General features: G+C 59.0%; 57 protein-coding genes, 1 tRNA gene and 1 other RNA gene (1 of these 59 cut by a window edge). 37 read left to right on the top strand and 22 right to left on the bottom strand.

Annotated elements, in window-relative coordinates; all coding sequences use genetic code 11:
- Positions 1 to 165 precede the first annotated feature (165 nt).
- Complete coding sequence (locus B3527_RS02110) at positions 166 to 582, bottom strand: hypothetical protein (protein WP_290479526.1); 417 nt, start codon at positions 580 to 582, stop codon at positions 166 to 168.
- Complete coding sequence (locus B3527_RS02115; protein WP_290479527.1) at positions 579 to 989, bottom strand: GFA family protein; 411 nt, start codon at positions 987 to 989, stop codon at positions 579 to 581. Before B3527_RS02115 ends, B3527_RS02110 begins: the two co-directional genes overlap by 4 nt.
- Before the next feature lie 140 nt (positions 990 to 1129).
- Between B3527_RS02115 and B3527_RS02120 the strand changes: the two genes are divergently transcribed.
- Positions 1130 to 1426 (top strand): dodecin family protein, encoded by a 297-nt coding sequence (locus B3527_RS02120; protein ID WP_290479528.1) that lies wholly within the window; start codon positions 1130 to 1132, stop codon positions 1424 to 1426.
- Positions 1427 to 1439: 13 nt separating this feature from the next.
- Here B3527_RS02120 and B3527_RS02125 read toward each other — a convergent pair whose 3' ends face one another.
- Both B3527_RS02125 and B3527_RS02130 read right to left on the bottom strand, forming a co-directional pair.
- Positions 1440 to 2147 carry an RlmE family RNA methyltransferase gene (locus B3527_RS02125; protein WP_034815489.1) on the bottom strand — a complete coding sequence of 236 codons (708 nt, stop codon included), beginning with the start codon at positions 2145 to 2147 and terminating at the stop codon, positions 1440 to 1442.
- On the bottom strand, positions 2137 to 3300 hold the full coding sequence (locus B3527_RS02130; protein ID WP_349678432.1) for a Ppx/GppA phosphatase family protein: 1164 nt from the start codon (positions 3298 to 3300) through the stop codon (positions 2137 to 2139). The genes B3527_RS02125 and B3527_RS02130 overlap by 11 nt, the downstream gene beginning before the upstream one ends.
- Before the next feature lie 144 nt (positions 3301 to 3444).
- Here B3527_RS02130 and hspQ point away from each other — a divergent pair, with 144 nt between their 5' ends.
- Complete coding sequence (gene hspQ, locus B3527_RS02135; RefSeq protein WP_349677876.1) at positions 3445 to 3774, top strand: heat shock protein HspQ; 330 nt, start codon at positions 3445 to 3447, stop codon at positions 3772 to 3774.
- 4 nt (positions 3775 to 3778) lie between these two features.
- Here the strand turns inward: hspQ and B3527_RS02140 are convergent, their stop codons facing one another.
- Together B3527_RS02140 and rfaE2 are read right to left on the bottom strand one after the other, a co-directional pair.
- Entirely contained in the window at positions 3779 to 3958 is a 180-nt protein-coding gene (locus B3527_RS02140; RefSeq protein WP_290479530.1) for a hypothetical protein, read from the bottom strand.
- Entirely contained in the window at positions 3955 to 5421 is a 1467-nt protein-coding gene (gene rfaE2 / locus B3527_RS02145) for a D-glycero-beta-D-manno-heptose 1-phosphate adenylyltransferase (RefSeq protein ID WP_290479531.1), read from the bottom strand. Before rfaE2 ends, B3527_RS02140 begins: the two co-directional genes overlap by 4 nt.
- Positions 5422 to 5581: 160 nt before the next feature.
- Here rfaE2 and B3527_RS02150 point away from each other — a divergent pair, with 160 nt between their 5' ends.
- The 5 genes from B3527_RS02150 (at position 5582) to B3527_RS02170 (ending at position 11208) form a co-directional block, all read left to right on the top strand.
- Complete coding sequence (locus B3527_RS02150) at positions 5582 to 7036, top strand: cryptochrome/photolyase family protein (RefSeq protein WP_290479532.1); 1455 nt, start codon at positions 5582 to 5584, stop codon at positions 7034 to 7036.
- Positions 7033 to 8349: an NAD(P)/FAD-dependent oxidoreductase gene (locus B3527_RS02155; protein WP_290479533.1), complete on the top strand. Its 1317-nt coding sequence runs from the start codon at positions 7033 to 7035 to the stop codon at positions 8347 to 8349. Before B3527_RS02150 ends, B3527_RS02155 begins: the two co-directional genes overlap by 4 nt.
- Positions 8346 to 9167, top strand: a complete 822-nt coding sequence (locus B3527_RS02160) for a DUF1365 domain-containing protein (RefSeq protein ID WP_290479534.1) — start codon at positions 8346 to 8348, stop codon at positions 9165 to 9167. Before B3527_RS02155 ends, B3527_RS02160 begins: the two co-directional genes overlap by 4 nt.
- Positions 9164 to 10387, top strand: coding sequence for an SAM-dependent methyltransferase (locus tag B3527_RS02165; protein WP_290479535.1), 1224 nt, complete (start codon positions 9164 to 9166; stop codon positions 10385 to 10387). The genes B3527_RS02160 and B3527_RS02165 overlap by 4 nt, the downstream gene beginning before the upstream one ends.
- 134 nt (positions 10388 to 10521) lie before the next feature.
- Positions 10522 to 11208 carry a hypothetical protein gene (locus tag B3527_RS02170; RefSeq protein WP_290479536.1) on the top strand — a complete coding sequence of 229 codons (687 nt, stop codon included), beginning with the start codon at positions 10522 to 10524 and terminating at the stop codon, positions 11206 to 11208.
- A 205-nt stretch (positions 11209 to 11413) separates the two neighbouring features.
- Here the strand turns inward: B3527_RS02170 and B3527_RS02175 are convergent, their stop codons facing one another.
- The 3 genes from B3527_RS02175 to tpiA form a co-directional block, all read right to left on the bottom strand.
- Positions 11414 to 13051: a CTP synthase gene (locus B3527_RS02175; RefSeq protein ID WP_034815501.1), complete on the bottom strand. Its 1638-nt coding sequence runs from the start codon at positions 13049 to 13051 to the stop codon at positions 11414 to 11416.
- A gap of 63 nt (positions 13052 to 13114) precedes the next feature.
- Positions 13115 to 13588: a preprotein translocase subunit SecG gene (secG, locus tag B3527_RS02180; protein WP_051607879.1), complete on the bottom strand. Its 474-nt coding sequence runs from the start codon at positions 13586 to 13588 to the stop codon at positions 13115 to 13117.
- Between the two features lie 83 nt (positions 13589 to 13671).
- The gene (gene tpiA, locus B3527_RS02185) at positions 13672 to 14421 is read right to left on the bottom strand and encodes a triose-phosphate isomerase (protein ID WP_290479537.1); all 750 of its coding nucleotides are present in this window, start codon (positions 14419 to 14421) and stop codon (positions 13672 to 13674) included.
- A gap of 97 nt (positions 14422 to 14518) precedes the next feature.
- On the opposite strand from tpiA, the gene B3527_RS02190 reads away from it, so the two are divergent.
- From B3527_RS02190 to B3527_RS02200, 3 genes are read left to right on the top strand one after another with little or no spacing between them, the layout of a single operon-like run.
- Positions 14519 to 16420 (top strand): peptidylprolyl isomerase, encoded by a 1902-nt coding sequence (locus tag B3527_RS02190; protein WP_290479538.1) that lies wholly within the window; start codon positions 14519 to 14521, stop codon positions 16418 to 16420.
- Positions 16417 to 17844 (top strand): anthranilate synthase component I, encoded by a 1428-nt coding sequence (trpE, locus tag B3527_RS02195; RefSeq protein WP_290479539.1) that lies wholly within the window; start codon positions 16417 to 16419, stop codon positions 17842 to 17844. The genes B3527_RS02190 and trpE overlap by 4 nt, the downstream gene beginning before the upstream one ends.
- The gene (locus B3527_RS02200; protein ID WP_034815508.1) at positions 17841 to 18425 is read left to right on the top strand and encodes an anthranilate synthase component II; all 585 of its coding nucleotides are present in this window, start codon (positions 17841 to 17843) and stop codon (positions 18423 to 18425) included. The genes trpE and B3527_RS02200 overlap by 4 nt, the downstream gene beginning before the upstream one ends.
- On the opposite strand, the gene B3527_RS02205 is transcribed toward B3527_RS02200, so the two are convergent.
- Positions 18422 to 18898, bottom strand: a complete 477-nt coding sequence (locus tag B3527_RS02205) for a pyridoxamine 5'-phosphate oxidase family protein (RefSeq protein WP_034815510.1) — start codon at positions 18896 to 18898, stop codon at positions 18422 to 18424. The genes B3527_RS02200 and B3527_RS02205 overlap by 4 nt on opposite strands.
- A 129-nt stretch (positions 18899 to 19027) precedes the next feature.
- Entirely contained in the window at positions 19028 to 20035 is a 1008-nt protein-coding gene (locus B3527_RS02210; RefSeq protein ID WP_290479540.1) for a class I SAM-dependent methyltransferase, read from the bottom strand.
- A gap of 213 nt (positions 20036 to 20248) precedes the next feature.
- Between B3527_RS02210 and trpD the strand changes: the two genes are divergently transcribed.
- From trpD to lexA, 3 genes are all read left to right on the top strand, one after another.
- Positions 20249 to 21280 carry an anthranilate phosphoribosyltransferase gene (gene trpD, locus B3527_RS02215; protein ID WP_290479541.1) on the top strand — a complete coding sequence of 344 codons (1032 nt, stop codon included), beginning with the start codon at positions 20249 to 20251 and terminating at the stop codon, positions 21278 to 21280.
- Positions 21277 to 22080 carry an indole-3-glycerol phosphate synthase TrpC gene (gene trpC, locus B3527_RS02220; RefSeq protein ID WP_290480807.1) on the top strand — a complete coding sequence of 268 codons (804 nt, stop codon included), beginning with the start codon at positions 21277 to 21279 and terminating at the stop codon, positions 22078 to 22080. The genes trpD and trpC overlap by 4 nt, the downstream gene beginning before the upstream one ends.
- A gap of 61 nt (positions 22081 to 22141) precedes the next feature.
- Entirely contained in the window at positions 22142 to 22822 is a 681-nt protein-coding gene (lexA, locus tag B3527_RS02225) for a transcriptional repressor LexA (RefSeq protein WP_034815518.1), read from the top strand.
- Here the strand turns inward: lexA and B3527_RS02230 are convergent.
- On the bottom strand, positions 22819 to 24939 hold the full coding sequence (locus tag B3527_RS02230; protein ID WP_290479543.1) for a ComEC/Rec2 family competence protein: 2121 nt from the start codon (positions 24937 to 24939) through the stop codon (positions 22819 to 22821). The genes lexA and B3527_RS02230 overlap by 4 nt on opposite strands.
- Positions 24940 to 24960: 21 nt before the next feature.
- Between B3527_RS02230 and gltX the strand changes: the two genes are divergently transcribed.
- The 3 genes from gltX (at position 24961) to purQ (ending at position 28570) form a co-directional block, all read left to right on the top strand.
- Positions 24961 to 26430 carry a glutamate--tRNA ligase gene (gene gltX / locus B3527_RS02235; RefSeq protein WP_290479544.1) on the top strand — a complete coding sequence of 490 codons (1470 nt, stop codon included), beginning with the start codon at positions 24961 to 24963 and terminating at the stop codon, positions 26428 to 26430.
- A 49-nt stretch (positions 26431 to 26479) separates the two neighbouring features.
- Positions 26480 to 27784, top strand: coding sequence for a citrate synthase (gene gltA, locus B3527_RS02240; protein WP_206990612.1), 1305 nt, complete (start codon positions 26480 to 26482; stop codon positions 27782 to 27784).
- A gap of 117 nt (positions 27785 to 27901) precedes the next feature.
- Positions 27902 to 28570: a phosphoribosylformylglycinamidine synthase subunit PurQ gene (gene purQ, locus B3527_RS02245; RefSeq protein WP_290479545.1), complete on the top strand. Its 669-nt coding sequence runs from the start codon at positions 27902 to 27904 to the stop codon at positions 28568 to 28570.
- Here the strand turns inward: purQ and B3527_RS02250 are convergent.
- Complete coding sequence (locus B3527_RS02250) at positions 28567 to 29238, bottom strand: TonB family protein (protein ID WP_290479546.1); 672 nt, start codon at positions 29236 to 29238, stop codon at positions 28567 to 28569. The genes purQ and B3527_RS02250 overlap by 4 nt on opposite strands.
- Positions 29239 to 29434: 196 nt before the next feature.
- Between B3527_RS02250 and B3527_RS02255 the strand changes: the two genes are divergently transcribed.
- The 4 genes from B3527_RS02255 (at position 29435) to purL (ending at position 35256) form a co-directional block, all read left to right on the top strand.
- Positions 29435 to 30631, top strand: coding sequence for a DUF418 domain-containing protein (locus B3527_RS02255; protein WP_290479547.1), 1197 nt, complete (start codon positions 29435 to 29437; stop codon positions 30629 to 30631).
- A gap of 67 nt (positions 30632 to 30698) precedes the next feature.
- Positions 30699 to 31709 carry an adenosine deaminase gene (locus B3527_RS02260; protein ID WP_206990615.1) on the top strand — a complete coding sequence of 337 codons (1011 nt, stop codon included), beginning with the start codon at positions 30699 to 30701 and terminating at the stop codon, positions 31707 to 31709.
- A gap of 43 nt (positions 31710 to 31752) precedes the next feature.
- On the top strand, positions 31753 to 32931 hold the full coding sequence (locus B3527_RS02265; RefSeq protein WP_290479548.1) for a DUF3089 domain-containing protein: 1179 nt from the start codon (positions 31753 to 31755) through the stop codon (positions 32929 to 32931).
- A 48-nt stretch (positions 32932 to 32979) separates the two neighbouring features.
- Positions 32980 to 35256: a phosphoribosylformylglycinamidine synthase subunit PurL gene (gene purL / locus B3527_RS02270; RefSeq protein WP_290479549.1), complete on the top strand. Its 2277-nt coding sequence runs from the start codon at positions 32980 to 32982 to the stop codon at positions 35254 to 35256.
- Positions 35257 to 35318: 62 nt separating this feature from the next.
- Here the strand turns inward: purL and B3527_RS02275 are convergent, their stop codons facing one another.
- Together B3527_RS02275 and B3527_RS02280 are read right to left on the bottom strand one after the other, a co-directional pair.
- A complete protein-coding gene (locus B3527_RS02275) occupies positions 35319 to 35936 on the bottom strand; it encodes a porin family protein (RefSeq protein WP_034815756.1) in 618 nt (205 codons plus the stop codon).
- Between the two features lie 278 nt (positions 35937 to 36214).
- Complete coding sequence (locus B3527_RS02280; RefSeq protein ID WP_290479550.1) at positions 36215 to 37213, bottom strand: M20/M25/M40 family metallo-hydrolase; 999 nt, start codon at positions 37211 to 37213, stop codon at positions 36215 to 36217.
- 135 nt (positions 37214 to 37348) lie between these two features.
- On the opposite strand from B3527_RS02280, the gene B3527_RS02285 reads away from it, so the two are divergent.
- The 3 genes from B3527_RS02285 (at position 37349) to grxD (ending at position 40420) form a co-directional block, all read left to right on the top strand.
- The gene (locus tag B3527_RS02285; RefSeq protein WP_034815527.1) at positions 37349 to 37585 is read left to right on the top strand and encodes a BolA/IbaG family iron-sulfur metabolism protein; all 237 of its coding nucleotides are present in this window, start codon (positions 37349 to 37351) and stop codon (positions 37583 to 37585) included.
- Between the two features lie 70 nt (positions 37586 to 37655).
- The gene (locus B3527_RS02290) at positions 37656 to 39515 is read left to right on the top strand and encodes a M2 family metallopeptidase (protein ID WP_290479551.1); all 1860 of its coding nucleotides are present in this window, start codon (positions 37656 to 37658) and stop codon (positions 39513 to 39515) included.
- A gap of 566 nt (positions 39516 to 40081) precedes the next feature.
- Positions 40082 to 40420: a Grx4 family monothiol glutaredoxin gene (gene grxD / locus B3527_RS02295; protein WP_034815529.1), complete on the top strand. Its 339-nt coding sequence runs from the start codon at positions 40082 to 40084 to the stop codon at positions 40418 to 40420.
- Between the two features lie 3 nt (positions 40421 to 40423).
- Here grxD and B3527_RS02300 read toward each other — a convergent pair whose 3' ends face one another.
- Positions 40424 to 40666 carry a hypothetical protein gene (locus B3527_RS02300; protein WP_034815530.1) on the bottom strand — a complete coding sequence of 81 codons (243 nt, stop codon included), beginning with the start codon at positions 40664 to 40666 and terminating at the stop codon, positions 40424 to 40426.
- Positions 40667 to 40838: 172 nt separating this feature from the next.
- On the opposite strand from B3527_RS02300, the gene rimO reads away from it, so the two are divergent.
- From rimO to B3527_RS02315, 3 genes are all read left to right on the top strand, one after another.
- Positions 40839 to 42206 carry a 30S ribosomal protein S12 methylthiotransferase RimO gene (gene rimO / locus B3527_RS02305; protein ID WP_290479552.1) on the top strand — a complete coding sequence of 456 codons (1368 nt, stop codon included), beginning with the start codon at positions 40839 to 40841 and terminating at the stop codon, positions 42204 to 42206.
- Between the two features lie 149 nt (positions 42207 to 42355).
- The gene (locus B3527_RS02310; protein ID WP_290479553.1) at positions 42356 to 43285 is read left to right on the top strand and encodes a GIN domain-containing protein; all 930 of its coding nucleotides are present in this window, start codon (positions 42356 to 42358) and stop codon (positions 43283 to 43285) included.
- Positions 43286 to 43310: 25 nt separating this feature from the next.
- Positions 43311 to 43961: a GIN domain-containing protein gene (locus tag B3527_RS02315; RefSeq protein WP_290479554.1), complete on the top strand. Its 651-nt coding sequence runs from the start codon at positions 43311 to 43313 to the stop codon at positions 43959 to 43961.
- Positions 43962 to 43999: 38 nt separating this feature from the next.
- Here the strand turns inward: B3527_RS02315 and B3527_RS02320 are convergent, their stop codons facing one another.
- Both B3527_RS02320 and rpsD read right to left on the bottom strand, forming a co-directional pair.
- Positions 44000 to 44827 carry a PPK2 family polyphosphate kinase gene (locus tag B3527_RS02320; RefSeq protein ID WP_290479555.1) on the bottom strand — a complete coding sequence of 276 codons (828 nt, stop codon included), beginning with the start codon at positions 44825 to 44827 and terminating at the stop codon, positions 44000 to 44002.
- Positions 44828 to 44903: 76 nt separating this feature from the next.
- The gene (gene rpsD, locus B3527_RS02325; protein WP_034815539.1) at positions 44904 to 45521 is read right to left on the bottom strand and encodes a 30S ribosomal protein S4; all 618 of its coding nucleotides are present in this window, start codon (positions 45519 to 45521) and stop codon (positions 44904 to 44906) included.
- Between the two features lie 167 nt (positions 45522 to 45688).
- Between rpsD and B3527_RS02330 the strand changes: the two genes are divergently transcribed.
- Positions 45689 to 46507, top strand: coding sequence for an SDR family NAD(P)-dependent oxidoreductase (locus tag B3527_RS02330; protein WP_290479556.1), 819 nt, complete (start codon positions 45689 to 45691; stop codon positions 46505 to 46507).
- Positions 46508 to 46549: 42 nt separating this feature from the next.
- Here B3527_RS02330 and B3527_RS02335 read toward each other — a convergent pair whose 3' ends face one another.
- The 3 genes from B3527_RS02335 to B3527_RS02345 all read right to left on the bottom strand — a co-directional run bounded on the left by B3527_RS02335 (position 46550) and on the right by B3527_RS02345 (position 48041).
- A complete protein-coding gene (locus B3527_RS02335) occupies positions 46550 to 47080 on the bottom strand; it encodes a flavin reductase family protein (protein WP_051607883.1) in 531 nt (176 codons plus the stop codon).
- A gap of 292 nt (positions 47081 to 47372) precedes the next feature.
- Positions 47373 to 47447, bottom strand: a tRNA-Gly gene (locus tag B3527_RS02340).
- A gap of 129 nt (positions 47448 to 47576) precedes the next feature.
- Entirely contained in the window at positions 47577 to 48041 is a 465-nt protein-coding gene (locus B3527_RS02345; RefSeq protein ID WP_206990626.1) for a winged helix-turn-helix transcriptional regulator, read from the bottom strand.
- Positions 48042 to 48147: 106 nt separating this feature from the next.
- On the opposite strand from B3527_RS02345, the gene B3527_RS02350 reads away from it, so the two are divergent.
- From B3527_RS02350 to B3527_RS02360, 4 genes are all read left to right on the top strand, one after another.
- Positions 48148 to 49245, top strand: coding sequence for an esterase-like activity of phytase family protein (locus B3527_RS02350; protein ID WP_290479557.1), 1098 nt, complete (start codon positions 48148 to 48150; stop codon positions 49243 to 49245).
- A 72-nt stretch (positions 49246 to 49317) separates the two neighbouring features.
- Positions 49318 to 49476, top strand: a non-coding RNA gene (gene ssrS, locus B3527_RS16960) — 6S RNA.
- Between the two features lie 59 nt (positions 49477 to 49535).
- Entirely contained in the window at positions 49536 to 50138 is a 603-nt protein-coding gene (locus tag B3527_RS02355; protein ID WP_233347776.1) for a 5-formyltetrahydrofolate cyclo-ligase, read from the top strand.
- Positions 50139 to 50190: 52 nt separating this feature from the next.
- The gene (locus tag B3527_RS02360) at positions 50191 to 51207 is read left to right on the top strand and encodes a family 16 glycosylhydrolase (protein ID WP_290479558.1); all 1017 of its coding nucleotides are present in this window, start codon (positions 50191 to 50193) and stop codon (positions 51205 to 51207) included.
- On the opposite strand, the gene B3527_RS02365 is transcribed toward B3527_RS02360, so the two are convergent.
- Entirely contained in the window at positions 51191 to 51517 is a 327-nt protein-coding gene (locus B3527_RS02365) for a DUF1476 domain-containing protein (protein WP_034815548.1), read from the bottom strand. The two genes, B3527_RS02360 and B3527_RS02365, sit on opposite strands and share 17 nt — an antisense overlap.
- A 169-nt stretch (positions 51518 to 51686) precedes the next feature.
- On the opposite strand from B3527_RS02365, the gene purC reads away from it, so the two are divergent.
- The 6 genes from purC to B3527_RS02395 form a co-directional block, all read left to right on the top strand.
- Positions 51687 to 52460, top strand: a complete 774-nt coding sequence (gene purC / locus B3527_RS02370) for a phosphoribosylaminoimidazolesuccinocarboxamide synthase (protein WP_206990630.1) — start codon at positions 51687 to 51689, stop codon at positions 52458 to 52460.
- Between the two features lie 213 nt (positions 52461 to 52673).
- Positions 52674 to 52919, top strand: coding sequence for a phosphoribosylformylglycinamidine synthase subunit PurS (gene purS / locus B3527_RS02375; protein WP_034815552.1), 246 nt, complete (start codon positions 52674 to 52676; stop codon positions 52917 to 52919).
- Between the two features lie 139 nt (positions 52920 to 53058).
- Positions 53059 to 53661 (top strand): TetR/AcrR family transcriptional regulator, encoded by a 603-nt coding sequence (locus B3527_RS02380; RefSeq protein ID WP_242517315.1) that lies wholly within the window; start codon positions 53059 to 53061, stop codon positions 53659 to 53661.
- Between the two features lie 27 nt (positions 53662 to 53688).
- A complete protein-coding gene (locus B3527_RS02385) occupies positions 53689 to 54495 on the top strand; it encodes a lysophospholipid acyltransferase family protein (RefSeq protein ID WP_290479559.1) in 807 nt (268 codons plus the stop codon).
- Between the two features lie 94 nt (positions 54496 to 54589).
- Positions 54590 to 55105 carry a hypothetical protein gene (locus B3527_RS02390; RefSeq protein ID WP_034815557.1) on the top strand — a complete coding sequence of 172 codons (516 nt, stop codon included), beginning with the start codon at positions 54590 to 54592 and terminating at the stop codon, positions 55103 to 55105.
- A 96-nt stretch (positions 55106 to 55201) separates the two neighbouring features.
- A protein-coding gene (locus B3527_RS02395) for a hypothetical protein (RefSeq protein WP_290479560.1) crosses the window boundary here: on the top strand, positions 55202 to 55576 show its 5' portion. The gene runs 231 nt beyond the window's last position; the window shows 375 of its 606 coding nt (coding positions 1-375); its start codon is at positions 55202 to 55204; the stop codon falls past the right edge of the window.

The following is a 55576-nucleotide window of genomic DNA, read 5'->3' on the forward strand; positions in this document are numbered from 1 at the left end:
GAAAAGCCACCGGCCAGCCGCCCCTGTTGCCCCATTCCAGCTACACGCTGGAAAATTGGGGCCGGTTCGACCCTACGGGCCCGATTGATCTTTCCAATGTATATTCAATCCAGCATTTCGACGGCGGCCGCGACGAAGCGCAGGCGCACCTTCTTCCGGTGTAATCTAGTCTACGCAGAGCGCCGGTGTCGCGCGTCCATTTTCGACGGTGGCATAGCATCCGAAGGGGCTGTCAGTCGCTTGGCACTTGCCCGTAACAGGCTTGCCGGCTTCTGGCATGTCGTCGCCGAGGCTGAGACGGCACTGGCCAATGCAATCGGCATTATCCGCACACGCCTTTCCGGCGTCTTCGAAGGGCTGAATGCACTGTTCCCACCCCCGCATGCCGTCACGCGCGACGCGACCGCCTGCGGATTCACATGCGGCACGTTCGGCCCCTGTGGCCTTTTCTCCCGCGAACTGGATCTTTTCATAAGGGTCCGCCCCCGACCCATACACGCCGTCGCTGGAATAGACATCCTGCAGATAGGCACAGCCCGACACTACTGCACCTGCGAGTATGATGGAAATTATCCTGATCATTGGCCCGGAAACCTTTCAAATCTGGCGATATCGTCTGGAACATGATGGAAGCTTTGCGCATCCGCAATCTGCATGGCCATTTGGGCCGCACCGAACACGGATGGATCATCAAGTGTGCCGACTTTCAGGATCACCGCCTGCGGCAGTGAGGGGGATCGCGTTGCGATATGCGTTCCGCAATCGGAGCAAAATTCGCGTAGCGCTCCACGTTCCAGATCTGCCCGGCGATATCCTTTTGGCGTGCCGAGCGTGTAACGGAACTCCGCAGTTGGCATCGCCATGATCGTATTGGCCTGCCCACCCGTGAAGTATTGGCATTCCCGGCAATGGCAACTTGCCTTCATGATCGCATCGCCTCCCGCCTCATACCGGATCGCGCCGCAATAACATCCACCTTTGATGGCCATTAACTTTCTCCCTGACTCGCAGACGGATAGTGGAGCGGACACAAATCTAAAGCAATACAAGGTTTTTTCGGAACAATTACTCTGGTCTTGCATAGTACTTGCAAGAGAACCCACAAAACGCAGAAGCAACCTATTAACTTATGGCAAGCGCCCACCCTCCTCTTCGCCGCATCGTCGGCCTGTCACCGATTTCGGTTGACGACGCGATTGATCGGGCCCTGGTTCAAGCGCGCGATCTCTTTGGGGAACCAGACTGGTTCGAAGTCTCGACCGCCCGTGGCTTCATCAGCAAGGGACAAGTCACCCATTACGAAGTGTCGGTCGAATTGGGCTATGAATCCAAGCCCAAAAAATCCGAAAACGACGCCTATCTGAATTCCGTTCTCTCCAGACGCTCCAACCGCCGCGTACGGAATACAATCGATTGGCGGCTCTGATAGCGCCCTTGAATTAACCCTTGAATCCCTTTGCCACCACGAAAATTTCGGGACTTCCGGCCCGGCTTGATGGCGGTTTGATGTGGCGCACCGTCTTGAAATGCGCCTTCAACGTGTCCAGCACATCCTTCGTCGCGCCACCCTGAAACACTTTCGAACAGAATGTGCCGCCCGGCGCGAGATGTTCAATGGCGAACGCGACCGCCATCTCGACCAAAGCGACGGTGCGCAAATGGTCCGTCTGCTTGTGCCCGGTCGTGTTCGCCGCCATGTCGGACAGGACAAGGTCAACCGGTCCACTCAGCCCTTCCAGCAAGGCCGCAACATCTTCCGGCTCATTCACATCGCCTTCAATGATATGCGCGCCTTCAATCGGCTCCACCGGCAAGAGGTCAATGCCCGCCACTTCCAGCGCGCCCTTCTTCAGCGCGACCTGCATCCACCCGCCGGGCGCACAGCCCAGGTCAACAACGCGCTGACCCTTGCGCAGCAGGTCCAGCTTTTCATTTATCTCAAGCAGTTTGTAGGCCGCGCGGGCCCGATAGCCCTCTTCCTTGGCCTTGCGCACATAGGGATCCTGCAGCTGGCGTTCGATCCAGCGTTTGGAACTTTCATTTTTCGCACGATGCGCCGTGACCTTGCGCTCGGTCATCTGGCGACCGGACGTGTTCTTGCTTTCCTTGCCGGGGCCTTTCCAGCGGCGCTTTCCATCATCCGTCATTGCCGGCCTCCGTTGCCGAATGGGTTTGAGGCGTGTTGCCGCCTTCGCGCCGTTTACGCCCGCCTCTGCGACGACGCCGCGCGGGCTTCTGGCCATACATCATGCTGAGCAGCAGGCCTTCCCTCAGGCCACGGTCGCCAACCCGCAAACGCCCCGCCGGATAGGCCCGCCAAAGCGCATCCAGAATAGCACAGCCAGCCAGCATCAGTCCTGCGCGCTCTTCACCAATCGTCGGCAGGGCCGCCCGCCCGTCCGGTCCGGCTTCGCGCAGCATGTTCAGCACTTTTTCGCCCGAGGTCCGGCTCATCCACGTCCCGTCCACCTTGTCACGGCGATAGCGGTCGAGTTTCAGATGTACGCCCGCCAGGCAGGTCACTGTGCCGGACGTACCGATCAGGTGCGCCCCTCTCAAACCCATTGCAGAACGGATCGCCTGTGTGCCTTGCCAGGCTTCAATAACTTCTCCGGCATGATCCAGCATTGCCTGATAGGCTTCTGCGTCCGGCAGATGAGCAAAGGCTTCGGTGAGGGTCACGACGCCCAGCGGCAGGCTGGTCCAGTTCTGGATAGGGGCACGCTGGATCAGGCCGTTCAGGCCATTGGCCCGCGCCAGTTCGGCATTCAGCCACGACAATTCCGTCGACCCGCCGCCAATATCCACCACCAGTACCGACGGCGCATCATCGCCAATCAGGTCATGACACCCGATACTGGCAAGGCGCGCTTCTTCCTTCGCGCCAATGATCTTGAAGGTCAGGCCGGTCTCGTCGTGCACCCTCTGGATGAAATCCGGACCATTCTCTGCCTTTCGGCAAGCCTCGGTCGCGATGCAACGAACCTTGCCGACTCCATGCGTCTTGAGCTTCCCGCGGATCGCATTCAGCGCATCCATCGCGCGCTCTATCGAAGCTTCGGACAGCCGACCGGTTTCGTGCAATCCCTCACCCAAACGGGCAATTTGGGAGTGCGAATCAACCACACGGAAAGTTTTTCCGTGTGGAGTGGCCACCAGAAGGCGGCAATTATTGGTTCCAAGGTCCACGGCCGCATAGAGGTCCGAGGCCCTGGCTGGGCGCGGTCGGCCGCGTTTTCCGCGCCGTACCGCTGATTTTTTTTCAGCCATAGTGTGGCCCAAGTTTTTCAGTTGATGCATGGTGTATCACAGGAGTGGGAAATGACCAGACGCGCATCGCTCTTGGGAAAGCTGCTAGGCAGCGTGGGAATCGGTCGCCGTAAGGTTGCCGACGACGCGCTGCTGCTCGACAAACCCCTCGACCGTGACCAGCGCTATAACGACATCACCCCCCTGCTCGCAAAGTTCCAGATCGGCCAGGTTGTGCGCCACCGCCACTTCCCGTTTCGCGGCATCATTTTCGATGTCGACCCCGTCTTCGCCAACACCGATGAATGGTATGAATCCATTCCTGAAGAAGTGCGTCCCTCAAAAGACCAGCCCTTCTATCATTTGTTCGCCGAGAACGAGCGCACACATTACGTCGCCTATGTCTCGGAACAGAACCTGGTGATTGACGATTCCGACACACCGCTCAGCCATCCGGACATCCAGGAATGGTTCAACGAAACCGGACGCGGGCGCTATGAGCTCAAAAAGGGCGTCGCCAACTGACGCGCTAGTTCGGCAGCCCTTCAGGAGCTTCACCCGTCAGGCAGGCGATCACCGCGTCCCAGTGCGCCAATGCCTCGACGTCACCCTGCGCGGCCACTTCCGCTGCACGCAGCGTGTCAATCACTTCTGCGTCTTCGCCATATTGTTTGAGCAATTGGGCGGCTGTTTGCGCAGCCGGGCTCATTCTGTCTTGGACTGCGCCCGAGCAATCGCCGCCGTGGTCGACTGTCCATCCACCAACGGCACGATATGAACCGTTCCGCCTCGTGCCTGCACTGTGTCAGCGCCAACGATCGTATCGATGGAATAATCCCCGCCCTTGACCAGCAAGTCCGGCTGCAACGCCTCGATCAGCGCGCCGGGTGTGTCTTCCTCGAAAACAACCACCGCATCCACGGCCATCAGGCCCGACAGGACCCGCGCGCGGGAGTCAGCGTCATTGACCGGTCGCGTCGGTCCTTTCAGGCGCGATACGGACGCATCCGAGTTCAGGCCAACCACCAGACGGCCACAGCGCGACTTGGCCTCTTCCAAAACCCGCAAATGCCCCGGATGAAGGATGTCGAAACAGCCATTCGTGAAGCCGACGGTCAGCCCGGAATCCCGCCAGGAAGCGACCTGTGCCCTGGCTGCGTCGAGGGTCAGATAGCTGACGCCACCATTGCGCAGCCCCATCTGCAACGCCGTGATCATCTCATCCGCAGAGACCGTAGCCGTGCCCGCCTTGCCGACGGCAATCCCGGACGCCGTGATCGCCAGGCTGACCGCATCCGCCACCGAGCCGCCGCCTGCCAGGCCCAGCGCCAGCGCCGCAATGCTTGTATCGCCCGCGCCAGACACGTCATACACTTCGCGCGCCTGCCCGCTCAGATGCACGGCCGGCTCGCCCTCGATGGCATAGGACATGCCCTTTGCGGCCCGCGTCACGACAATGGATTTCGCCATCAGCAAGGTCTGCGCAGCCGTCAGGGCCTCACCGACATCCTGATCCGTTTCCACCCTCAGCCCCATGGCTGCGGCCAACTCGCTGGCATTCGGCTTGAGCAAGTCCACCGCGCCATAGCGCGTGAAATCGCGGCCTTTCGGATCGGCAATCACCGGAATGCCATATTGGTCTCCAGCCGCCAGCGCGGCTGCAATGACTCCATCCGTCACCGCGCCCTTGGCATAATCGGACAGGATGATCACGCTTGCTTCATTCGCCTCGTCGGCAATGGAGGCAATCAGCTCGGCTTCCGGGCTCGGCCCGATGGGGCTGGTATCTTCCGCGTCCACGCGCAGCAATTGCTGTCCCCCGGCGACAAAGCGCGTCTTCAGCGTGGTTGACCGGTCGCGCATGGCGATCAAATCGGCATCGACGCCCTCAATGTCTCCCAGCAGCGCGGCCAGTTCCCGGCCTTCGCCATCATCCCCGACAACCCCGATAAGCGAGACCGACAAGCCGAGCGAAGCAAGGTTTCGTGCCACATTGCCCGCACCGCCCGGCATCGCCGCTTCGCGGGTGCGCCGCATGATCGGCACAGGCGCTTCGGGGGATATGCGGGTGACACCGCCATAGATAAACCGGTCCAGCATGACATCGCCAACACAGACAACACGCTTGCCCGCAGCGGCGTGGATGAGACCCGGAAGATGTGTGCCTGACATTTCGGTTACACTCCGCTGGGGCGTATGATTCTTTTGAACATCGAAAGGGTATACCGCCCCAATTGCAGGCGCGGAAGACCAAGGCTCAGCCCCGCATGATCCATTCCGCGAACTCGCGCGTAGAGGCTTTGTAAACTGTTCAACCCTGCCCGGAGGTCTTGTGTCACAATCTGCGCCTGCCATCGTCTGGTTCCGCGAAGACCTGCGCCTTTCCGACAATCCGGCCCTGCATGCCGCCGTCTCGTCCGGCAGGCCCCTCGTCTTGCTCTACATACTGGACGAGCAGACCAAAGGCCTGCGGCCCCTCGGCGGCGCCTCGAAATGGTGGCTGGACAAATCCCTGCGCGCGCTTGCCGCTGATATCAAACAGGCGGGCGCCCAGCTGACCCTTCGCTCCGGGCAATCCGCCGATGTGCTCGACACCGTCATCGAAGAGACCGGCGCAGAGACCATTTTCTGGAATCGCCGCTATGACCAGCCCGAACGCGATCTGGATGCCGCAATCAAGGAAGACCTGGCCCAGCGGGGCCTGGATGTCTCCAGCTACAATGCGCGGCTGCTGAACGAGCCGTGGCAGGTCGAGACCAATGCGGGTGGTTACTACAAGGTGTTCACTCCTTACTGGCGCGCGGCCCGCAACAACTTCGTCGCGCGCGACACGTATGGCCGCCACAAGAAGCTGAGCGGCCCCAAGCCCGAAAGCGAATCCCTCGATGATTGGGGCCTCCACCCGTCAAGCCCCGACTGGTCCACAGGCTTTGACGACTGGACCCCCGGCGAGGACGGCGCAATTGCCCGCCTGACCGACTTCCTTGATGGGCCAATCAATGGCTACAAGGAAGATCGCAACCGCCCGGACCTCGACATGTCCACGTCCGGTCTCTCCCCACATCTCCGTTTCGGCGAGATCGGACCACTGCAGATATGGCGCGCTGTCCATGCTGGTATGGAAGCCGGCACGATCCCGGAAAAGGATGGTCACACCTTCCTGTCAGAAATTGGCTGGCGGGAATTTTCCCATACACTCCTGTTTTACAATCCGGTGCTCGCCTCCGAAAACTATAATGACTCATTCGAGTTCATGCCGTGGCGAAAAGACAAGAATGCCTTTGACGCCTGGACCAAGGGCCAGACCGGCTATCCGATGGTTGACGCAGGAATGCGCCAGCTCTGGCAGACAGGCTGGATGCACAACCGGGTACGGATGATTGTCGCCTCCTTCCTGACCAAGCATCTCCTCCTGCCCTGGCAGGACGGCGAAGCATGGTTCTGGGACACGCTGGTCGATGCTGACCCGGCCAACAATGCCGCCAGTTGGCAATGGACTGCAGGCTCCGGTGCCGATGCGGCGCCCTATTTCCGGGTCTTCAACCCGATCAGCCAGGGCAGCAAGTTCGACGAGACCGGCGCCTATGTGCGGCGCTTCTGCCCGGAACTGAAGGACCTGCCAGACAAGTACCTGTACGCCCCGTGGGAAGCCAACGAAGAGATACTGAACAAGGCCGGCATCCAGCTCGGCAAGACCTATCCGAAACCCATAGTCGACCATTCCGGCGCTCGCCAGCGCGCACTCGACGCATATGATACATTGAAAGAAAAGCGAGACGCCGCATGAAACGCATCGCCATTATTGGATCTGGAATATCCGGCCTCGGCGCTGCATGGGCGCTGCGCAATTCCGCACACGTAACACTTTACGAACAATCAGGCCGGGCCGGGGGGCACGCATGCACGCATGCGTTCGACTATGATGGCCACGAAACGAAGGTCGATCTCGGCTTCATCGTTTATAATGCACTCAACTATCCGAACCTGATCGGCTTCTTCGATGCACTTGGTGTCGAAACACAAGCGTCCGACATGAGCTTTGCGGTCTCTGATCCGAAAGGCTGGGAGTGGGCGTCCACACTGAAAGGCATCTTTGCCCAGCGTCGCAATCTCCTGAGCCCGAAATTCCATCGCTTCTGGCGCACCATCCTCCGCTTCAACGACATTGCGCGCGCCGAACTCGCCGATGGCACGATTACGGATACCACTCTGGGCGCATGGCTCGACCGCCATGAGTTCGATACAGATTTCCGCACGAACTATATTCTGCCCATGGGGGCCGCCATCTGGTCCACCTGCGAAGACAAGATGCTCGACTACCCCGCCATGAGCTTCTTCCAGTTCTTCGACAATCACCGCCTCATGCACAAGGAACGCCCGAAATGGCGTACCGTCACCGGTGGCAGTGAAAACTATGTCCGCACTGTTGCGGACGCGCTCGGCGACCGGGTTCGCCTCAACTCGGGCGTCGAGCGCATTTTTCCCTTTGGTGACCATATCGCGGTTGTGACGACCGATGGCCGTCGCGAAATATTCGATGATGTCATTCTCGCCACCCATTCCGACCAGGCCCTGCGCCTGACCGAGGAACATTTCGACGATCAGGCCTTCCTGCTCCGCTCGGTTCGCTATCGGCCAAACCGTATCTATCTCCACCGCGACCCGGCGCTGATGCCATCGCGCAAGGCCGCCTGGGCCAGCTGGAACGTGCTGAAACAGGAAAGCGGCGACATCTGCCTCACCTATTGGATGAACCGGCTGCAGGGCCTGCCCGATGAGCGCCCACTCTTCATCACACTGAACCCCGACACGCCCCCTCGCGACGAGCTGACCTTTCTCGAATATGATTTCGACCATCCGCAGTTCGATGCCGCCGCCGAAGCAGCCGTGCGCAGCCTGAAGCGTATTCAGGGTCAGAACGGTCTCTGGATCGCCGGCGCATGGATGGGCCGCGGCTTTCATGAGGACGGCCTGAAATCCGGCCTCTCAGCCGCCCTTTCCCTTGGCGGATCCGTGCCGTGGACGGCCGAAGGTGTGGACATTGTACAGCCAGCACGCAAACTTCGCCCTGTGGAATTCGCTGCCGAGGTGTCTGTTTGACCAATGCGCATCCCCAGCCCGCACTGAGCCTCTGGAAAGGCCAGACTATCCATGTGCGCTACCAGCCATTCGAGCGACGCTTTGCGTATGACCTCGTCCTGATTGATCTCGACATCGACCGGTTGGACGAGGCCGCGGCCAGCTCAGCCCTGTTCAGCGTCAACGCGCCCGGCCTGTTCGCCTTCCGCACCGAAGACCACGGCGCCAAGCAGAAAGGCGCGCCGCTACGTCCCTGGGCCGAATCCGAACTTGCCAAGGCAGGCATTACACTGGACGGCGGCGCCATCCGCCTCGTCACCTTCCCGCGCCACCTGTTCTACAAATTTGCACCCCTCTCGCTCTGGTATGGCTACGGCCCGGACGGCGACCTGCGCGGGATCATCTATGAAGTGAACAACACATTCGGCGAGACCCATCGTTACGTCGCCGCCGTCAATCCGGGCCGCAACGCGCACAGTGCGCCAAAGTCTTTCCACGTATCCCCCTTCTTCGACGTCACCGGAACCTACCGCTTCACCCTGCGTTCGCCGGAAGACAAATTGGGAGTGGTCGTGGAAAGCCTGAGACATGAAAAGCGCCTTCATATGGCAAACATCACCGCCCGGCGGATGCCTGCCACCAGCGCAAACTTGCTGAAACTCGCAGTCACCAATCCGCTCTCCACGCTCGGCGTGACCCTCGGAATCCACTGGCAGGCCCTCAAAGTGTGGATACGCGGCGCCGCCTATCGCCCAAAGCCCGCCCCTCCGGAAACCGGCACAACAATTGCGTTATCCCAACAAATACGTAATGCTGATAAGCGGAAGGATGCCGCATGACCGAGGTCATCAAAGCCAGCACCCAGACCATTCGGAACCTGAAAGACGTTCCGACAAGCTTTCGTCTGGCCGCCTTCGCGCTGCTCAATACCCAGAAGGGCAGCGTGTCCTTTGTCTTGCCCGGCGAACGCGTGCTCGAATATAGGCATGACGATACCGGCCCTCATGCCACCATCATTGTCCACGATTATAACTTCGTGAAACGCGCCATGGCTGGCGGCGATGTCGGCTTTGCCGAGGCTTACATGGATGGCGAATGGTCAACGCCTGACCTGACCGAAGTGCTGCGCTTCTTCTCTGCCAATTTCGACAATATCGGCAAGCTTGCCGTGGGCGGCGCAGTGGTGCGCTGGGTCAACATGGTCCGCCACATCTTCAACCGCAATTCCCGGGAGGGCGCGAAGAAGAACATCATGGCCCATTATGATCTGGGCAATGACTTCTACAGTCTCTGGCTGGACCCTTCGATGACCTATTCCTCAGCCATCTTCGACAGCCCGAACATGAGCCTCGAACAGGGCCAACAGAACAAGTACCGGAACATCTGTGACCGGATCAGTGCCGGGCCCTCGTCGGAAATCCTGGAAATCGGCTGCGGCTGGGGCGGCTTTGCCGAATATGCCGCCAAGCAACGCGGCTCGAAAGTCACCTGCCTGACCATCTCGCCATCCCAGCGTGATTTCGCCATGCAGCGGATGCAGAAACAGGGCCTCAGTGAACGTGTAGAGATCCGCCTCGAAGACTATCGCGACCATCAGGGCCAATATGATGGCGTCGCCTCCATCGAGATGTTCGAAGCGGTCGGGGAATCCTACTGGCCGAGCTATTTCGCGAAAATCTTCGAAAGTCTGAAACAGGGCGGCCGCGCCGCGCTCCAGATCATCACCATCGATGACGAACTGTTCCCGCGCTACCGCAAGCGCGTCGACTTCATCCAGCGCCACATATTTCCGGGCGGCATGCTGCCCAGCGAGACCGCTCTGAAGGAACAGTTCCACACGGCGGGCCTGCGCCATGATGGCGTCACCTATTTCGGTCAGGACTATGCCCGCACCTGCCGCGAATGGGCGCGCGATTTCAATGCCAACTGGGACACGATCGCCAAGCTGGACTTCGATGAGCCCTTCCGCCGGATGTGGAATTTCTACCTGTCCTATTGCGATGCCGGCTTCACCGATGGCCGCATCAATGTCGGCCAGTTCCAGGTGTCCAAGCCTTAGAACCACATCCGCCTTTCGGCGCATGCCGATGATAAGGGCTCGGTAGTCCCGCAAGCCCCGCGGAATTCTCCAATAAAATCAAAGACCGTTGAAAGACCAATTCGACCGGCACCCCCACCCCGGATGCTCAGCTCATGTCCGAACTGCGCTATTCACCTCAACAGGAAATCCGCTCCGCCGTCTGGCTGATGCTGAATGTCATCAGCCTCGGCGTGATCCAGTTGCGCGAGCGGCTCGGCCTGACGCCGCATACGCCGCTCCTGCCGCGTCACGCGATTTCGCGCCTGTCGCGCTTCCTGGCCCAGGCCGAACCGGCGCTGCGCCGCTGTCTCTATCTCTGCGCGGCCGAACTGGGTGCGTTGCCTGTATTCCCTCGAGAGACAGCCAGTTCAGGTCCAGCGCGCCCGCGAGAAACCACGCAACACATCGCCCGCGCATCCCAGCCAGCTTTCCGTCTGTTCGAGACCCGCGCTCATCGCCCGGATGCAAAGCCGCCTAGGCCGACATTCAAGACAGGCCCACGCATCCGCTTTCTTGATGCGGACGACGTCCCAGATATCCATGAATACGATAAACTCCCGAGCGACATCCTGCCCGCCAAACGCCTCGTCCGCCGGCTGATGGCCCTCGACCATGCGATGGATCATCGCGATCTCTATATCGAAAAAATCCGCCGCTGCCTTGGCGAAGCCAGACAACTGATCGCCAAAACCGGCAAGCGCCTCTTCCGGCACGGGCCCCTGACGCGCCTGCAATGCGAGACAGCCCAACTGATCGAGGCTGAAACGCACGCCGTGCAACCCCACTTCAATTCATCCTGAGGCGGATTGTTTTTGGAGACACGCACCCGGCCGGAATCTTCCACGCCGGATAAAAGTGCTGGTCGCCGCCTTCGCGTCACACCCGATGAGCGCAGCTCATCTGGGTGCCCATCTCGGAACCGGGCCGCTAGTGCATGCGGCAAAACCAGAGATGGGCCCTCAGACCGCTTCGCGGTCGAAGGTGACGGATCTTGACGGAAGGATCCTAAACCAGTCGGCTCTGCTTGACCGCCGCGCCGATGAAGCTTGCAAACAGCGGGTGCGGCTCGAACGGACGGGACTTCAGCTCTGGGTGATACTGCACGCCGATGAACCAGGGGTGCTCCGGAAGCTCGAAAATCTCCGGCAGCTTGCCGTCTGGCGACAGGCCGGAGAACAGCCCGCCGGCCTTTTCCAGCGCCTTGATGTAACCGGCATTCACCTCATAGCGGTGACGGTGGCGTTCGGAGATATCGAGCGTGCCATAGATTTCGGCGACCTTGCTGCCCGGCGTCAGGCGGGCCGGATACGCGCCGAGGCGCATCGTGCCGCCCTTGTCGGTATTGGCGTCGCGCTGGACCTTTTCGTTGCCCTTGGTCCACTCTTCCATCAGGCCAACCAGCGGCGCAGACGTGTCCGGGTCATTCTCGGTCGTGTTCGCGTCCTCGATACCGGCCATGTTGCGGGCCGCCTCGATCACCGACATCTGCATGCCATAGCAAATACCGAAGCACGGCACGTTGCGCTCGCGGGCAAACCTTGCCGCGCGCATCTTGCCATGTGCGCCGCGCTCGCCAAAGCCGCCCGGCAGGATGATTCCATGCACGCCTTCCAGAATGTCCAGCGGCCGATGCTCATCATCGAATTCTTCGGAATTGATCAGGCGGATATCGACCTTCACCTTGTTGGCAAGGCCGCCATGCGTCAGCGCCTCGGCAACGGATTTGTAGGCGTCCGGCACATCGGTGTATTTTCCGACGAGGCCGATACAGACATTGCCGTCCGGATGATGCGTCGTGTGCGCAATCTCGCTCCAGCCGGACAGGTCCGGCTCCGGAGCGTCTTCGATGCGGAAATGCGACAGGACTTCCTTGTCGAGTCCCTCGGCATGATAAGCGCCCGGCACATCATAGATGTGGCCCACATCGCGCGCTTCGATCACGCTGGAGAGGCGCACATTACAGAAGCTGGCAATCTTGCCCTTCTCGGTCTCCGGAATCGGCCGGTCACACCGGCAGAGCAGCACGTCAGGCTGAATACCGATCGAGCGCAGCTCCTTCACCGAGTGCTGGGTCGGCTTGGTCTTCATCTCGCCCGCCGCCGGAATATAGGGCAGCAGTGTCAGATGGATGAAGCAGGCGCGCTCCGGCCCGAGTTCCTGGCCGAGCTGACGGATCGCCTCGAAAAATGGCAGGCCCTCAATATCGCCGACCGTGCCGCCGATTTCGCAGAGCACGAATTCCACATCCTCGCCCGGATCGGACAGGACGAAATCCTTGATCTCGTTTGTGACGTGCGGAATCACCTGGATTGTCGCGCCGAGATAATCCCCGCGCCGTTCCTTCTCGATGATACGGCTATAGATCCGCCCCGTCGTGATATTGTCGGACTGGCGTGCCGAGACGCCGGTGAAGCGCTCATAATGGCCAAGGTCCAGATCGGTCTCTGCGCCGTCATCGGTGACATAGACCTCGCCATGTTGGCGGGGGCTCATCGTGCCGGGGTCGACATTGAGATACGGATCGAGCTTGCGCAGACGGACCTTGTAGCCACGCGCCTGAAGCAACGCACCGAGTGCGGCGGAAGCGATACCCTTGCCAAGGGAGGACACCACGCCGCCTGTAATGAAAATATAGCGGATCATGGGATCACCCTGATGCCGTGATTCGGACAAATGGGACGCAGGGAAAACACCTGCGCGGCGCAATTACTGGGGATTACCTGTTTCCGGCTCGGTTTCCGGCACAGGATCAGCCTCGATATCGGCGGGTGGCATGTCTGCCGTAGGATCGATCAGGACACCCGGCTCAGCCGCTTCCGGCGCGGGCGTGGACAGGCCGTCCTGGCCCTCCAGCAGCGGCGCGGTTGGATCCAGCAGGTCGACCGGGCCGGTTGCGCCATCTTCGTCAGCGCCAAGTGCGCGCTCGACATTGGTGCGTGTGTCGGTGTTTCGGTTGGCCAGTGTGGTCAGCGCCAGGCTGGTCACGAAGAAGATACCGGCAAACATGATCGTGGAACGCACCAGGGCGCCGGCAGCGCCACGTCCGGACATGAGCGATCCCGCGCCGCCCCCGCCGCCGCCGCCAATACCGAGGCCGCCGCCTTCGGATTTCTGGATCAGGACCAGTCCCGTCACGATAAGACAGGCGAGGATGTGGACTACAAGGATGACGTTCTGCATGGCTGGTGCGTTTCCAGTAAAATTCAAGCGGCCCGCATATCCCCATTGGGGACAGACGCCAAGCCTTCGGGTTCAGTCTTTGATTACTTTGCTTGACCGTAAATGGCGAGGAAATCCGCCGCCTTCAAGCTTGCCCCCCCAATTAGACCGCCATTCACATCCTTGACCGCAAGGATTTCAGCCGCATTTCCCGGCTTCATGCTGCCGCCATAGAGCAGCGGAATGAGGTCTGCGGCCTCAGCACCGAATCGTTCTGTAAGGCGCGTGCGGATCGCGGTATGAACTTCATCAATCTGATCTGGCGTGGCAACTTCGCCCGTACCGATGGCCCAGATTGGCTCATATGCAATCACAATCTGTTCAGCCGTGGCCCCGTCCGGAATCGAGCCTGCGATCTGGCTGGCCACGAATTCCAGCGTCTCACCCGCCTTGCGCTGGTCGAGGCTTTCGCCAATGCAAATGATCGGCGTCAGACTCGCGCGCAGGGCGGCTGCGGCTTGTGCGGCCACGATTTCATTGCTCTCCGCATGGTCTGTCCGGCGCTCTGAATGGCCAACAATGACATGGGTTGCGCCCGCGTCTGCCAGCATTTCTGCCGACACATCACCAGTATGCGCGCCGCTTTCGGCCGCATGGCAGGTTTCGCCACCGACCCGCAGCGCTGAGCCGTGCGCGGCCTCTGCCGCAAGGGTCAGAAGGGTTGCCGGTACGCACAACAGCGCCTCGACCCCGGCCTTGCCTTGACCCACGCCTGCAGCCGCATCTCGGATTTCCCCAAGGCTGGACTTGAGGCCGTTCATCTTCCAATTCCCGGCGATAAGTGTTCTGGTCATAAGCTATCCCTATCTTGAAAGACCTAACGGGGTCGCCTAGCAAGCACTGGACCACCGCTCAACCTGCCAGAAAGACGCTGCCGATATGCTAGCCTTGATGAAAAGCCTGATGAATTCCTTCGTCGGGAAGATTATTGTCATGATCATCATTGCGGGGATGGCGTTCTGGGGTGTTGACCAGATGTTCGCTCAGCTGCGGGGCGGAATCGGCTCCAACATGGCCGCCGCGGGAAGCCGGGGCTTTGATGCCGTCACCTTCGATCGCCGCGTTGAGAGCGTCATCCGGAACATCAATGCGGACTCCGAAGAGCCCGTTACCAAGCCGGAATTGCTGGAACAGGGTGTCATCGACCAGGTCTTCCAGCTCGAAGCCGCCAAGCTCACCTTGCTCGGCTATGCCGACTCCATCGGCGTCCATCCCTCCACCGATGCCGTTGTGGAAGAACTGAAGAACATCGACGCCTTCAAGAACCCGCTGACCGGCGCGCTCGACCTCGATACATATCGCGATGTCCTCTATCGCAGCCGCATCACCCAGGCTGACTATGAACAGCAATTGTCTGACGATCTGACGATGAAAGCGCTGCGCGACGCAGCCGGCGCCGCGATCTTTCCGCCGAAAACGCTTTCCGGATTGCAAGCACGCTATATTGGCGAGGCCCGCAATGTCGGCTGGTTCATTCTCGACACCAGCAGCCTGCCTGAGCCTGACGCGCCCACCGAAGAAGACATTCGCGCCTATTATGATGAAAATCTCGAAGCGCTCAAACAGCCTGAGCGTCGGATGATTGATGTGCTGCGCATGTCTGCCGAAGACTTCCTGTCAGAGGTCACCGTGACTGATCAGGAAGTGGCCACCGTCTATGAAGCCAGCAAGTCGGAGCGGTACTCAGAGCCTGACACCCGCACCTATGTCGAGCTCATGTTCTCCAGCCGCGAAGCGGCCCGCACGGCCTTTGGCCTGCTCGCCGCAGGCGCAGACCCGGCAAGCGTAGAAGGCGTCGCCTCGCGCGAAACCCGGACCGGCCGCCGTGAAAGCGTGTCCGATCCTCTGCTCGCAGAAGCCATGTTCGGGGCCGGCAAGCAAAGCGGCGCCCTGTTCGGCCCGGCCGAGCGCGGCGACCAATGGCTCGTGGCGCGGCTCGTCTCGGTCCAGCCCGGCGCAGTCTTTCCCCTGGAACAGGTTGAAGGCGAGATCCGCGACCAACTCTCCCGCGAACGCGCAGCCGTCCTCCTGTTTGAGAAAATGGAAGCGCTGGATCGCGCAATTGGCGCTGGCTACCCGATCAGTCAGATCGCCGAGGAAGTCGGCGTGCCGCTCATCACATTCGCGCCCGTTGACCAGTCTGGCCGCACCCGTGAAGGCGTGGCACTCATGGGCTTGATCAGCGCCGGAGAAGCTTTCCAGCAGGCGTTCGAAATCCCGGTCGGTGAAAACAGCAACCGCATCGATATTGGCGAAGCCACCTATCTCACATCCCCCCGCAAAGTGCTTGAAAGCTACACGCCGGAATTTGAGGAATTGCGTGAGGATGTGCGCACCGGTCTTGTTCGCCAGCGTGAAGCCAACGGCGTACAGGCCGCGCTGGATGATCTGACCGACCGGATCAAGTCTGGCGAGAGCACACTGGAAGCTGAAGCGCGCGCTACCAACGAAGTGGTCGAGACACCCCTCGCACCGATCACGCGGCGCACGGCTGCCGATTCCGGCCTGCCAAATGCGGCAGTCACTTCCGTCTTCAGCGGCAAGGAAGGCGATGTCTTCACCTTCCCGAGCCGGACGGGTGATGCAGTGATGGTGATGCAGATCACCGACATCACACCACCGAGCGAGGCGGACATGTCGGAACTGGCCCCATTGGCCAATTCCAGCCTGCTGACCTCTCTGCAGACCGATCTTGATCAGGCGATGGAAGCCGAGATTGCGGCCACCATGAAGCTACGCACCAATCAGGGCACGCTCAGAGCCTACAAGGCCACTATCACGTCAGACCAATGAGCAATGCCAGACTGATTGTCCGTCGGCGAATCGGGGACATAGAAACCCCGGTTGCCGCCATGCTGAAGCTGGGCGCGGAAACGCCCGGCAGCTTCCTGTTCGAGTCGATTGCAGGTGGCGAACGCCTCGGGCGATATTCCTTCATCGGGCTTGAACCTGACCGCTGGTTTCGCATTCTCAATGGCAAAGCCGAGACGGCCAGCGATGCTGACTTCTCGGACGCCAAGACGCTTGATGCCGAGCCTGTTGCGGCCCTGAAAGCCTTTGCCCGCGATGCCCGCGCCAGCGCCGACGAAGACCTGCCACCTATGGCCTCAGGGGCCTTTGGCTATGTCGGCTATGACATGATCCAATATGTCGAGCCGGTGGAGATTACAAAGCCGGACATGCTGAACGTGCCGGAAGCCCTGCTGGTCATCCCGCGCGTGGTCATCGTGTTCGATCACATCTATCAGGAAATCCTGCTGATCGGCCGCGTCGAAGCCGACAACGAATCCGAGATCAACGCCCTGCTGGATGATGTCGAGGCACGGCTGGAACGCCTGCCCCAGATGCCACCCAAGGATCAGGCGCCCGCACCAGTGGAGCTTCAGTCCAATACGTCCAAGGCGCGCTATTTCGAGATTGTCGAAGCGTGCAAGGACTATATCCGCGCCGGGGACATCTTCCAGGTCGTACCGAGCCAACGTTTCTCCACACCCTTCCCGCGCCAATCGATCAGCTATTACCGCGCGCTTCGCCGCCTGAACCCGTCGGCCTTCATGTTCCACATGAATCTCGGCGCGGTCAGCCTGGTCGGCTCCAGCCCGGAAATTCTCGTTCGCGTCCGCGATGGCCGCGTCGCCATCCGCCCGATCGCCGGCACACGGCCGCGCAGCGGGGATGATGAGGAAGACGCCCGCCGCGCCGAGGGCTTGCTCAACGATCCGAAAGAGATCGCCGAGCACCTCATGTTGCTGGACCTTGGCCGCAACGATGTCGGCCGCGTCGCCGCCTATGGCAGCGTGACGGTCACCGAGCAGTTCATCGTCGAGCGCTACAGCCACGTCATGCACATCGTCAGCCATGTCGAAGGCGACCTGCGCGAGGGGCTCGACAGCGTGGATGCGCTCTTCGCAGGCTTCCCCGCGGGCACCGTCTCGGGCGCGCCGAAGATCCGTGCCATGCAGATCATCAACGAGATGGAAAGCCATCGCCGCGGCATCTATGGCGGCGCAGTCGGCTATTTCGGCTGGAATGGCGATCTCGACACCTGTATCGCGCTGCGCACCGCGGCGCTGAAGGATGGCCAATTGCACATCCAGGCTGGCGGCGGCGTCGTGCTCGATTCCGTGCCGCAATACGAATATGATGAAACCGTCCACAAGGCAGGCGCACTTCGCCGCGCTGCCGAACTGGCCGCCGCATATGAGCATGACCAATGAGCGCGCCAAAGAAGCAGATCCTCGTCATCGACAATTATGACAGCTTCACCTGGAATCTCGTCCACTACCTGGAAGAGCTGGGCGCGGAAACGCGCGTGGTCCGCAATGATGAAATGACGGTCGAGGAAGCCCTCGCCACCGGTGCGGACGGCGTGTTGCTGTCGCCCGGCCCCTGCTCTCCAAATGAAGCAGGGATCTGCGTGGCGCTCATCCAGAAGGCACCTGAAGACCTGCCGATCCTCGGCGTCTGCCTCGGCCATCAGTCCATCGGGCAAGCCTTTGGCGGCGAGGTCATCACCGCCAGGGAAATCCGGCATGGCAAGCTGTCAGAAATCCGCCAGACCGGCGGCGACCTTTTCGAAGGTTTGCCCGAAACCTATCAAGTGGTGCGATACCATTCACTCGCGGTGAAGCCTGAAGACCTGCCGGAAGTGCTGGTAGCTGACGCCTTTACCGAGGACGGCGAAGTCATGGCCCTGCACCACAAGACACGGCCGCTCTACGGCGTGCAATTCCACCCGGAAAGCATCCTGACCGAACACGGCCACGCGTTGCTCAAGAACTGGCTCGACAAGCTTTAGAAGCTGATTTCGAAATGCTCGCCAATGTCCGGCTTGTCGTCGGTGAGATTGGCTTTGGCAATTTCGTAGAAGAACTTCGCACCCCCTTTTGACGTCCAGACTTCACCGGCATCAAGCGACAGTTTCAGCAGTAGGACGTCAGGATCCTGTTTGCCGTCTTCGTACCAGCTGGCCGCGATGAAGCTCCAATATTCATCAAGCTTCTCCTTGTTGATTTCTGGCGTGAGGCGACCGGACAGGCTGGCATAAAGCCCTTCCTTGTCATTGCACAGAACATAGTGCGCGTTCGTTCCGTTGGCATGTTCGGCCATGAACGTACCCTTGGCGGTGATGAACCACAGCTCGCGCTTGTTCTCATCAACATAGTGGGACATGGGCACAGCCCGGCCATCGATCACGAGCATGCCTGTACGACAGTCTTCAAGACGGTCCCAGAAAGTTTCGGTGAGGTCCTTGTCGGCGAGTTGGGTCATGGGAGGGGAAGTTCCTTTCAGTGTTTCCCTCTCAACGCCTTTCCGGGCAGCCGGTTCCGGAAGACGGTTCGCGCCCCAATGAAAAAGGGGCCCGGTCAGGGCCCCTTCCCGATACGGATGATGACGCGTCTATTCAGGCTTGCGGAAGCGCAGCGTCATCCGGTCGGATTCGCCAATCTCGGCAAAAGCTGCACGCTCCGCAGAGCCTTCTTCCGACGTCCCAAAGCTCGGTGGCAGGCGCCACACGATGTCGCCTGGACCGGCATCGTCGGCGGGGTTCGCATTGACCTCACTCGACTCTTCCAGTTCGAACCCGGCAGCCTCGAAAGCTTCGACCACGAAGCTGGTCTTCAGATATCCTGCATTTCCATCGGCCCACTCATCCGGCGTGTCTTCCGACGCGCGATGCTGGACCACGCCGACGACGCCGCCTGGCTTCAGAATGCGATACGTCTCGGCAATGGTAGCTGAGAACGTGCCAAGCTCTGCTTCCGTCCGGTAGAGATTGTGCAATGCGCGAATGAACAATGCGGCGTCGGCCTTCTCGGCCTTGTCGTCCGGCAGGGTCGTCAGCTTGTAGTCATAGACTTTCGCGCCATTCTCGCCGGCCCAGCCTTCTGCGGTCTCGGTCCAGCCTTCAAGCTGGGCCAGGATACCCGCGACGCGTTCCTCGTCAGCGCCTGGAAGGATGCGGATCCACATCTCGTCCGGATAGTGCGCGCCGATCAGCTTGCCCTCAGGACCGAGATAAGGAAGCAGGATCTTGGAGTACCAGCCACGGCCCGGCAGGGCTTCGACGACCGTCATACCCGGCTCAATGCCGAAGAATTCCAGTGTCGCACCCGGATTGCGCGCCTCGTAGCGGGCCTGAACGTCTTCGGGCTGCGATGCGAGCGCCGCAGCAAGCGCGACAGACGAGGAAACATCCATCGCCTCATCAGCTGTCTCGGCCATCTCCGCCATCTCGGCTTCGGCAGACTGGTCAATTTCCACTGACCCTTCAGCTTCCATCACCCTTTCCACCTCGATCGTCTCTTCGGCGGTCAGGTTGTCTGACATATCGTCAGCCGGTGCGGTCTGACAGGCGGCCAGCAAGGCCATGCCAGCAACGCTCGCGAGCAACAAATTGGGTTTCATAATGTCCTCCTCAATCAGGTCAGTTTTCTCTTGAAGTTCCCCTGTTCGGCGAACCTAACCCAATCTTCCTGCAAATGCGATCACGTGTTCGTGTATCCTGCTTGAAGCCTTTGTGGCGGATGCAGTGAAACCTCGCCCTGCGGCGTCGTCAGACTTGATCTGACGCCCCCACACACCCTATGCAGGCGCGAACCAGACCCGGATGAACTTCCTATGCCATCAGACAGTCTCACCACCGCCCTGCTGGCCATTGCCCGCCGCCAGCCACTGGACATCGCTACGCTTGAGGGGGCTTTCGACAAGCTCTTGTCCGGCGAGGCGGCCCCCGAAGAGGTCGGTGCGTTCCTGATGGGCCTGACCGTGCGGGGAGAGACAGCCGACGAGCTCGCCGCCGGGGCGCGCATCATGCGCCAACATGCCCGCAAGGTGCATGTGGAAGGGCCTGTCCTCGATACATGCGGGACAGGCGGCCTGCCTTGGAAAAGCCTGAACACCTCCACCGCCAGCGCGATCGTGATCGCGGCGGCGGGCGGACGGGTCGCCAAGCATGGCAATCGCTCGGTGCCGCCCAAGACCGGCTCGGCCGACGTGCTCGAAGCGCTCGGCGTGAATCTCGACATGGACGAAGAAACCTTCCTCGAATGCCTGAATGGCTGCGGCGTCGCGTTCATGTTCGCGCGCAGCCATCACAGTGCCATGCGCCATGTCGCGCCGGTGCGCGCAAAACTCGGCATCCGCACCATCTTCAATCTGCTCGGCCCGCTCAGCAATCCGGCCGGTGCCGAATACCAGGTTCTGGGCGTATTCGCGCCCGAATGGGTGCGACCGATGGCCGAGACCCTGTCGCGTCTCGGCACCAAGCGCGCCTGGGTCGTGCACGGCCTGGACGGCATCGACGAGATCTCCATCGCCGGCACAACGAAAGTCTGTGAAGTGGCGGGCGACGATTTACACGAATTTGAGCTGACCCCTGCCGACGCCGGACTGGAAACGAGCCCGCTTTCGACCCTGGAGGGCGGAGGCGTGGAAGACAATGCGCTCGCCATCACCGAATTGCTGGAGGGCCAGGAAGGCCCGTTCCGCGATGTCGTGATGCTCAACGCAGCCGCCGGCCTGCATGTTTATGGCAAGGCCGACACGCTCAAACAGGGCGCCGCCATGGCCGCCGAGGCCATCGACAGCGGCAAGGCCCGGCAAACCTTGCGGGCTCTGGCTGCTCTCTCCAACGGGCAGGATCCGGAATGAGCACCGCCCTTGATCGGATCATCGCCTACAAGGTCGATGAAGTCGCCGCCGCCAAGCGCGAGACGCCGCTGGCAGCGCTGGAATCACGCCTGCCCGAGGCCAGCCCGCCGCGCGGCTTCGCTCAATCCATGTCCATGATTGCCGGTCTCGACGAGAACGCACTGATCTGCGAGCTGAAGCGCAAGAGCCCGTCCGCCGGGGACATCCTGCCGGGCGCGGACCCTATCCAGATTGCCCGCGAATATGAATCCGGTGGCGCGGCCTGCCTCTCTGTCCTGACGGATAGGCCGAGCTTTGGCGGCAGCCTGGAGGATTTCGTTCAAATTCGCTCCGCTGTGGGCCTGCCCATGCTGCGCAAGGATTTCATGATCGATCCCTATCAGGTGATCGAATCCCGCGTGCATGGCGCCGATTGCGTCCTGGTCATCATGGCCTGCCTCAGCAATGACCAAGCCCTCGAACTCACTGCGGCGGCGCTGGAGCTTGGCATGGATGTCCTGCTGGAAACTCATAACGAAGATGAGTTGGAGCGCGCACTCGACCTGCCGTCTCCGCTCATTGGCATCAACAATCGGGACTTGAAGCGCATGGTCACCGATCTGGCCACAACCGAGCGCCTCGCGCCGCTGGTCCCGGCTGAGAAGGTGCTGATTTCCGAAAGTGGCGTCTCATCGCCCGAACATATCAAAAGATTGCGCGAAACAGGCGCCCGGCGCTTTCTTATCGGGGAAAGCCTTATGAAAATGGGCATAAACCGCCACAAAAGCGTTACACAAATGAGGGTAGCTGGCACGAATTGACCCGAAGCATGAACACATGTAGAACATAAGTGAACATAGATTCGCCCGAAGGGAGTCACCCGTGCTGACTAGTAAACAAAAGGAATTGCTGCTCTTCATCAATGAGCGCATTCAGGAAACCGGCGTTTCGCCATCCTTTGACGAGATGAAGGATGCGCTGAACCTGGCGTCCAAATCCGGCATCCACCGTCTTATCACAGCGCTTGAAGAGCGCGGGTTCATCCGGCGCCTTGCGCATCGGGCCCGCGCCCTTGAAGTGCTGAAACTACCGGAATCGGTTTCGCCCGGGGCCCCTCGCGGCCGCAAGGAGTTCAAGCCGGCACTCGTATCCTCCGGTCAGCCCGCCCCGACTCAGAGCGCACATACCGTGCCGCTGATCGGCCGTATCGCCGCTGGTCTGCCGATTTCTGCGATCCAGCAGGACAATGGTCACGTCAATGCGCCGGATGGCCTGACCGATGGGGAAGAACACTTCGCCCTCGAAGTTCAGGGCGACTCGATGATCGACGCGGGTATCCTTGAAGGTGACATCGTGGTCTGCCGCCGCACGGATACAGCCAATACCGGCGACATCGTCGTCGCGCTGGTCGATGGGGAAGAAGCCACACTGAAGCGGCTTCGCCGCAAAGGCGCCTCCGTGGCGCTTGAAGCCGCCAACCCGGCGTTCGAAACACGCATTTTCGGGCCTGACCGGGTGCAGGTGCAGGGCCGCCTCGTCGCTCTGATCCGTCGCTACGACTAATCGGTTTCCACACCGCAAGGTTTCCAAGGCCGCGCTTTACAAGGCGCGGCCTTTTTTGATGGCGCACCTTTCGTGTTGAGAGTGATGGCACCTGTCCGGACCACGTCAGACCACAAGACAGGCTCAGCGCAACTGACGGATCGTTCGCCCGTATCCGTCAGGGCGTGTGGGACAAGTTCATACGCGGCATCGGCGCGAGGATGACAGGCTGTGGCATCGGCGTCGGGGCGCGGCAGCGCTATCCGGCCGATCTCGGCATCCAGAATGCACGGCCAGTCTGCACACAGGCCTGACGGCTCCAACGTGCTGAACCGCATCGGCGACAAACCATCGCCATCGATGTAGCGGATCTTGTGCACCTCGCCGCCAGCCAGCCGCACGAACACGTCGCCCGAAGCCGACCAATGCAGCGCCATGGCCGGGGCCGCGATCCAGAGCCAGGTTGCCGGCCCGCTGAGGGCCACCACAAACAGCCAGCGCCATATGCCCCTTGCAATCACAGCCAGTCCCAACGCCGCACTGAACAGGACGAGTGAGACACCCGGCATCTGCTTGCCGGGAGACAGCCCGCCTGGTGCCTGTTCGGTACACGTCTGGGCGATCCAGAGAATGGCCTCCAGCGAATAGCCAAAGACACGCAAGCCCAGATCTCCGTATCCAAATGGTGTGAGGATCAGCGCGGCCGCAGCGGCGGGCGCGCTCACGAACGTGATCACCGGCATGGCTGCGAGATTGGCCAGCAGGCCGAGCCCCGCGAGCCGGTCAAAATGGTAGAGTGCATACGGGGCCGTTGCCGTGCCGGCGACGAGAGACGTGACCGCGAGCGAGGCCCAGCTATAGCTGAAGCTGCCCAGCACCTTGTCGGAAGCGGATCGGCGCGCTGTCCACGCCTCGTAGGTGGCGATCAGGGCGCCTGACGCTGCGAACGACATCTGGAAGCCGGGCGTCATGACGCTTTCCGGCTGCAACAGGATCACCAGGATCATCGCAATTGCAAAGGAGCGCAGGCTAAGCGCTGCCCGGTCGAACAGGACCGCGCCGAACACGACCGCCAGCATGATGAAAGCCCGCTGGGTGGAAACGCCCGCGCCGGAAAGGATGAGATAAGCCAAACTCGCCGCGAGTGCGATGATCGCTGCGGGTTTCTGCACCGCCACGCGCAGCGCCAATGGCTCGATACAGGCGAGCAGTCGCCGCATGAGGTAGAAAACCAGCCCGCCCACAATCGCCATATGGAGACCGGAGATTGCCAGAAGGTGCGCCAGGCCGGAATTACGCAGGGCGACCTGATCCTCCACGCGCATATAGCTGCGGTCGCCCGAAACGAGCGCAGCCGCGAAGCCACCCGCCCGATCACCCGCGGCAATGTTCACATGCGCCGCCAATTGCCTGCGGAAGGCTGCGACCTTCATCCGGATATCTGGCAGTATTCCATCCGGCGCGCCAAGCGTGCCACCCCGGCAGCGGCCCTGCACATAGCCGACGCCTCCAAGTTGTTCGAACCATGCCTGCCGCCGGAAATCATATTCCCCCTCCATGCTCGGGGCGGGCGGCGGCCTCAGCACACCCCAGCATCGTACAAAGCGTCCGGAGGAAACCTCCAGCCGGGAGCGATGCGTCAGGCGCACGGTCTTGGGTGTCGTTTCCGGCGTCAGCCCTGCGATGGCGTGCACATCGATGCGCAAACGGGGTCCCTTGGCGCCAGTCTCGATTTCCGACAGCCAGCCCTCGACCATGACCGGCCCGGTCTCTGCAACGATCACGGGCGCTGCGACCAGCCGCGCCCGCAATGCTGCAGAACTCATCCCAAGCGCCGCGCCGAAGGCAAGCCACACGCAAAGTTGAAGCAGGGATGGCAACAGGAATCGTCGCCCCAGCGCGATCAGGATCGACATGGCAAGCGGCGCCAGCAATACCGGTTCAAAGTCTGGTTCAGCGGGAGCCAGAAAATACGCCCCAGCGCCGCTTGCCATAGCAAAGGCGAGCAACAGGGGCAGTGCATCGACGGTCGCAATTGACCATATCTGACGTGGCTGCGCTGCATGCTGCGCGGCGCGCCCCTTGCCTTTGGCCGGGGAGTTGTGTTTCTGCGGCGCAAGAGCCTCACCCGCGTCCATCAATCGGAGCCTGCCTGTCCCATGAGCGTCATCACGCGTTTTGCCCCCTCTCCCACTGGCATGCTGCACATTGGAGGGGCAAGGACGGCACTTTTCAACTACCTCTTCGCGAAACGGCACAACGGGAAGTTTCTTCTGCGGATCGAGGATACCGACCGCGCCCGTTCATCTGACGAGGCGACAGCCGCCATTCTGGAAGGCATGGAGTGGCTGGGCCTGACACCGGACGCCCCTCCGGTCATGCAGTTTGACCAAGCCGCTCGCCACACGGAAATTGCCCTCGACATGATCGCGCGCGGCACCGCCTTCCGTTGCTATGCAACGCCCGAAGAACTGCAAGCGCGCCGCGACCTAGGCGAAGAAAAGCGCCAGGCTGCCAAGGCCGACGGTGTTTCGGAAGATGCGAAAGCTGCGCTGCTGGCCGAGGCCAACGAATTGCTCGCCCCCTATCGCTCTCCGTGGCGCGATGGTGCGCCGGCGCCTTCCGAGGATGCCCCCTATACTGTGCGCCTGCGCGCGCCGGATGGCGGCGACCGAATACTTGAGGATGGCGTTCAGGGCCGCGTGACCATTCAGGCGAGTGAATTGGACGACATGATCCTGCTGCGCGCCGACGGCACCCCGACCTACATGCTGGCCGTGGTGGTGGATGACCACGATATGGGCGTGACGCATGTGATCCGGGGCGATGACCATCTGAGGAATGCTTTCCGCCAGATCCCGATCTATGAGGCGATGGGCTGGGATATCCCCAAATTCGCTCACGTCTCCCTGATCCATGGACCGGACGGGGCGAAATTGTCCAAGCGCCACGGCGCCCTTTCGACGCTGGCCTATCGCGAAATGGGTTATCTGCCGGAAGCCATGAAAGCCTACCTACTCCGCCTTGGCTGGAGCCATGGTGACCAGGAAATCTTCACCGAAGCCGAAGCGACGGCACTTTTCGATGTCGAGGGTATCAACAAGGCGCCCGCCCGGCTGGACCTTGAAAAGCTGGGCCAGATCAACTCCCATTTCATGCGCGCGACCGATGACGCGCGCCTCTTCGATCTTCTATTGCCCTATCTTGAATCCAATGCCCCAATGAGCGAAGCCGAGACTGTTCGCATCCGCGCTGCGATGGCCGGCCTGAAGGATCGCGGCACGACGCTCCCCGAACTGGCTGAGGCGTTCGCGTTCCTGCGCGACATCCGGCCAATCCAGATGAACAAGAAAGCGCGAAAGTCGCTGTCAGAAGAAGGACTTGACCGGCTCGCCGGTCTGCGCGACGAACTGCAGCAATTGCGCCAATGGACGGCAGAAACTATATCGCACGTCATAAGTTCCTATTGCGCTGACCACGACCTCTCCATGGGACAGGTGGGTCAACCGCTAAGGGCTGCGCTGACAGGCGGCTTGCCCGCGCCAGACATTGCACCGGTCCTTGAATGGCTCGGACAGGATGAGGCGCTGGGACGTATTGAAGATCAAACGGCGAAGGCAAGGGATTAAACTCCCACGCCGCGCTGGACAAAAACATGATTTGGAAGGGCTAAAGCTGATGGAAAACAAGACCAAAGACGCTGGTACAGCGAAGATCGAAATTGACGGCAAATCATATGACATGCCCGTCCTGTCCGGTACGCATGGGCCGAACGTCATGGATGTGCGCAAATTCTACGCGCAATCCGGCCAGTTCACCTTTGACCCGGGCTTTACCTCCACAGCGAGCTGTGAAAGCCAGATCACGTTCATTGACGGGGAAGAAGGCGTCCTGCTGCACCGCGGTTATCCGATTGGCCAGCTGGCTGCGCAAGCGACTTTCCCCGAAGTCTGCCACCTGATCCTGAATGGCGAACTGCCTTCCAAGGCCGAACTCGACAGCTTCAATGACGAAATCAAGCAGCACACATTGCTGCACACCCAGATGGACCGCTTCTTCGAAGGGTTCCGTCGTGACAGCCACCCAATGGCCATGCTGACCGGAACGGTTGGCGCGATGGCGTCATTTTATCCTGGCGCCATGGACAGCGAAGATCCGGAAGAGCGTCGCCTCGCCTCGATCCGCCTGATCGCGAAGATGCCAACGCTCTGCGCTCGCATCCTGAAGTACAATATGGGCCAGAAATTCGTCGATCCGCGCAACGAGCTGTCTTATGCGGAGAACTTCCTCAGCATGTGCTTCTCGGTCTCCGCTGAAGACTACAAGGTCGATCCGAAGATAGCGAAAGCAATGGACCGCTTCTTCATCCTGCACGCCGATCACGAGCAGAATGCCTCGACCTCGACCGTGCGTCTTGCAGGCTCGTCGGGCGCGCACCCATTCGCGGCTGTGGCCGCTGGCGTGGCCTGTCTCTGGGGCCCGAGCCATGGCGGCGCAAACGAAGCCTGCCTCAACATGCTGCACGAAATCGGCACAGTGGACCGCATTCCGGAATTCATTGAAAAGGCCAAGGACAAATCTGACCCGTTCCGCCTGATGGGCTTCGGTCACCGCGTCTACAAGAACTACGATCCCCGCGCGACCGTGATGCGTGAGTCCGCGCACGAAGTGCTCGACCTGCTGGGCCTGAAGGATCAGCCGATCCTGAAAGTCGCCATGGAGCTGGAACGGATTGCTCTGGAAGACGAGTATTTCGCCGAGAAGAAACTCTACCCGAATGTCGACTTCTATTCCGGCATCATTCTCGACGCGATCGGATTCCCGAAGCAGATGTTCACCGTCCTGTTCTCGCTGGCCCGTACGGTTGGCTGGATTGCCCAGCTCAACGAGATGCTGGTCGACCCGACCCAGCGCATTGGCCGCCCGCGCCAGATCTATACCGGCGCTGCCCAGCGCGATTATGTACCAATGGATCAGCGTTAATCCGCCATCCACGATTCAGAAAGCCCCGGCAGCGTCCGGGGCTTTTTTGGTTTCGGGACAGGTAATACCGCAAATGCCTGTTCCCTTTTCACCCGACTCCCTGCTAAAGGCCTGCGCATGAAAACCGCTGTGATTGTCTTCCCCGGATCGAACTGCGACCGCGACGCGCATGACGCCCTCGCCAAGGTAACAGGCCAGGCGCCGGCCATGGTCTGGCACAAGGATGGCACGATCCCCGAGGGCACCGACCTCGTCATGGTTCCCGGCGGCTTCTCCTATGGCGATTACCTGCGCTGCGGCGCGATGGCCGGCAATTCGCCGGTAATCTCGCAGCTGCACGCCCATGCGGAACGCGGCGGCTATGTCCTCGGCGTCTGCAACGGCTTCCAGATCCTCTGCGAAACGGGCCTGCTGCCTGGCGCTCTGATGCGCAACGCCTCACTCCACTTCGTCTGCCGTCCGCAGGCCCTGAAGATCGAGTCGACGAACACGGCCTATACGAGCGCCTATTCCGGCGCATCGGATGTGGTGATCCCCGTCGCCCATCATGACGGCAACTATTTCGCCGACGACGCCACACTCAATACGCTGGAAGGCGAAGGCCGCGTGGGCTTCCGCTATGCCAGCGGCCAGAACCCGAACGGCTCGGCGCGCGACATTGCCGGCATTCTCAGCGAGAATGGCCGCATCCTCGGCATGATGCCCCACCCAGAGCGCGCCATTGGCGGGCATGAAGGCGGCACCGATGGCCTGGGCGTTTTCGAGAGCTTGCTCAGCGCGGCCTAGTTTCCGAAATCGGGCTGGCCCTGTTCGTCTAGCCGGAACAAAATCGGATAGACCACACCTTTACGAGGTGCGGCTTTCCCTTTGATGATCTTCGGCGCAAATTTGATGGCTCTAACTGCAGAGATAGCAGCGTCTACAAAAACCACATCAGTACATTTGGCACTGATGTCTATCGGCTGCCCCCCATCCATATCGACATCGAAGCTTACGTCGCACTCCCCCTCTGTACCACTTGCAAGTGCAGACGGCGGGTATATTGGTGATGGCTGCGGCAGAGCAGGAGTATCTCTGACAGAGGCCATGTTCACCTTAAGACTGCTCATCCTCGTATTATGCCGGATCGGTCCAAACACCTTCCGCCCCTCGTCGATGACGCCTTTGGCCTCTTTGACTTGTCCCAAGCGCTTATAGTTCATCAGCAAATACGAATACGTGCGCACCATTGGTCTATCCTGCTCTAGAACCTTAAGTCGTAAAGCTCCGCCGAGTGATTCAGCATAACATCCATCAATGAAGCTGCCCGTCACAAAACTCCACAGCTGATCTGGATCATCTTCAAAGGAACCTAGGTTCGCGTATTCATCGCATTTAAGTGCAACTTCTCGAGCATCAGCGGTTGCTGCGGACAGAAGTACAGCAACCATCATCCAGAACATCCGTACGATCATCGCCTGCCTCTCCCTCGCGCAACGGCTGAGACATTTAAACATCAATACTATCCGTGTTCAAAACTGCCATTCTCAAATCTGAGGCAACACAACCTCGACCCTCAGACGAACAGCTCTGCTGGCCCCAGATTATTCTTGACGCGATAAGCGCATGAATATATCGATAATCAATAATTCTGGGGCTGCGGGGAACACCATGACATATCTTGAAGAAAGCCAGGCTGCTGGCCGCGAAATCTTTCCTGACCTTGCGCGCGCATGGGCACTTTTCGGCATCGCGCTGGTCAATGTCGGCGTCCTGTCCTGGCCCATGATGAGCAGCTATCATGCCGCTGGTGCAACGGTGAGCAGCATCGACGAAGCCGCATGGTTTGGCGTCAACGCCCTGTTCCTGATGAAATCCTACTCATTGTTCTCCTTCATGTTCGGGGTCGGCTTCGCCTATCAGATGCAGTCCGCTGAACGGCGCGGGGTCGGCTTCGCGGGGCGGTACTGGCGTCGCATCGTAGGACTGCTGGCCTTTGGCGCGCTGAACATTGCCTGCTTCTTCATCGGCGACATTCTCGTGATCTATGCGGTGCTCGGCTCAATCCTGTTCCTGTTCCGCAATGCGTCGCAGAAGACGCTGATCGTCTGGGGCTGCATCATCTACGCGATTCAGATCCTGCTCGTCTCAGCGATCGCGCTGATGATGTATCTAGGGGTTACATTTGCACCAGAGGAAATGGTGGCGGTGACGGAAGAGTTCGCCGTGGCAGACGCCAAGGCGCTCGAAATCTTCGGGTCTGCCGGTTTTGCCGAAACAGCGGCCTATCGCGTGTCTGAATATCTTTCAGGCTTCCCTTTCATGATCATGTTCCAGGGATTTGGTGCGTTCGCCTTCTTCCTGTTTGGCCTTGCGGCCGTACGCAGCGGCATCATCGCCCGTGCCTCGGCCCCTATCTGGAAACCTGCGCGCCGTTTCGCACTGCCTGTCGGTTTGCTGCTCAGCAGCGGAGGCGGCTGGTTGCTGGTCGACAGCCACGGCATGACCGATCCGAGAATGCTGCTCGGCCTCGTCCTGGTCACGATCGGGAGTCCGTTCTCCACTTTTGGATATCTCGGCGTGATCGCGAAATGGGCCGAAGGTACACCGGGGCCCGTCACGGTTTTCTTCGCACGGGGCGGCACGTCCTCGCTCACCGCCTACCTGATGCAGGGCCTGATCTTCTCGTTGCTGTTCACCGCGTATGGCTTTGGTTACTTCGCGAGCCTGACCGCGGCACAGACCATTGGCGTTGCCTTCCTCACCGCACTCTTCAGCGTCGCCTTTGTCAGCCTCTGGCGGGTGAAGTTCCAGCGCGGCCCCATGGAGGCCATCCTGCGCAACTGGACCTATCTCGGCGCACGTTAGCCGCGTTCGACCGGTTGCCCTTCGCGTCCGATCCGGTTCTATGGGACTGACCCGACAGGAGGCTTCCATGACCGCCCACAAAGATCTCATCGCGCGCTTGCCCAAGGCTGAGCTGCACCTGCACATCGAAGGCAGTTTCGAACCGGAGATGATGATGGCGCTGGCCGAGCGCAATCAGATCGAGATTCCGTTCAAGACGCTGGAAGAGGCCAAGGCGGCCTATGATTTCAACAATCTTCAGGAATTCCTGGACCTTTATTATCAGGGCATGAATGTGCTGCGCACCGAGCAGGACTTCCATGACATGACTTTCGCGTATCTGAAGCGCGCCAAGGAAGACAATGTCGTCCATGTCGAGATGTTCTTCGATCCGCAGGCGCATACAGAGCGCGGCGTGGCGTTTGGAACTGTCGCTGATGGTATAATCTCGGCGCTGAAGCGCGGCGAGGAAGAGCTGGGCATCACATCCGAACTCATCATGAGCTTCCTGCGCCATCTGAGCGAAGAGGACGGGTTTGCCCTGCTCGAAGAATCCGCACCCTGGCACGACCATTTTGTCGGCGTGGGCCTCGACAGTTCCGAGGTTGGGCATCCACCGTCGAAGTTCCAGAAACTGTTTGCACGCTGTCGCGAGCTTGGCTTCAAACTCTGCCTGCATGCCGGCGAGGAAGGCCCTCCGGAATATGTGCGAGAGGCCCTTCTGGATATCGGCGCGGACCGGATCGATCATGGTAACCGCGCGATGGAAGATCCCGCGCTCATCGCCGTATTGCGCGACACCCAGACGCCGCTCACCAACTGCCCCTTGTCAAACCTGTCGCTCTGCGTGCTCGACGACCTGCGCAAGAGCCCGGTGAAACGTCAGCTGGAAGAAGGCTTGCTGGTGTGCGTGAACTCTGACGATCCGGCCTATTTTGGCGGCTATATCGGCCAGAATTACGAGGCCATCACCGAGGCGCTGGACCTGTCGGCCGATCAGATCGTCCAGCTGGCCCGCAATAGCTTCGCCGGCTCGTTCCTAAGCGACGCCGACAAAAGCCGCCACCTGTCAGAAATCGACCGGGTGCGGGGCAGCTGACCCACGTTCGATCCGTCCATTCCAAAATCTAAGGAAATCCGCAATGCTCAAGAAATTCATTTTCGGTTCGGCCGCGCTTGCGATTTCCGCTTGCGGAAACGACGCCGGCTCAGTGACTGACGCCCCAGCGGATCCACCTATTGAGCCGCCTGCCTTCGCGGTGAATGACTATTCCGATACGACGAACTGGCTTTGTCATCCGGACAAGAGTGACGATGCCTGCTCCATCGACCTGACAGCCACCGAAATATTGGCGGACGGCACCACGACCCGATTGCCCCACACCCCGGCAGCTGAGCCCGCTTTCGACTGCTTCTACATCTACCCAACAGTCTCTTTCGACGTCACGCCAAACAGCGACATGATTGCGGGGCCCGAAGAGTTGAACGTTGTAGCCAATCAGTTTGCCCGATACGGCGAAACATGCCGCCTCTTTGCACCAATCTACCGACAGACCACATTGCTGGAACTGCAAAAGCAGATGACCGCCGGTCAGACAGCTGCAGATGACGCGATGCGCTACGCCGATGTGATCGGCAGCTGGAACACCTATCTTGCCAACGAGAACAATGGCCGCGGCGTTGTCCTGATCGGTCACTCGCAAGGTGCCAGCATGATCTACCAGATGCTGGAAAAGGATATTGTCGGCTCTCCCGCTCAGGAGAAGCTCATCGCAGTCCACGCAATCGGCTATGAAACTGTGATAGATCCCAGCACCGGGCGCGCATCCGGTCTGCCAGTCTGTTCCTCCCCATCCGAAACCGGATGCATCGTGAGTTTCGCCAGTTTCCGCGAATCCTCGCCACCGCCCGAAGATTCCTTTTTCGGCAAGGCCCAGGACGGCAAACGCGCGGTCTGTACGAATCCGGCGGCGCTCGGCGGTGGCCAGGGTGATTTGAAAGCCTACATGCCCCGCCAAAGCCTTGGAAGACTTGCTCCAAATGACTACGGCGTCGCGGTCGACACACCTTTAGTTTCGCTACCCGGCCTGCTCTCAGCCCAATGCCTGGCCAACGACACCCATGACTGGCTGGCTGTCACGATTCACGCTGATCCAGCGGATCCGCGCGCCGATGACATTCCAGGCGATCTTGTTTTCAACGGCAAAGTGGTCCCCGATTGGGGCCTGCATCTTGTCGACATGAATCTCGCAATGGGCAACCTCGTGGACCTTGCCAGAACGCAAGGGCAGGCCTGGTTGGACGCCCAAAACGCAGAGTGAGCACAATGAGGCTGGCGACTCGTGGCAATTGCCGCTAAAGCGCCGGTCATGACTGACAAAACTGCGATCCTCGCCCACCTCACCGCCGAGCAGGATGACACTGCCGGCCTGGAACATGGCATCAAGGCCGACGAATGGGAGCGCCTCGTCACGCGGCTCGGGCGCAAGCCGAACCTCGTCGAACTCGGCATCTATTCGGTAATGTGGTCAGAGCATTGCTCGTACAAATCCTCGCGCCGTCATCTGTCCAAATTCCCGACCAAGAATGACCGCGTCATCCAGGGCCCCGGCGAGAATGCCGGCGTCATCGACATTGGTGACGGCCAAGCTGCCATCTTCAAGATGGAGAGCCACAACCACCCGTCCTATATCGAGCCTTATCAGGGCGCGGCGACGGGCGTGGGCGGCATCCTGCGCGATGTCTTCACCATGGGCGCGCGCCCGATCGCGCTGGTCAATGCATTGCGCTTCGGCTCCCCGGACCATCCCAAGACCCGCAGCCTCGTGGCGGGCGTGGTCGCGGGCATCGGCGGATACGGAAACTGTGTGGGCGTGCCGACCGTGGCCGGGGAAACCCAGTTCGACGAAGGCTATAATGGCAACATCCTCGTCAATGCGATGGCCGTCGGCCTCGCCGATCAGGACAAGATTTTCTATGCCCGCGGCGCGACGCCCGGAAATCCGATCTTCTATGTCGGATCGAAGACCGGGCGCGACGGCATCCATGGCGCGACCATGGCGTCTGCCGAATTCTCCGAGGGCGACGAGGAGAAGCGCCCTACCGTGCAGGTTGGCGACCCGTTCACCGAGAAGCTGCTGATCGAGGCCTGCCTCGAACTGATGGCGACAGACGCCATTCAGGCAATCCAGGACATGGGCGCTGCTGGCCTGACCTCCTCCTCGGTCGAGATGGCCGCCAGCGGCGGCGAGAATGGCGAAGGCATCGGCGTGGTCATGGACCTCGACAAGGTGCCCCAGCGCGAAGAAGGCATGACAGCCTACGAGATCATGCTGTCCGAGAGCCAGGAGCGCATGCTCATGGTGCTCTATCCCGACAAGATCGATGTCGCGAAAGCGGTGTTCGACAAATATGACCTGTCGGCTGAAGTCATCGGTCACACGACCGATACCGGCCACCTTGTGCTGACGCAGTTTGGCGAGACGGTTTGCGACATCCCCGTCGCTCCACTGGCTGAAGATGCGCCGAATTATGACCGCCCCTGGACAGAGCCGCCGAAGCGCGCGCCTTTGGACATTTCAAAATATCCCGAGCCTGAAGATTACGGCGAAGTGCTGCTCAAGCTGATGTCGTCGCCTGACATGGCGTCAAAGCGCTGGATCTGGGAACAGTATGATCGCCACGTGATGGGCGACACGGTGGACAGCTCGCAGTCGCAAGGCGACGCAGCCATTGTCCGCATCCACGGCACGAACAAGGCGCTGGCCATCACATCCGACTGCAACCCGCACTATGTAGCCGCCGATCCCTATGAAGGCGGCAAGGCCGCCGTGGCCGAGGCTTACCGAAACCTCTCCGCCGTCGGCGCGACGCCGATTGCAATCACGGACAATCTCAATTTCGGCAACCCGGAAAAGCCGGCCACGATGGGCTATATCGTGAAGGCCATCGAAGGCATGGCCGAAGCCTGCCGCGAACTCGATTTCCCGGTCGTGTCGGGCAACGTGTCCCTCTACAATGAGACCGATGGCATTGCCATTCCGCCGACACCCGTTGTGGGCGGCGTGGGCCTGATTGAGGATTTGTCAAAGGTGGCGACGCTCAACGGCGCGCAGCCCGGGGACACCCTGGTTGTAGTCGGCGAAACAAAGGGTCATCTTGGCGCTTCGCTCTACGCTCGGGAATGGCTCGGACTCAAGGGTGACGATCTAGGTACTCCGCCGCAAGTGAACCTCGCGATTGAAACAAAGAATGCAGCATTCGTTCGCGAGATGATACGACAAGCGAAAGTCACCTCCGCTCACGACGTGAGCGAGGGTGGTTTGATATGTGCCGCCATCGATATGGCGCTGGCCACCGGAATTGGAATCATCATTGATCCAACTATTCACAAAGACCTTACGAATTGCACTTGGTTGTTTGGCGAAGATCAGGCGCGAACCCTCGTTTCCGTCTCCGAGGACTGTTTATCAGATCTAATTGGAAGAGCGGCAGTCGCTGACGTTCACGTAGACGTACTTGGCCAGCTCACCGAGTCCCCAGACGATGACCTGTTGGTCCTAGGAACATACGGCGTGGTTTCCGTCGGAGAGCTAAGAAAAGCCCATGAGGGGTGGCTGCCGGCCTATATGAATTCCGTCGACTGAACGAGAAACACCCCTTCTGCATTCTGCAAAAGGGGTGCTCACTCTGGTGACTTTATGTCAGGCTAAAACTTGTAGCCAACGCCCAGCATCACACCATTCGTGTCGGTATCTTCGAACGAATAGTAGGTGTAGTCGCCGCGAAGCTCCCAGTTTTCGGTCAGGTCATATGTAAGACCTGCACCGATGGCCGGGCCTTCCTCGGAATCCTCAACCGTAATCGGCGTACCGCCCGGCGTGGCCAGCGACGCATCAAGATCGATATATGCATAACCGGCGCGACCGAAGGCGCTCAGGCGCTCCGTAAGCGGCACATCTGCGCGGCCATACAGGCCAACCAGATAGTTCAGGCCGATGTCGCCGGAAGCGCCGATCAAGTCGTTGAAGTCGCCATCATTGTTGTCGTCGAGATTGAATTCGTCTTCGTCAACATTGTAGTCGAATTCGCCATCATCGATGCCCGAGGCCAGTTCACCTTCAAGGCTAAAGACATTGTTGAACTTGTAGCCGAGACGCGCGGCGATGCCGTTCGTGTCAACACCCTGCTCTGCACCATCGGGTTCGATTTCCAGGTACTGGTACCCGCCATCAAGATAGAAGCCCGTGTCACTCTCATAGGACTGCGCCTGAGCGGACACAGCCAGACCCGTGGCTGCAGATGCGATCAGAAAATACTTAAACATGTGGTCTCCTTTAAAGACGTGTTCAGCTCCCGCCAGATCGGCGAGACCACAAGAAAACCGTGTCTGAACTGTGTCTGTTCCCATGACAAATCCGCAACCCTCAGCAGTTGCCGGAAAGTCACATGTTCTTAATGCGGATTAACCACCCTTACCGTTGTTTTATTTATTGAAATACGGTGCTCAGAGACTTTCGTGCAGCATTGCAAATCGGTGACACACAGTGGGTTTGGAACCAACCCGCGGTGCCGACGTTCTCACGCCCTTCCTCCTTGAAAGGATTAGTTTTCCTGCCGCTTGGACGAGATGAGCCAAGCATCCGCCGCCTTCACCGCCATAACAAGCGTGTCGCCCGCCCGCACAAAGAAATCATGTGTCAGATCGCCATAATCATCCGAAGGGGCGTGATATCCGAGATGGTCTTCGACCCCAAAATACAGAAATGGAATGCCGATCTCGTGAAAGACGGCATGATCGGACTGGTTGGTCCAGTCATCCTGTCCGAGTTCAGGCGAGTCATGTCCTGTGAGCAGGGTTACCGGCACTTGGGTGGCCAAATCATCAATCATGGGCTTCAGCTGCGGGTAAGGCGTGGTGCCAGCGACATAGAGTTCTCCCGCGTCGGATCGCCCAACCATGTCGAAATTCATGTTCAATGCGACCCGCCCAAGATCAATCAGCCCAGATTCGACCAGAGCCTTTGCGCCCTGATAGCCGATTTCTTCGGCGTCCAGCGCGGCAAAGACGATGTCGTGCTTGGGAGGATTTCGCTCGAAATATTCTGCGACACCGACAAGCGCGGCCACACCAGAGGCATTGTCGTCAGCGCCATTATATATTTCTCCGTCAACGATGCCGAGATGGTCGTAATGGGCCGTAACCACGAGCATGGGGCCCCGCCCCGGCGTCTCCCCGGCGATCCAGCCAACAATATTCACACCGTCTGCCGGTTCCGATAACCCGTCCATTGGCCCCGGCAGGACTGGAAAGGCGTACTCGTATGTCCCGTGGAACCTGCGCAGCTCCATCGTCTCGAACCGCTTCAGGATGAATCCCCGTGCTGCGGCATTGCCCGATGATCCCGCAGCACGGCCTTCCAGTGCGTCCGAGGAAAGCGTTTCCGTCAGGTTCAGCATGGCTGGGCCGTCTACATACATCGCGCGATACTCCGTGAGACGGTCCGCCACGTCGTCATCGCGGTTCATGTAGAAGAAGACGCCCGCGACAATCATCACAATGAAAAGAACTTCGGCGAGAATGAAGGCGCGCATTCTGGTCATGGGGGCGAATCCAATCATGATTTCTGTTATTACCACTTTAGAGTTGCCCTCCTGATGTCACAATCGGTTCAGCCGGATGCTTGACGTCGCAGGTGCTAAACGCCAGTTCTGCCACGCAACTGGAAGGAACTGCCCATGGCCATGTCACGCGAGACGCTGCTCGGATATCTCACCGACGCTTTCCCGGAAGCCGAGATCACGCTGACCGACCTGGCGGGCGACGACAATCACTGGCAGGCCGAGATCGTCAGCAGCCAGTTCGCTGGCATTCCCCGCGTGAAGCAGCACCAATTGGTCTATTCTGCCCTGAAAGGCACCATGGGGGGCGAACTTCATGCGCTGGCCCTGAAAACGCGGGCACCGGATTCCTGAATCTGACGCATTGACGATACGGTCGGTTCGTTATTGTTTCATCCGCAACCAAGGATGAGGAAACGACCCCATGAAACGCCTGACCTTAACCACCAGCGCCATCGCGCTGAGCTTCATGATTGCGGCCTGCGCCGCGCCTGAAGCTGTAGATGAAACAACTCTCGACACCGCGCCTGAAGTGGTCGCTGAAGTCGATCATTCCGTGGAAATCGCTGAGGCCCGCGCCTTCCTGGAGCGCGCCGAAGCTGAACTCGCCGCGCAGAGCCGTATTGCCGCGCAAGCCTACTGGAACCAAGCCACGAACATCACGCCCGAAACCAACGCGCTCGCAGCCGAAGCTGGTGCGGCATCGACCATCCTCGCCGTTTCACTCGCGAATGAGTCCAAGCAGTTCGATGTCAGCGTCCTGCCAGCTGATTTGGCGCGCAAGATGACCATGTTGCGTACCGGGATCACGATCCCTGCCCCGTCGACGCCGGGCGCAGCCGAGGAGCTTTCGCAGATCACCACCAATCTCGACGCGACCTACGGCACCGGGAAATTCACCTATAAGGGCGAGGCACTGAACCTCGACCAATTGTCGACGATCATTGAAACCAGCCGCGACCCGGAAGAGCTCAAAGCTGTCTGGGAAGGCTGGCGCACGATCTCCGTGCCGATGAAGGACGATTATGCCCGCATGGTCGAGATCGCCAATGAAGGCGCAAATGAGCTTGGCTTCGAAAGCCTCGATCAGATGTGGCTGTCCGGCTACGACATGGCACCGGAAGAGATGGAAGCTGAAGTGCAACGTCTGTGGACGCAGGTGGAGCCGCTTTATGAAGAGCTGCACTGCTTCACCCGCGCCAAACTGAATGAAGAATACGGCGACGATGTGCAGCCGCGCACCGGCCCGATCCGCGCTGACCTGTTGGGTAATATGTGGGCCCAGCAATGGTCATCCATCTATGACGTCGTGAAGCCTGACGTGCCGGGACCAAGCTACGACCTGACCGAACGCCTCAACGAAAAGGGCTATGACGCCATCAAAATGGTCGAGACAGGCGAAACCTTCTTCACCTCCCTCGGCCTCGAGCCGCTGCCGGAAACTTTCTGGGAGCGTTCCATGATCGTGCGCCCAGAGGGCCGCGAAGTCGTTTGCCACGCCTCAGCCTGGGATCTGGACGATGAGGAAGATGTACGCATCAAGATGTGTACCGAAGTGAACTCGGAAGACTTCTATACGGTCCATCACGAACTGGGTCACAATTTCTACCAGCGCGCCTACAAGGATCAGGACTACTTGTACAAAACCGGCGCACATGATGGCTTCCATGAGGCCATCGGCGACTTTGTCGGCTTGTCGATCACACCGGAATACCTCGAACAGATCAATCTGATCACCGCTGAGGAAAAGCCGGGCGCTGATGCCGACACGGCACTTCTGATGCAGACCGCGCTCGACAAGATCGCCTTCCTGCCGTTTGCGCTGACCGTTGATGGCTGGCGCTGGGATGTCCTGTCTGGTGAAACTGCGCCAGAGGCCTACAACACGTCATGGTGGGATCTCCGCCTGAAAAATCAGGGCCTCGTACCACCGGCCCCGCGCCCGGCAGACGCCTTCGATCCCGGCGCGAAGTACCACATTCCGGGCAACACGCCCTATTTGCGCTACTTCCTGAGCTACATCCTGCAGTTCCAGTTCCACAAGGCCGCTTGTGAGCAGGCTGGCTGGGAAGGACCGCTGCATCGCTGCTCGATCTATGACAACAAGGAAGTGGGCAAACGCTTCAATGCCATGCTGGAAGCTGGCGCGTCACAGCCTTGGCCGGACACGCTGGAAGAATTCACCGGCACTCGCGAAATGGATGGCAGCGCGATCATCGAGTATTTCGATCCGCTGATGCTCTATATGAAAGACCAGAACGCCACCGAGAGCTGTGGCTGGTAAACACCGTTCCCAATTGACGCGGTCACCCAGACGAATAGTCCTGTGGGTGGCCGCTGTCTTTTTTGTCATCGGTGGCCTTGCTGCCAGCAATCCGTTGAACAGATACCTGCTCTGGCGAAACCTAAGCGTAGACAAGCTGGATCGGATGATAGACTCGCATCTTCATGAACGTCATGAAGGTGTAGAATATGCCTGTCTCTACACCGTCACTTGCGCCAGCGGGCGGGCGCGATTGGAATTGAGGACCAGCCTGTCAGACACTGAACTTGATGACATCAGAGAAGCTATTTGGCGCCGTAAGTTCGAGGACTACTGCCCGGGCAGAACAACGAATTTGGGGCTTGAATTTCTCACGCCGGACGCCGGTCAGGCACGCCGGGACATTTGGACGTTCGGAGGAGGATTCATGGGCGAACACACCCGGTTTAATGGCGGATCCTTTTCACAAGAGGCACCATGGGAACCCTGCACTCTGGAACGCGCCTATTGGCACCGCGAACCGGATTCAGTCCCTTGACCTGAGCAAGCTCCCCACTCACATCTACTGAAACACCGGAGACTTCCCCATGACCGACCAAGCCACCCTTGACGCCATCGACAAAGCCGTCAAAGCCAATGACGTCGTACTTTTCATGAAAGGTACACCGACGTTCCCGCAGTGCGGGTTCTCATCAGTTGTGGTGCAGGTTCTGGACTATCTTGGCGTGGACTATGTCTCGACGAACGTTCTGGAAGATCAGGCCGTGCGGGAAGGCATCAAGGCCTACTCGGAATGGCCGACCATTCCACAGCTCTATGTAAAGGGCGAATTCGTTGGCGGCTGTGACATCGTCAAAGAGATGTTTGAAAGCGGCGAACTGCGCGACTTCATGAAGGACAAGGGTGTCGAGCTGGAAGACGCCTGAGGCTCAGGCCTGAAAGAATCCTGTGATGCTGGCCTGGATCATGTGTCCGTCGGCATGCACCAACGCTGGTGACGCGACAAACATGACGCTGAAGGCCAGCCCGCTCAAATAGCTCTTACGACGCCTGAACGGCATCGGATGGCAGGCCCGCGCGGCTCGACGCCACTTAATCAACGTATAGATGACCAGATAGATGCCCAGCATGGCCGCCCCCCAGGCTGCGGTAAGAATCATCAGGTGCGTCATGGGTCTCCCCTCCCTTAACTACCGGTTCCCAGATTACGCGACCTGCATTTCCGGGTGTCAAACATTTGCTGGAAATTTGCTCTAGTGAGCGAAAGGGTTTGGTAACTGAAAAAAACGGCCCGATGTGCGCCCGACCTTTCCAGTTCGCAGCATTCGTTATAGCAGGGCGATCATGACCACGACATCCCTTGCCCCTGCTCCGATCCGGCCTGCCAAGGCCCCCAAGGTCGGCATCGTTTCCCTCGGCTGCCCGAAAGCCCTGGTCGATTCCGAGCGGATCATCACGCGCCTGCGCGCAGAAGGCTACCAGATCGCCCCGGACTATTCCGGCGCAGACTTGGTTCTGGTGAATACGTGCGGATTTCTGGATTCCGCGCGTGATGAGAGCCTTGAGGCTATCGGTGAAGCGATTGAAGCGAATGGCAAGGTTATCGTTACAGGCTGTCTTGGCGCCGAACCGGACGTGATCGAGAAAGCGCATCCCAAAGTGCTCGCGATCACCGGGCCTCACCAGTATGAGGCCGTGATGGACGCGGTCCACACGCACCTCACCCCGCCGCACAATCCTCACACCGACCTGGTGCCTGAAAGTGGCCTGCGCCTGACACCGCGCCATTACGCATATTTGAAGATCTCAGAGGGCTGCAACAATCGGTGCAGCTTCTGCATTATTCCGAAACTTCGCGGCGATCTTGCCTCCCGCCCGATCCATCATGTGCTGACCGAAGCCGAACAACTGGTCCGGGCCGGTGTGAAGGAATTGCTCGTGATCAGTCAGGACACGTCCGCCTATGGACTGGACGTGCGCTACAAGCCGGAAACTTGGCGTGGCACGGAATACCAGACGCGCTTCCTCGATCTGGCCAAGGGGCTGGGCAGCCTCGGCGTGTGGACGCGGATGCATTATGTCTATCCCTATCCGCATGTGGACCAGGTTATTCCGCTGATGGCCGAAGGCCTGATCACACCCTATCTCGACATTCCATTCCAGCACGCCTCCGCGCCGGTGCTGAAGGCCATGAAACGGCCCGCCAAACAGGACCGCGTACTTGAACGCATCCTTCAGTGGCGCCGGGATGTGCCTGACCTCGCCATCCGCTCAACCTTTATCGTTGGGTTTCCGGGCGAGACCGAAGAGGATTTCGAGATCTTGCTGGACTTCATCCGCGAAGCGAAGATCGATCGCGCAGGGTGCTTCCAATACGAAAACGTCGCCCATGCTGACAGCCGTGACCTGCCCGGTCATGTGCCAGATGAGGTCAAGGAAGCGCGCTGGCACCGCTTCATGGAAGTGCAGGCGAAAGTGTCTGCTGATCGCGCCGCTGCGCAGGTCGGAACCGTTCAGGACGTCATAATTGACGGCCCATCTGACTCGACCGGCGAAATGATAGGCCGCACCAAGGCTGATGCGCCGGAAGTCGATGCCGTGGTCTATCTGGAAAATGCAAGTCACCTGCAAGCGGGCGACATCGTCTCGGCGGCAATCACTGGAGCAGATGATTACGACCTGCTCGGACAGCTTGCCAGCAAGGACGGCTAACCCCTTAATCGTCGTCAACTTGTCTTCTGCAATGCCGACACCGGATAACAGAGCACACGCACGGGTTTTTTCGTATTATTGAAAAACAATATGTTGACTTATCGTTATTCGATACATCATACTTGCCTCATCAAATTGGAGGCACCCCCATGAAACGCGCGCTCATATCCCTGTCCGCCCTGTCCATCGCAGCCTTGCCGGCTCTGGCCGAGACTAAGGACTTCCCAGTCGGCTCCTTCTCCAACATTGATGTGAATGGTGGTATCAAGGTCCTGTACGAAACCGGCGCTGAGACCACGGTCATTGTTGAACAGGCCGAAGGCGACTTTTCAGATATCAGCATCGAAACTGATGATGGAGAGCTGCAAATCGGCCGTGAAAGCCTCGGCTTCCTGAAATCCTTACGGGCCAATCTTCACGTGGATCTCGTCGAAGGCGACTTGCGGGTGAAGGTGAACGGAAAGCGCATGCCGTCCTACACGGTACGTGTAACGTCGCCGAGCATTTCCGAACTGGACGTGGCGCAATCCTCAATTCTTGAAGCCTCCGGGATCGATGCGGGGAAAATCGAACTGGACGCTTCTTCGAGCGCTAAACTGATCGTTTCCGGTCGCGCCGCTTCAGCCGACATGGACGCATCGTCTTCCTCCAGTATCGACGCATCCGACTTCATTGTCGGGGCAATATCGATCGAGGCAACATCAAGCGCGGATGTGATCGCTCATGCGGTCACCAATAGTCGGGCCAGAATCGACGCTTCCTCCAGCTCTGACGTTAAACTGGTTCTGGAAAGCACAGCAGATATCGATGTCGATGCCTCATCCAGCACCGATATTGTGCTCACCGGAACATGCGACGAGATTACGGTGGATGCATCGTCATCCGCCGACGTTGAAGCCAAGGATCTGTTGTGCAAGTCCGCCGAGATCGAAGCATCCAGTAGCGCGGACGTGTCCGTCAGCGTGACTGAGGCGCTGGAAGCCAAAGCGTCCAGTGGCGCCGACATCAACGTTCACGGCGCACCGACCCAGGTCGATATCACCGAGTCGAGCGGCGGCGATATTTCCATAAAATCCTGACACCGAGCATTATAGGAATCAGACCATGAGAAAATCAGTTATCATCGCATCCAGCATTGCTGCGTTTGCTCTATCCGCGTCACTCTACAGCGCGTCCGCCGACACAACCCAAGTGTACAATCTTTCCGGATTTGATGAACTCGATATCTCCGCCGGTGTCTCCGTCAAATTCGTGCGTGCACCTCAGCATTCGATCACCGCGGACTTTGAACGGGGTGGCCCTGAAGATGTCAAAGTGCGCCTCGATGGAGATCGCCTGTATCTGTCCCGCAAATCCACAAAGGGGTGGGGTAACAAGGTGCGCGTCAAGTTCACGGTGACCGGCCCGGAGCTCAACGAGATCGAAGCCAGCTCTGGCTCGTCCCTGCTCGCGGAAGGATTGGAGTCCGGCCCTATGGAGATAGACGTTTCCAGCGGCGCAGCGGTTTCCGTCCACGGCGTATGCACACGCCTTGAGGTAAAAGCTTCGTCCGGCGGCAGTGCCAACGCAAAAGGGCTCACCTGTGAAACTGTGCAGGCCAAGGCCAGCAGCGGCGGATCAGTCAAGGCATATGCCAGCGACGCCGCATCGAGCAAGACGTCCAGCGGTGGCAGCGTCGATATCTACGGCAATCCCGAGTCGCGCTCGGCCAACAAGTCCATGAGCGGCGGATCTACCGCGTTCCATGGCGGCTGATCGAGTTGAGTATCGGAGGGAAACATGTCCCTCCGGTCCTACCCGATGTCGAAGTCTTCCGGGTTAAATCCAGGATTTGGCCATTCAAGGTTCAAATCTTCCAGCGCGCCACGTACGAGACGGGCTATCATGGCATTTCGACGAGTCCGGCTGTCTGCGGGCACAACATACCAAGGCGCATGCGGTGTCGAGCATCGCTCAACGGCGGTCTCATAGGCCGACATGAATTTTGCCCAATCCTTGCGATCATCCAGATCCGCCGGATTGAATTTCCAAAGTTTGTGAGGCTCGACAAGGCGTTCTGCGAGCCGGACGCCTTGTTCCTCATACCCGACATTCAGCATGCATTTGACGATGACGACGCCGTTCTCCGTCATGTGTTTTTCGAACGCATTGATCTGCTCATACCGCCGTTCCACGTCTTCCGGGCTAGCGAAGCCACGCACTTTCACGACCAGCACGTCTTCATAGTGCGAACGATCAAAGATGCCGACATTGCCCTTTTTGGGCACGGCATTGTGAACGCGCCAGAGATAGTCGCGGGCCAGTTCGTTCTTGCTTGGCGCCTTGAACGCTTTCACCTCCATGCCAAGCGGCGTGGTGTCGGCGAAGACATTGCGAATGGTGCCCGACTTGCCTGCCGTATCCATGCCCTGCAGCACGACAAGCACGGACTGCTTCTTGTGGGCGTAGAGCATGTCCTTCAATTCGTTGATGACGGCCGCGTCCTTTTTCAGGCTGGTTTTGGCGTCTTCCTTGTCAGCAAAGAGATCAGGGTCCCGGGTCGGCCGCGCTGCCAGCGAGAAGGGTTCGCCCGGCTTGGCAATGAGGTGCTGGCGGACTTGCGCGATATCGGGAATGTTCATGCGATCAGATTCTCCAAAAAGAAAGGCCGCACCAGTCTGGCGCGGCCTTTTAGATTGTTCAAGGAATTCAGTCCACTTACGAGGAGTAGAATTCGACCACCTGGGCTGGTTCCATCTGGACCGGATACGGCACGTCAGACAGTTCAGGCACGCGGACATAAGTCGCGCTCATGGCTTTCGGATCGACGTCCACATATTCCGGGATATCGCGCTCAGCGCTGCCGAGAGCTTCCAGAACGAGCGCCATGTTGCGGGACTTCTCGCGGATCTGAACAACGTCGCCCGGCTTCACGCGCGCGGAGCCGATGTTACAGCGGCGGCCATTGATCATGACGTGCCCGTGGTTGACGAACTGGCGGGCTGCGAAGATCGTCGGCACGAATTTCGCACGGTAGACGATGGAATCGAGACGCGATTCCAGCAGGCCGATAAGGTTCTCGGACGTGTTGCCCTTCATGCGGTTCGCTTCTTCATAGATGCGAAGGAACTGCTTCTCCGTGATGTCGCCGTAGTAGCCTTTCAGCTTCTGCTTCGCCATCAGCTGCAGACCAAAGTCAGAGACCTTGTTGCGGCGGTTCTGGCCGTGCTGACCGGGCTTGTAGTTACGCTTGTTGACGGGGGACTTCGGACGGCCCCAGATATTTTCACCGACGCGACGGTCGATCTTGTACTTCGCGCTGTGGCGACGTGACATGGTAGTACCTCATTGTCGACGCAGGTCGGTGGGCGGCGCTCATTCGCACCCACGATTTCAACGGCGGCCCTGCACCATCCCGTTTAGAGACGCGGGGTAAACCTCAAAACCATTGGCAGGTCAAGCCATTCCACTGCTACATACAATGCAAAAAGCGGGAGGAAAACATGGGCCAGGTCGACGGCGAAATCGCAATTATAACGGGTGCTGGCAGCGGTATCGGTCGGGCATGCGCACTCGTGCTTGCTCGGGAAGGTGCCGCCATAATGGCGACCGACATTGATGACGAAGGTCTGAGGGTCACCGAGCGACTCGTCACAGATGCCGGAGGGCGCATCATCACCGCGCATCAGGACGTGACGGATGAGAGCATGTGGGAAGCAATCTTCAGCCAAACCGAGAACGCATTCGGGACACCATCTGTATTGGTCAACAATGCCGGCATCGCCATCGCAGGCGCGATCACGGATTTTACGCTGGATGATTGGCGCAAGCAGATGAGTGTGAATGTCGACAGCGTATTTCTCGGAACGCGCGCAGCGATGCGGTACATGGGTTCCAAAGGTGGTTCGATAGTCAACATTTCATCGGTGGCCGGTCTGCGTGGCGCAGCTGGGGCGAGCGCCTATTGCACATCGAAAGGGGCCGTTCGACTCTTTTCAAAGGCAGCGGCGGTCGAGTGCGCCCAGATGGGTACGGGCATCCGGGTCAATTCGGTGCATCCGGGCATCATCGATACGCCGATCTGGCAGAAATCGATCACCCGCATGACCGAGGCCATGGATGAAGAACGCGTCGCCGCGCTTACGGCGCAATCGGGTGCCAATCAGATGGACGTTGAGGCAATTGCGACCCAGTCAAGCCCAATGGGTCGGGCCGGACGGCCAGAGGAAGTCGCAGAATTGGTCCTGTTCCTGTCCTCAGATGCTTCCAGCTATATCAGCGGGCAGGAGCACGTGGTCGATGGCGCCATGACGGCGCGCTAGCGGCCAGTAGTGATACGCAACCGCGAAACTGCCCCCAAAAGCCTAGTCCGGCTTGACGGTGGTGCGGTATTCGCGGCTCGCATAGATCAGAGAGTTGCCATTGTCGCCGAGCACAGCGTCAACAACCTCACCGATGCAGACATGATGCGTGCCGACCTGATTGTGCGAAACCAGTTTGCACTCGAATGCCACGAGCGCTCCTGAGATGACAGGCTGACCAGACCTGCCCGGCGTCCAGTCTGCCCCATCAAATTTGTCCTTGAATTTGTGGGTCATGCGGCTGGCAAAAACATCTGCCACATCCGCCTGATTGTCCTTCAAGACGTTCACACAAAACGTGCCATTGCCCAGCAGAACCGGCGTTAGCGACGAGGATTCATTGATGCAGACAAGCAAGGTCGGTTTGGGCGTATCGGCGCTGACTGAGGACATTGCGGTTGCTGTCGTGCCCGCCCGACCAGCAGCGCCGTCTGTCGTGATGACATTCACGGTCGCTGCAACCAGGCTCATTCCTTCCAGGAAACGCTGCTTGAGAAGCGCGCGGTCTGTGAGGGGCTGCAAGTCATCTGTCATGATCATCACTTTCGGTCACATCAGTAGTATGGCGTGGACGGGCGCCGACAAGAGGTTGCAGCGCATTGATTACACCACAGACGCAGCAAGGGACCGGCAAGATATGGTTGAAGACCAGGCCGCAGCCAAACTCTTTACACGAGACGCACAAAATATTCGTCATCAGCCCGGCTGGAAAAAAGAATCGATTGAGGCCCGCACGTGCGGTGAGGCTTGCTTGGTACACAAACAACGCCAACAACAAGCTGCGCCCAGAATGGCGCGCTTGAAACCAGGCTGTCTTGAGAAAAATTGGAGCGGGCGAAGAGATTCGAACTCTCGACCCCAACCTTGGCAAGGTTGTGCTCTACCCCTGAGCTACGCCCGCATCCTTATTAGGGTATTCACGGCGTTGCCGCCGAGAGGCGTGATAAAGCGCATCAGCCCCGGCTTTGCAAGACGGAAATTCTGCGAAACTGCACAATTTCCAAACTGTCGGTCGGAGACTTGAGCAAACCTATCCCCGCAACACTGGACGTATCTGGTCGGGGCGCACTTCCCGGCCTTCAACATCAACAAATGCCGCTCGGATGGCACTCTTGGATCCCGCCTTCGTAAAGCTGATCGGAGGCGCCTCGCCCTGTCCGAGACAAGCGTCGCCCCATTGCGTCAGGCCGATCAGGATCGGCCGCAGCGAAAGGCCCGTGGCGGACAGAACATATTCCGGTCGGGCGCGCTTGCCAGGCGCCTTGTAAGGCTTTTTGGCCAGCAGGCCGGCATCCACCAGTTTCTTTAACCGCCCCGACAACACGGTTCTTGGGCATCCCAGCTCAGACTGGAAGTCATCGAAGCGCCGCACACCATAAAGTGCTGCGCGAAGGATGAGCAAAGTCCACCTGTCACCAATGAGGTCTATGGCTTTGGCCAAATTACAGGTGTCTGGCGGGACTGGCGAGCGGCGGACGAGCGGAATTTGGGACATAATTCATATCTGGATAAGTTCGCTTTTGAAATCCAGCCAGTTTCCCTATTCCTGCCTCATATTTTAAGGCAAATGCCCAGAGACTCACCACAAGGCGAAACAAATCATGCGGAAATCGATCTACTCTCCCTTGTTTGGCTTGGCCGTAGCCGCGCTTGTAGCCTGCGCGGTTCCAGCCGGTCCGCCGGCAATCGGTACGGCCCACACAAACCAAGGCCGGGGCCATCCTGCACTGTCGCCGGGTACGCTGAAGGCGCTATCCTGCCCCAGCGGGACATCTTATGTGGCACCGGCGGAGATCTCCATTGTTGCGGAATCCGTGCCGCTTTCTGAACGCGCCAACATTTCACTGTTCCCAGGCGTCCGCTTCGCGCAGGGCTGGGCGCTCACTTCCCCCAATAAGAACTTTGGCGGATTGTCGGGTATTGAGCTACTTGCCGACGGAGGCTTCCTGGCGGTTTCCGACATGGGCGCATTTGTCTGGATTGATCGTGACGGTGGTGAGCTGACCGGAACGGGCCGAATTGCGTATATGCGGGGACAGGACAACGAGTTGCTCAAGGGCAAGACCGAGGGCGACTCCGAAGGGCTCGCCCAGAAGAATGGCGCTGCATATGTCAGCTTCGAACGTCGGCACCGTATCGAGGCATTCGATCTGAGCACTTGTGGCGCCGCCGCACGCGCCACGCTGGTCGCGGATCTGCCGAGCGAGATCGAAGGCACGGAAATCCGCGAGAATTCCGGCGCAGAAGCGCTATCTTTCGGAAAATCACTTCGTGCAGGATATGAACAGCTCATTGATGGCAAGTCGCCGATCGTCGAGCTTGTCCCGATCGGCAATGCTGTTACGCTTGTCGAACCGATCAATACCGATTTTGACAGTCCGCTCGTGGGCATGACAAACCGGATTGCGCTCGGCGATCAGTCGATGGCCGGATCCGTGGTTTACAGTCTACGCCGCAACTATAATCCCGTATTCGGTAACCGTTTGGCCGTGGAGGCCGAATATCAGGATGCTGGCGGGTCAAGCCGACGCGGTCTGTTTACGCTGTCCCGACCCATGAATGTCGACAATTTCGAAGGCATCACGGTTGAAACCCTGCCAGACGGCGTCCACCGCCTCTGGATTGTCTCAGACGACAATTTCTCGGATCGCCAGCGCACGCTACTTTTTGCCTTCGATCTTGTCGGGGAAGCACACTGAGACAATTCAACACGTGACCGCATGCTGGCCCCTTACAATCAGCGCGTCACCGAATTACATCATCAACCAGCATGAGGGCTGCTTCGTTTGCGACGGACTGATCTCCGGCGACCTTAATTTCCGTCAGGGAGCTGGCATTCTGGCTTGGGCCGTGGTCCGGGCTCATCCGGCGCCCACCTAGTATCTAGGTTGACGGGAGTGAATATGCCCCGCGGCGTTCGTGGTTCTCATGCGCTATTTTTCTGTGTGCCATAGTCAGGCGCCGAACAGCCAACCCGATGGATACTCTGATGGACAAGACCGACCTGCGACATCGGATGCGAACCCTGCGGGCCGAAGCGGCCGCGCGCGATCCTGATGGCGCAGACTCTGTGGCTGAAAAATTTCCGATGAAGCTGCTTGAACGCTACGGGCCGGTTGTCGCTGGATATGTGGCGATCAATGAAGAGCTTGATCCCGCGCCCCTAATGATGCGTTTGGCAAAGGCTGGCGCAGAATTATGTCTGCCCCGGATAGAGGACACTGGCGAACTGACCTGGCGCACATGGCATTTCGGCGAACCACTGGAGCGCCGGCCATTTGGATTGTCCGAACCGTCAGAAGATGCACCGCTGGCTCATCCGACGTTGATTCTGACGCCTCTGCTCGCCTTTGATGGCATGGGCAATCGGCTTGGCTATGGCAAAGGGCATTATGACAAGGCGTTTGAAAAGCTACGGGCACATGGCCGCGCATTTGCCTGTGCATTGGCCTACCCGGCCCAGCAGATCGACTCCGTCCCCAGCGAACCACATGATCAGCCGCTCGACTGGGCCGTCACACCAATTGGCTCAATTCCGCTATTCATGATGCGCAACATGAAAAGTCTGACACCCCCCCAAGAAAGCGGCTAAATCGGCTTGGGTATTGCTAATTTTCCGTTAAAGGTAAACGGAAGGTAAAGCGATGTCCCATTTCGGCCTCATTTCGGTAACCACCGCCAGACGGACTGTGTCAGTTCTGGACGTTATGATGTTTGCCGTTGTATCTGCTGCACTTGTTACAGGTTTCGCCGTGAGTGTAGCCGGTGGCCAAGACGCGCTCGCATCTTCATATCAACAAGCGCAGATTTACTATCCCGTTGAAAAACCCGCTGCCGCGGCGACCCAGGAACCGGTGGCCATCAAGCCCGCAGCGCCAACCGAGAGCAATCCCACAATCAAGCAGCTCGCCAAATCCGGTCATGGATTCCGGTCAACATTTGGATCAGAATCCATTGAGGACAAATTCTGGTTGTCTGAGACGCATGCGATTGACACCTTTTATGGCGGCAGGTGGGCTCCCGAAAACGCCATCACGACACCTCAAGGTTTGGCACTTCAAGTCAAACGCGAGCCAGAACAGGACATCCCGTTTTCCATTGCCGAAGCAAGATCAAAGCAACGCGTCGGTTATGGACGTTATGAGGCGGTGATGCAGGTCGGTAAGGGGTCAGGGCTGGTCTCGGCCTTTTTCACGTATACCGGACCCTATGCAGGCGACCCACATGACGAAGTGGATATCGAGTTTCTGGGCAAAGACACATCAAAAGTGGAGTTCAATTACTGGCGGATTGGAAAGCACGGAAAGAATGCCAAGTTCGATTTGCCATTCGATGCGTCAGCCGCGCCACACCTCTACGCATTCGAGTGGTTGCCTGATCGGATCACCTGGTATGTCGACGGGGTTGCCTATTACTCCACCGAACCAGATGACGCGTTCATTCCGCGCACGTCCGGACGCCTCTATTTCAGTCATTGGACCGGCGTACCAAAGATGCAGGGATGGCACGGAAAGCCCAAATTTAAATCCGGTGAAGCCACCATCGTGAGCTGCACGTCATTCACGCCAGTCAATGAAAGCACCCAGACATGCGGCGACAGTTTCCGGCCAACCCTCGCAGGTACGGCCGAAAACCACATCTACGCTACTTTGAGTCCTTGAGAATCTGTTCGCGCGCAACCGGCAGCAGTTCTGCCATCTGTTCGCGAATACGAGCATCGGTGCGATCTATGCCAGCCGTATCGAAGTCACCGCGTACCTTGCGGAACACGTCATCATCGCCCGCTTCTTCAAGATCGGACAGTACGACCGTCTTGGCATAAGCCTCAGCATCTGAGCCTGTCAGACCCATGAGGTCGGCGGCCCAGAGACCGAGCAGCTTGTTTCGGCGCGCCATGACCTTGAATTGGGTTTCCTGATCAAAGGCGTATCGAGCCTCCTCGGCGCGTTCGCGATCGTCAAATGTGCTCATGAGAAAGGCCTTTCTGAACGGTGGTAATTCACCAGTGCATATAGTCGTTGAGTTAAGGTGTGCGCAATAATTGTTTCTTTGCCCAGATTGGCGTAACAGTCGCGCTTTCTGGGGTGGCTGAAAACGATTCCTGTTACAGCGATCCGGTACCGTCAGGAGATCCGTCCGCATGAGCAAGAAGCGCATTATCTATGAGGGCAAGGCGAAAATCCTTTATGAAGGGCCGGAGCCAGGCACCCTCATCCAGTATTTCAAGGATGATGCAACCGCCTTCAACGCGCAAAAACGCGCGGTTCTGGATGGTAAAGGTGTTCTGAACAATCGCATCAGCGAATTCATGATGACACGCCTGTCGGCCGTTGGAATCCCCACCCATTTCATCCGCCGCCTCAATATGCGCGAGCAGCTGGTCAAGAAGGTCGACATCATTCCACTGGAAGTAGTCGTGCGGAATGTGGCGGCTGGCACGCTCTCCAAGCGTCTCGGAATTGAGGAAGGCCAGGTCCTGCCCCGGCCCATGGTGGAGTTCTATCTGAAGGACGACGCGCTAGGTGATCCATTGGTCACAGAAGAGCACATCGCCGCCTTCGGATGGGCCGCGGCTCAGGAATATGATGATCTGATCGCCATGTCGCTCCGCGTAAACGACTTTATGTCGGGCCTGTTCGCAGCGGTCGGCATTCGGCTAGTAGATTTCAAACTGGAGTTCGGCCGCCACTATGAGGGCGATAGCGATGTGCCGCGCATTTTGTTGGCTGACGAGATCAGCCCCGACAGTTGTCGACTTTGGGATTTCGAGACCGGTGACAAGCTCGACAAGGACCGGTTTCGCCGTGACCTCGGCGGCGTGACGGAAGCCTATGCGGAAGTAGCCCGGCGTCTCGGCATCCTGAAAGAGTCCGGCGAGAGTGACAATGTGGTGAGCTTCACCAACGGCAAGTAAGCCCTTTGTACCACGCCGCAGAGCAAGAGACCTTACCCAATGAGCCAAGATACAAAAACCAAGATCCGCTCCAAACTATCATACATGAATGGTCGAAAGCCGGTCTTTGCCACGGCACTTGTTCTTGTCGGCATGGCTTACGCGGTAAGCTTGTTTCAATAGGACTGAAATCGGGCTATGGGGGCCCGACTCAGACTTCCCAGGAGACCTCTCATGAAAGCCATCGTCCACGTCGCGCTGAAGAATGGTGTTCTGGACCCGCAGGGCAAGGCCGTTGCGGATACGCTCGCGCGTATGGGCTACAAGGAAGTCGAGGCCGCCCGGATTGGCAAAGTGATCGAACTCGACCTTGAGGATGGACTTTCGTCCGATGCGGCCGAAGCCCGCGTCAGAGAAATGTGCGAGAAGCTGCTGGCAAACACCGTTATTGAAAGCTACCGCTTCGATCTCGTCAGTTAGGCTGACTTTTCAACTACTGAGCCACATCCGGTCGTAAGCATTACGACATCCAGTTATGCCGATCGCATATGTGAGCGAATAATCACTTGCATCTAGATGGATCTGCGCCTAGATTGGTATCAGAGACATGGAGGGCCAGATGGCGAGACCATCAAGTACAGATCAATCCAAGACAAAGCCTCGCGCCCGGAATGCGCGGCCGAAGATCGAACGCGCAGCGCTGAAACTGTTCATTCATGAAGGTATCGATGCTGCCACGACACGCGAAATCGCCGAAAAGGCCGGCGTTTCGGAAGGGGCACTCTATCGCCACTACAAGGGCAAGGACGAACTTGCACTGTCCCTGTTCATGGAAACCCATAATCGCCTGGGCGCGATGATGGCGCAGGCCCTCTCGGCGGATGGCTCACTCGAAGAAAAGGTTCATGCAGCTGTCGAAGCCTATTGTGCCCTGGCGGACGAAGATTTCCTGCTGTTCTCGTTTCACCTCGTCTCGCTCAATCGTTTCCTTCCCTATGACAAGCGCCGCGAAGATGATCCGGTCTCAATCACTGAAAAGATAATTGCCGGCCTGATTGCGGACGGACATATTCCAAAGGGCGACCCGGCGCTGAAAGCCGCCATGGCGCTTGGCGTGGTCATGCAGGCTGGCCAGAACAAGATTTACAACCGCCTGCCCGGACCATTTTCCCAGCACGTTGACGCGTTGTCTCGCGCGGTTCTGTGCGTCTTGAATTCCTAGTGATCAGATAACGAAGGAGCCCCTGCAATGCGCGGCCTCGTCTTCACAGTCGTCTATTATATTCTCTCTGTTCTTTACGTGCTGGTATCGCTGCCTTTCCTGATTTTTCCGGGGCGCGGCCCTGTCCGCATGATCATCCGCAGCTATACACGGGCGATGAATCTGAACCTTCGCATCGTCGCCGGAATTCGCAAGGAAGTACGTGGACGAAGCAACCTTCCGGACGGTCCCTTCATCCTCGCGGCGAAGCACCAAAGCTGGGGCGACGGATACCTCATCTACCCGGAAGTGAAGAATCTTGCGTTCGTGACCGGCGATCATTTGGAAAAGTTTCCACTGGTCGGCGGAATTCTGCGAAAGCTGGGTGCCATCGTCATCGATACTTGCGGCGGCGGGGATCGCAAAGCGGCCTCGTTGAAGGAAGGCATGGCACGCGCGCGTGACGAAGACCAAAGGGTGCTGATTTACCCTGAAGGCCACCTCGCGCCGGTCGGGTACCATTTTCGCTACAAGGCGGGGGTCTGGCATATGGCGCAGGCAATGAATGTTCCGGTCATTCCCGTCGCCACCAATATTGGCGTGTTCTGGCGCCAGCAGGAACGCGACAAAACTGCCGGCACCGCGATCATTGAATTCCTGCCCCCTCTGGATCCGAATCTGCCTAAAGCAGAATTCCTACGGACCCTAACCGAGACCGTGGAGCTGCACACAGCAAGACTCGTGGCCGAGGCAACTGGTGCGCCGGTAGAGCCGAGCATCCTCATTCCGGATCCTCCAAAGGGCATGGAAGCAAGCCCTAGCTCCGACGACCTGACGGCTTTTGGAAAGCCGTGAGACTCACCGCTCACCTTAAGCTTTACACACACAAAAATTATTGATAAACAATAATTGCTCAGGCGATCCCGGGGGCCATATCGGGATTGAACAAATGACGAAATCAAAATCGAAAACAGCAATCGGCCTGTTGGTAGCCGTTGTTGCAACCGCTTATCTGCCTGCCTCCGCGACCGGATGGAAAGTTTGGGACGGACACAATGAAAAGGCGCCTCGCGCCATCCTGACGACCACCGCCGATCAAGCTGGCGCAGTGCTCGTATGCGCGCCAAACGGCCAGATGTCCGCCATTCTATCGCTTGAGGCGGGCGATATTTCTGATCAAATCGACAAGCATGCCACATACAGACGAGGAGAGACCGCTTCAATCATGGCGGGCGACACACCCGGCGTCGAAACAGTTGTTCAATACGCTCCGGCAAACAGCACAATCGAGATCGGATCGCACAGCCCGGCTGCCAAGATCTACAACTCCGTCATTCGGGGAGATACTGTCAGTGTCTCAGTTGAACATGCCGGTAAAGTTGAGACGAAGTACCCAGAGCCGGACGATGCGTTCAAAGCATTCGCAAAAACCTGCAATGCCGCCCGCGCGGCGAGTGCGAACTAGGTTTCTCTCAAAGAGTGCGTATCGGTTCGGTTAAGGGTTGACGAGCCAGCATGGCTCATGCCCAATCTTGGGGAAGCACGCCTCAAGGAAAGCCCAATGTTCAAATACCTGATTACTGTAGCTGCCATGGTGATGGCAGCTACACCTGCACTCGCCGACTCAGCACCACGCGTCTGGACCCAGGAAAAAGATCAGTTGATCAGGGTCGACAGTTCAGATGCCGGCAAGGACCCGAACTTCAAAAGCCTGGTTCGGATCATAAAGGCGGAAGGCGGTGACCACCCGACCATCCAGCTGAGCTGCCAGATTACGACGAGTGGATACAAAGCCCTGAATTTCAGCGTCCAGCTCGATCCGGAAAACACCTATGAAGATGATGCTGATCGCAGTCCGCGCTTCCATCATATCTCCGGCATAATGGAGATCCGCGACGAGAAATTTCCGGACCGATACGCGTTTCATGCCAAATCA

It is taken from the genome of Hyphomonas sp. UBA4505 (assembly GCF_002388685.1).
GTDB lineage: Bacteria > Pseudomonadota > Alphaproteobacteria > Caulobacterales > Hyphomonadaceae > Hyphomonas.

Coding starts and splice junctions, on each gene's coding strand:
- B3527_RS02110 (WP_290479526.1), bottom strand. CDS start 582: ATGATCAGGATAATTTCCATCATACTCGCAGGTGCAGTAGTGTCGGGC.
- B3527_RS02115 (WP_290479527.1), bottom strand. CDS start 989: ATGGCCATCAAAGGTGGATGTTATTGCGGCGCGATCCGGTATGAGGCG.
- B3527_RS02120 (WP_290479528.1), top strand. CDS start 1,130: ATGGCAAGCGCCCACCCTCCTCTTCGCCGCATCGTCGGCCTGTCACCG.
- B3527_RS02125 (WP_034815489.1), bottom strand. CDS start 2,147: ATGACGGATGATGGAAAGCGCCGCTGGAAAGGCCCCGGCAAGGAAAGC.
- B3527_RS02130 (WP_349678432.1), bottom strand. CDS start 3,300: ATGCATCAACTGAAAAACTTGGGCCACACTATGGCTGAAAAAAAATCA.
- B3527_RS02140 (WP_290479530.1), bottom strand. CDS start 3,958: ATGAGCCCGGCTGCGCAAACAGCCGCCCAATTGCTCAAACAATATGGC.
- rfaE2 (WP_290479531.1), bottom strand. CDS start 5,421: ATGTCAGGCACACATCTTCCGGGTCTCATCCACGCCGCTGCGGGCAAG.
- B3527_RS02155 (WP_290479533.1), top strand. CDS start 7,033: ATGAAACGCATCGCCATTATTGGATCTGGAATATCCGGCCTCGGCGCT.
- B3527_RS02165 (WP_290479535.1), top strand. CDS start 9,164: ATGACCGAGGTCATCAAAGCCAGCACCCAGACCATTCGGAACCTGAAA.
- B3527_RS02170 (WP_290479536.1), top strand. CDS start 10,522: ATGTCCGAACTGCGCTATTCACCTCAACAGGAAATCCGCTCCGCCGTC.
- B3527_RS02175 (WP_034815501.1), bottom strand. CDS start 13,051: ATGATCCGCTATATTTTCATTACAGGCGGCGTGGTGTCCTCCCTTGGC.
- secG (WP_051607879.1), bottom strand. CDS start 13,588: ATGCAGAACGTCATCCTTGTAGTCCACATCCTCGCCTGTCTTATCGTG.
- tpiA (WP_290479537.1), bottom strand. CDS start 14,421: ATGACCAGAACACTTATCGCCGGGAATTGGAAGATGAACGGCCTCAAG.
- B3527_RS02190 (WP_290479538.1), top strand. CDS start 14,519: ATGAAAAGCCTGATGAATTCCTTCGTCGGGAAGATTATTGTCATGATC.
- trpE (WP_290479539.1), top strand. CDS start 16,417: ATGAGCAATGCCAGACTGATTGTCCGTCGGCGAATCGGGGACATAGAA.
- B3527_RS02200 (WP_034815508.1), top strand. CDS start 17,841: ATGAGCGCGCCAAAGAAGCAGATCCTCGTCATCGACAATTATGACAGC.
- B3527_RS02205 (WP_034815510.1), bottom strand. CDS start 18,898: ATGACCCAACTCGCCGACAAGGACCTCACCGAAACTTTCTGGGACCGT.
- B3527_RS02210 (WP_290479540.1), bottom strand. CDS start 20,035: ATGAAACCCAATTTGTTGCTCGCGAGCGTTGCTGGCATGGCCTTGCTG.
- trpD (WP_290479541.1), top strand. CDS start 20,249: ATGCCATCAGACAGTCTCACCACCGCCCTGCTGGCCATTGCCCGCCGC.
- trpC (WP_290480807.1), top strand. CDS start 21,277: ATGAGCACCGCCCTTGATCGGATCATCGCCTACAAGGTCGATGAAGTC.
- B3527_RS02230 (WP_290479543.1), bottom strand. CDS start 24,939: ATGGACGCGGGTGAGGCTCTTGCGCCGCAGAAACACAACTCCCCGGCC.
- gltX (WP_290479544.1), top strand. CDS start 24,961: ATGAGCGTCATCACGCGTTTTGCCCCCTCTCCCACTGGCATGCTGCAC.
- gltA (WP_206990612.1), top strand. CDS start 26,480: ATGGAAAACAAGACCAAAGACGCTGGTACAGCGAAGATCGAAATTGAC.
- purQ (WP_290479545.1), top strand. CDS start 27,902: ATGAAAACCGCTGTGATTGTCTTCCCCGGATCGAACTGCGACCGCGAC.
- B3527_RS02250 (WP_290479546.1), bottom strand. CDS start 29,238: ATGATCGTACGGATGTTCTGGATGATGGTTGCTGTACTTCTGTCCGCA.
- B3527_RS02255 (WP_290479547.1), top strand. CDS start 29,435: ATGACATATCTTGAAGAAAGCCAGGCTGCTGGCCGCGAAATCTTTCCT.
- B3527_RS02260 (WP_206990615.1), top strand. CDS start 30,699: ATGACCGCCCACAAAGATCTCATCGCGCGCTTGCCCAAGGCTGAGCTG.
- B3527_RS02265 (WP_290479548.1), top strand. CDS start 31,753: ATGCTCAAGAAATTCATTTTCGGTTCGGCCGCGCTTGCGATTTCCGCT.
- purL (WP_290479549.1), top strand. CDS start 32,980: ATGACTGACAAAACTGCGATCCTCGCCCACCTCACCGCCGAGCAGGAT.
- B3527_RS02275 (WP_034815756.1), bottom strand. CDS start 35,936: ATGTTTAAGTATTTTCTGATCGCATCTGCAGCCACGGGTCTGGCTGTG.
- B3527_RS02280 (WP_290479550.1), bottom strand. CDS start 37,213: ATGACCAGAATGCGCGCCTTCATTCTCGCCGAAGTTCTTTTCATTGTG.
- B3527_RS02285 (WP_034815527.1), top strand. CDS start 37,349: ATGGCCATGTCACGCGAGACGCTGCTCGGATATCTCACCGACGCTTTC.
- B3527_RS02290 (WP_290479551.1), top strand. CDS start 37,656: ATGAAACGCCTGACCTTAACCACCAGCGCCATCGCGCTGAGCTTCATG.
- grxD (WP_034815529.1), top strand. CDS start 40,082: ATGACCGACCAAGCCACCCTTGACGCCATCGACAAAGCCGTCAAAGCC.
- B3527_RS02300 (WP_034815530.1), bottom strand. CDS start 40,666: ATGACGCACCTGATGATTCTTACCGCAGCCTGGGGGGCGGCCATGCTG.
- rimO (WP_290479552.1), top strand. CDS start 40,839: ATGACCACGACATCCCTTGCCCCTGCTCCGATCCGGCCTGCCAAGGCC.
- B3527_RS02310 (WP_290479553.1), top strand. CDS start 42,356: ATGAAACGCGCGCTCATATCCCTGTCCGCCCTGTCCATCGCAGCCTTG.
- B3527_RS02315 (WP_290479554.1), top strand. CDS start 43,311: ATGAGAAAATCAGTTATCATCGCATCCAGCATTGCTGCGTTTGCTCTA.
- B3527_RS02320 (WP_290479555.1), bottom strand. CDS start 44,827: ATGAACATTCCCGATATCGCGCAAGTCCGCCAGCACCTCATTGCCAAG.
- rpsD (WP_034815539.1), bottom strand. CDS start 45,521: ATGTCACGTCGCCACAGCGCGAAGTACAAGATCGACCGTCGCGTCGGT.
- B3527_RS02330 (WP_290479556.1), top strand. CDS start 45,689: ATGGGCCAGGTCGACGGCGAAATCGCAATTATAACGGGTGCTGGCAGC.
- B3527_RS02335 (WP_051607883.1), bottom strand. CDS start 47,080: ATGACAGATGACTTGCAGCCCCTCACAGACCGCGCGCTTCTCAAGCAG.
- B3527_RS02345 (WP_206990626.1), bottom strand. CDS start 48,041: ATGTCCCAAATTCCGCTCGTCCGCCGCTCGCCAGTCCCGCCAGACACC.
- B3527_RS02350 (WP_290479557.1), top strand. CDS start 48,148: ATGCGGAAATCGATCTACTCTCCCTTGTTTGGCTTGGCCGTAGCCGCG.
- B3527_RS02355 (WP_233347776.1), top strand. CDS start 49,536: ATGGACAAGACCGACCTGCGACATCGGATGCGAACCCTGCGGGCCGAA.
- B3527_RS02360 (WP_290479558.1), top strand. CDS start 50,191: ATGTCCCATTTCGGCCTCATTTCGGTAACCACCGCCAGACGGACTGTG.
- B3527_RS02365 (WP_034815548.1), bottom strand. CDS start 51,517: ATGAGCACATTTGACGATCGCGAACGCGCCGAGGAGGCTCGATACGCC.
- purC (WP_206990630.1), top strand. CDS start 51,687: ATGAGCAAGAAGCGCATTATCTATGAGGGCAAGGCGAAAATCCTTTAT.
- purS (WP_034815552.1), top strand. CDS start 52,674: ATGAAAGCCATCGTCCACGTCGCGCTGAAGAATGGTGTTCTGGACCCG.
- B3527_RS02380 (WP_242517315.1), top strand. CDS start 53,059: ATGGCGAGACCATCAAGTACAGATCAATCCAAGACAAAGCCTCGCGCC.
- B3527_RS02385 (WP_290479559.1), top strand. CDS start 53,689: ATGCGCGGCCTCGTCTTCACAGTCGTCTATTATATTCTCTCTGTTCTT.
- B3527_RS02390 (WP_034815557.1), top strand. CDS start 54,590: ATGACGAAATCAAAATCGAAAACAGCAATCGGCCTGTTGGTAGCCGTT.